Below are 57,671 nucleotides of genomic sequence, written 5' to 3'. Positions count from 1 at the left end.
ATCACGAGGAGACGGAATGACCATGAAAAGCACCCTGCGAACACGAGTCACCACCAGTCTGGCGCTGGCGGCAGTTGCCGGAATGGCGCTGAGTGGATGCACCCCCACGAGCGGTGGTGGCGGTGCCGGCGCGAGCGCATCAGCGGGTGATTCGGCCCTGACCAGCATTCTTGAAACCGGCACATTGCGGGTCGCCGACTGCCTGAGCTTCGCTCCGTTTGGCTTCAGCGACGCTCAAGGCGATCCGGATGGCTATGACGTCGACATTGCCAAGGCCATGGCTGCCGACCTGGGAGTAGAGCTTGAAGTAATCGACACTACCTCCGCCAACCGCATCTCCAACCTGCAGACCGACAAAGTCGATCTTGTTATCTGTAACTTCACCCGCACGGGCGAACGAGCCAAGCAGGTGGACTTCACCGACCCGTACGTCGTTGCCAGCCAGGCGCTGCTGGTCAAGAAAGACAGCGGCATTGAGACCATCGACGACATCGCCGGAAAAACTGTCGCCGCGGTGAAGGGGTCGACCAACACCGACGTTCTCGCGACGCTCGGGATTGACGCCAGCACGCAGGACTTCGATAGCTCTGCGGCTGCGATCCTCGCGGTGCAGCAGGGCAAAGCTGACGCGATGATCGAGGACACCAACTTTCTCGCCTACCAGGCTGATTTGGATCCCACCCTCCGGGTCACCAAAGACCAACTGGTTCCGCTCGAATACAACGCCATGGGCGTCAAGCAGGGCGACCAGGTCTGGCTCAACTGGGTGAATCAGTTCCTGTTCCGCTACAACGCCTCGGGAGAGAACGCAGCCACGTACGAGAAGTGGTTTGGTGTCGCTCCGCTGTACCCGCTCAACCCGCAGTACTAGCCCGCGAGACCCGAACGGAGGTGACTGATTTTGTATGAGTGGATGGCCGTCCTCGGCTATTTAGGTGATATTTCCGAAGCCGCATTGTTGGTACTGAAGATAACTGTGCTCGCTTTTCTTCTGGCGGTTGTTCTTGGCTTAGCCGCTGCGGTAGGAAGAAATTCACGATTCAGAATCCTCCGTTTCGGAGCTGGCGTGTACGTCGAAGTGATTCGAAACACGCCCGTGCTACTGCAGATATTCGTGGCCTATTTTGCGCTCCCGAATCTCGGCCTCAACCTGAATGCCTTTGAGGCGGGCGTCCTGGCTTTGGGAGTTAACGTCGGGGCCTATCTTGCCGAAGTCTTTCGTGCCGGCATTTCGTCGGTGCCCAAGGGCCAAGTGGAAGCCGCGGCCATACTCGGGCTACGCAGCCTTGACATTTCAATATTCGTCGTCTTTCCACAGGCGCTGCGGAATGTGTATCCCGCCGTCGTCAACTACCTGGTGCAAATTCTTCTCGGCACATCATTACTCTCGGCTATCGCGCTTCCCGAGCTCACCGGAACAGCAACAACAATCAATTCCCGCACACTAATATTCCTTCCCGTATTCACGGTGACCGTGCTCGTGTACTTGCTGCTCAGTAACGTTCTCGCTGCACTAGCCGGAATCATCGGCCGCGTGGCTTTCAAACCCGCCCTTGTGCTACCGCGAGGCTCGGTTCTGTCCCGCATGCGCCTATTGAAAGTGAATGCGGTACGAGGTGAGGTCAACAAATGAACTTTATAGTCGTGCTGGCATCGTTTCCCCAGCTATTAGAAGGACTTTTGATTACCCTCGCGTTGTCGGCGGCCTCGATCGTCGGGAGCACTCTTCTCGGCCTGCTGGCGGCAACTCTGCGGGTGTCTCGAGTACCGATCGGGTCGCAAATCGCTCGCATCTACGTGGAGGTCTTTCGCGGCTCGCCGCTGTTGATCACCCTGCTTTTCGTCTACTTCGGTTCGGCCTATGCCGGCTATCACATGAATATTTTCGCTGCCGCAGTCGTCGGCATCAGCGTCTACCAGGGCGCGTACATCGCGGAGATCATCCGAGCCGGGATCGAATCCGTACCCCCAGGACAATGGGAAGCCTCGAAGATTCTCGGGCTGTCCAACTCCCAAACATTCGTCTCCGTCGTGCTGCCGCAGACCGGCAAGATTGTTCTCCCGCCGCTGATCGGTCAGTACATTGCCCTGATCAAGGACACCTCGATCGCTTTCGTGATCGGTTTGGCTGAACTGGTGCGACAGGGCCAGGCGATCATCGACCGAGTGGGGCAACCACTCGCCGTCTATGTGACCATCGCCGCCTTGTACTTCATTATTTGTTACCCGCTGTCACGTTGGGTACGCGGTCTGGAAAAGAGGAGTCAACCGGCATGAGCAATCTCGAACCAATTATCAAGCTTGCAGGAGTCACCAAGTCTTTCGGCGCCGTACAAGTTCTCAAGGGAATAGACCTTCACGTCTCTGAAGGCGAAGTGCTCGTCGTGATCGGCGCTTCTGGTTCGGGCAAGAGCACCGTGCTGCGCATCATGAGCGGTCTGGAGACAGCTGACAGCGGGCAGGTCTGGGTCAACTCCGTGCCGCTGCACGATCCGCGGCGTGCTCGCGAGATTCGCGGCCACGTGGGCATGGTCTTCCAGCAGTTCAATCTCTTTCCGCATCTGACCGCGCTCGGCAACGTGACGCTGGCCCTGCTCAAGGTGCGCAAGCTGTCTGCTGAGGTGGCCAAGAAGAAGGCACTGGCCGTACTCGACCGGGTGGGTCTGGCAGAGAAGGCCGGCAACTATCCCTCACAACTTTCGGGCGGACAGCAACAGCGCGTGGCAATCGCCCGTGCGCTCGCTGTCGAGCCGACCATCATGTTCTTCGACGAGGCGACGTCAGCGCTCGACCCCGAACTCGTCGGGGAGGTGACCAGCGTCATGCGAAGTCTGGCCGACGAGGGCATGACCATGGTGGTCGTTACCCACGAGATGAGCTTTGCCCGCAAAACGGCCGACCGGGTCGTGTTCATGGACCAAGGAATCATCGCCGAGCAGGGTCCGCCTGAGCAACTGTTCGTGAGACCGCAGAACGATCGCACCAAGCAATTCTTGCAGCGGGTGCTCGAGGTCTGAGCCGCGCCGCTGCATTAGCTAGCTGCCGCCCAGTAGATCTGCATTCACAGGGCGGTCAGCTCGCCTGGCGCGTCGTGCGGCGGCCCCCCTCCAGCTGGCTCACGCGCGACACGGTGACACTGAGGAGTCGCTGGTACTCACGCGCAGTTCGCTAATTCGGCGCATCGCAATATTTCGAAAGACAACCAGACATCGTGGCCACGGTAGTGGCATGGTCTGAGGCCGCGGACGGGTTATCCACAGCCTGTATTGCTCACGTGCAGACCCCCTGACTGAGACGTTTCGGGCACCACCTCGTCAACGAACGCGGGCGTCGCTCGCCACGCGAAACTTCCTCGGTCCACCCGCTCCCAATGGGGATTACCCATTCAGGTAAACTACTCAAGCGGCAAGATCTCCGCACACTCGGGGGAGGTGACCGCACGTGACGAGCACAACGCGCACGCGACGGCCCATCAAACCATCCCGCGACTGGCACGACATATACTCGGCCCGACTCACCTTCACCGATTTTCTCGTACTGATCTGGGTGGTCTTCGGCGTTCAGATCGCCTGGTTCGGTTTCGACCGGGCCAATCTGGCCGTGCGCTCCAGCGACCTCGCCGTGTCATACACCGTGGTGTCGGTCGTTCTCATCGCTGCCTGGATGGCCGTGCTCAGCCTTTACGGCACGCGCAACGATCGCGTGCTCGGCACCGGCTTTGACGAGTACAAGCTCATCGCCGGCGCTTCGATACGACTGTTCGGCCTGCTCGCCATCGTCGCTTACCTCTTCAAGATTGACGTAGCCCGCGGCTACATTCTGTTGGCCTTTCCGCTCGGCATCGTCGTCCTCATGCTCTCAAGATGGATGTGGCGCCAATGGCTCGTGGCCCAGCGCGCACGTGGCCAGTTCAGCTCCCGTGTCATTCTCATCGGCGCCCAGGAATCCTCCGCCCGCGTCGCCGCTGAGCTCAGAACCCGCCTCGGCGCTGGCTACCTCGTGGTCGGTGCCTGCGTTACCTCCGGCGAGGCTAGCGACTATCTGCCCGGAACCAGCATCCCCATCATCGGCGACATCGACGATGTGCACACCGCTCTCGACTCCTTCGACGCCGACACTGTCATCATCACCAGCAGCGACGATATCTCCCCCACCCGCATGCGCGAACTCAGCTGGAGCCTCGAGCCGGGCCGCCACCACCTCATCATGGTGCCGCGCCTCATCGACGTGGGCGGCCCGCGCATTCACACCCGACCTGTCGCCGGCCTGCCGCTCATTCACGTGGAGACCCCCCGCTACGAAGGCCACACCCTCTTCACCAAGCGCGCCTTCGACATCGTCATCTCAACCCTGCTCATCGTCGCGCTCTCCCCCGCCCTCGCAGCCATCGCCCTCGCCGTGCGCTTCAGCGGCCCCGGCCCGGTGCTTTTCAGCCAGAAACGCGTTGGGCACAACGGCCACCTCTTTAAGATGTTCAAGTTTCGGTCGATGGTAGCGGATGCCGAAGCTCGCCTGGCCGCACTGCAAGACACTCCGCGGGTCGTCGGCAACACAGTCATGTTCAAGATGCAGAACGACCCGCGCGTCACCCCAGCCGGCCGCTTTCTGCGCCGCTTTAGCCTCGACGAACTGCCGCAATTGTTCAACGTGCTCGCCGGAACCATGTCACTCGTGGGACCCCGCCCGCCCCTTGAGACCGAAGTCAGCGAGTACGAGTTGCACGTGCACCGCCGCTTTCTCGTAAAGCCCGGCGTCACCGGACTCTGGCAGGTGAGCGGCCGCTCCAACCTCACCTGGGACGAAACCGTGCGCCTCGACCTCTACTACGTCGAGAACTGGTCGCTTGTTGGCGACCTCGTGATCCTGTGGCGCACCACCAAGGCCGTGCTGGCCCGAGACGGCGCTTTCTAGCTCGTACTGACGATAGGACGCGAAGGCCACGCTGTGGGAGGCCGCTTAGTCAGCAACAATGCCCACAATGGGCGATATAATCAAAGGGTCACGGTCACGGGTTCAATTGCCCCAGCAGCACGGAGCCCGCACGGATTGCGGATTTGTTTACTCAACGATTTATCTGCACATATCGCGTTCTCGGGATGGGCTTGCGAGACAGAGGCGGGGCCGCAATCTAAAGCACAACGGGGGAAATCGTAATGACACGCTATTCACGCTTCAGAGAAACGGGCCGGTTGTCGTGGCTGGAATAATAGTCCACGAATGGTTGGAAACCCACGGTGGTGCCGAAAAGGTGATGGAAGAAATCGCCAAGGCATTCCCCGACGCACCGATTCACGCCCTGTGGGACGATGCACCCCTGCGCTTCGAGCCGCATCGAGTGCAGGAAACCTGGCTGGCGCGAACCGCGCTCCGCCACAGGAAAGACCTAGCTCTTCCTTTCATGCCGATAACATGGCGGAACATGGGACCTGCTGAGGCTGATTGGATTCTCTGCTCGTCACACCTCTTTGCTCACCATGCTCGCTTTGGCGGTGGCGCACGAGAAGCGCCGAAACTTGTTTACGCCTACACTCCTGCGAGATACATCTGGAACCCAGAACTCGACGCGCGCGGAGCGAATCCCTTGGTGAAGGCTGTTTCTCCGATATTTCGGAACTTGGATCGTAAACGCGCTGCAGAGGCCCACTCCATTGCCGCTATCAGCAACTTCGTTCGTGCACGTATTGCCACGTCGTGGCACCAAGACTCACGGGTAATTTATCCGCCCGTTGATGTGAAATATTTCGCCGATGATTCCGTTGACGGACTGACAGACGCGGAAAACGAATATTTGGAGAAAGGCGTACCAAAGGAATTTGTCCTCGGTGCTTCTCGCTTTATTCCCTATAAGCGACTTGAGAACGTAATCGACGCCGGAATAGCGCTCAACCAGCCCATCGTGATAGCCGGCACCGGTCCACAAGAGCAGTTCTTGCGAAGGTACGCCCTCGACCAAGGTGGCGATGTGACTTTTGTAATCCAACCATCCCTGGCACTCTTGCGCGAATTGTTCCGACGAGCCCTAGTTTTCATCTTTCCACCGGTCGAAGATTTCGGCATCGTGCCCGTCGAGGCAATGGCGACAGGCACGCCCGTAATCGCACTCGACACGGGCGGAGCTGCTGAGACTGTACTGCAGGGACGCACCGGAGCCCTCGTCAATGATTTTAAGAACAGTTCAGGCGTCCGAGAAGCTTTTCTGCTCAGTCAAGATGTGCAAGCCGCAGACTGCAAGCGGAGGGCCTTTGAATTCGACACACCAGTATTCACCGAAGCTCTCACAAATTGGGTGCGAGACGAAACGGGTGCGTCGTCGGAATTGCAGTCTGCCTACACGGCGGCCGCCCAGAGCTTTGCGCGCTAAGTTAGCGTCCTGATTCGCTCGATTCGTAAAGCAACAAGAACGCAGAGCCTTGAAACGTTAGCGCCTCCGCTGGAATTTCTAGGCAGAGATTGTTTGAACGTTGTGTTCAAATACACTCCTGGCCTTAAATCAATGACATTGGTTAGCGAACCCGACGTCAACCGTTCAATAATTCCACGTCGTGTCGGACCATCCGCGAAACGACTTGTTCGAAACTTACGGTTGGGCTCCACCCAAGTGCCGATCGAATTTTTGACGAATTGCCGCGCATGTCCTGCGGATCGGCCGGACGTACAAAACGTTGGTCAATTCCAACAACGGGTTCCCAGTCATCAATCCCGACTGCACTGAATGCTGCTGCCACAAATTCGCGAACAGAGTGCGACTCGCCGGTAGCGATGACATAGTCATCAGGAACGACAGCATTGCTCATCCGCACTAGAGCATCAACGTAATCCGGCGCCCATCCCCAATCCCGCTTGAGATCAAGGCTTCCCAACATTAACTTGTCAGGTGAGCCACTGGCAATCGCGGCCGCCGCCATGGTGATCTTACGGGTCACGAATGCTGAAGGGCGCCGCGGCGATTCGTGGTTATACAGAATTCCCGAGGACGCATGCATACCTTTGGCTCGGTAAATGGCTACCGCTTGATGTGCGTAGGTCTTCGCTAGGCCATATGGAGAAATTGGGGATATTGGTGTTTGTTCCGATTGGGGCGATTCTCTGGCGTCTCCAAAAATTTCAGAACTGGAAGCCTGCACAAAGCGAACCTCGCGTCCGATGCGTTCCTGACATCTCCAACCGGCTTCAAGAAGCGCTACGACTGCGAGCCCACTAATCTGCCCAGTCGCGACTGGATGGTCCCAGGAGTACGCCACAGAGCTGATGCCGCCAAGATTGAAGATGACATTCGGTTCCGTCTCATTTATAAGCCGTTCCAAGAACACGGAGTCGGCTAGATCTCCCAAATGACTGTTAACCGACAGCAGGCTCGGATGCGGATTTCTCAAGTCCTCCGCGCGCACTAGCGCATGGACATCCCAGCCAACGGCCTGAAGGCTCTCGGAAAGATAGCTTCCGTCCTGACCTGTGACTCCCGTAACTAGAGCCCGAGGCCTCGTCATTCGCTAATGCACCAGCGCAGACTGCTCGGCCAGATCATTCCCGACCATCATCTGCACTAAGGTCTTGAAGGAAACAGTTGGGGTCCATCCGAGGACATCGCGGGCCTTTTTCGGATCACCTATGAGTAAATCGACCTCCGCCGGCCGCATGAATCTAGGATCCTGCCGTACGTAAGGAGTCCAGTCATCAATACCAACTGCTGCAAATGCAACGTCTAAGAGGTCACGGATGGAATGGGTCTTGCCAGTTGAGATGACATAGTCATCGGCCACCGGTTGTTGTAACATTCGCCACATTGCGTCGACGTAGTCGCCTGCAAAACCCCAATCGCGCTTTGCGTCGAGATTACCCAACGTTAATTCAGATTGCAGGCCAAGCTTGATGCGACTCACCGCCTGGGAGACCTTACGGGTAACGAATTCAGGCCCCCGGCGAGGAGACTCGTGGTTGAAAAGGATACCGCTGCTGGCGTGCATGCCATACGACTCGCGATAATTTATGGTCATGTAATGCCCAAAGACTTTTGCTACCGCATAAGGGGAGCGTGGCCATAGGAGTGTGGTCTCACGCTGCGGCACTTCTTGGACTTTTCCAAACATCTCCGATGAAGAGGCTTGATAGAAACGCACCCTGGAAATGTCACTACCGGCGTAAAGGCGAGTGGCTTCAAGTATATTGAGTACACCTTTTCCCGTAACATCCGATGTCATTGACGAGTTTTCCCAAGAGTAGGCCACGAACGATATAGCCCCAAGATTATACACCTCGTCCGGCTGGGCAATATTGAGCACACGAGTTAGGCTCGAGACATCGGTCAAATCACCATTGATCAGCTTCACCTCGGGCACTGTCTGGCGAACTAGGTCGAGTTTGGGATTGTTCTGCCCCCGAATCAGGCCGAAAACCTCGTAGCCTTTACTGAGCAGAAGTTCCGACAGGTACAGACCGTCTTGTCCGGTTATTCCAGTAATCAGTGCACGGGGCATAGCAAGTTCCATTCTTTGCACGACGGAGAGTGAAGAAAGTCACAACTACCGCCACATCCCTTACAGACCATGACGCAGGGGTAGTTTCACTTCTATCCCCCAAATTCGACACTAGTGCATTAGCGCTAAGAGCGTGCAGGACCGTGTCCGCAGATGCGCACCTCCGTCAAATGGCAAGGACGCATCCCCGAAGGTGAAGAGTCGTTTGTGCTGGCACATACGTCTGAGCGCCGAACACGTGATGACTCGCCGTTGCTCCGGCCCGCCAGGAACGCCCTTCCTAGTAAATTACAATCATGGTCGAGCGAAGGGCTGTCCCTGCCCCGGCGATCGCGACAACCTCCTGCCAGTTTTGACCCCAGAAAGCACTGCAAGAACTCCGCGGGGGTCCAGCTGCAAAATGCGGGCAAAAAGGAGCTTACCGATTCTGACAAGGAGACCAATCCGCCAGACACGACTTCTCATTGCGACAAATTGTACGAGACTGGCGACGTAGTACGTTCGCACCTTTGACCCAATTAAGCGACCAGATGCCGAGAGTTCGTGAACGACAACGGCGTCTTCACACACAGCAAGGCCCCAACCCGCGCCAGATGCGCGAAGGCAAAACTCAACATCCTCCCAGTACATGAAGAACCGTTCGTCGAGGAGACCAATATCCACGAATGTTTCGGTGCGGACCAAGACAGCCGCCCACGTCAGGTAATCTGGGTCCTGGCCACCTTCCCGCATTGGACGCACACCGGCCAAGATTGGCACTAACTTCGAGCCCCGAGACTGTACCGATTTGTCGGTGTTTATGACTAATGGAGCGCACAAACCTAGATTCTCGTCTCGTTCCATGAGCTCGACTAGCGAAGCCACGGCTCCTTTCTCAACGACAGCATCGTTGTTAATAATGAAGATGTATTTGGCGTCTCCCGCGAGTGCCGCGCGGATGGCGGGATTGATCCCACGAGCAAATCCAAGATTCTTTGAATTTTCAAGGATTGAAATATCCCCTATCCGCGCCTCCTGCACCAAAGCAGCACGCAACGCACCGTCAGATTCGTTGTCGGATACGATCACCCGGCTAACTCCCCGTTCCGAGAGAAGGCTGCGCAGGCACTTTCTCGTGCGATCTAAATCGCGCCAATTTAGAGTTACTGCGATAGTTTCTGGAGGATTCATTTGCGAACCAATTTAGTCGATACCATCATCGTCGGGCTCGTCGATCGCTGTTGACCGGTCGATTCGCTTGGGCAACGCGTAATATGTCGGATGCAGTTTGATCCCAGTCGAAGCGAGCCGCATTCTCTTTTCCGACCCGAATAAATTCCTCGCGATGCACGGCGTTCGCCTGGAGTTCAAGCACCAAGTCAACTGCATCGCCAGGTGACTCTGGATCGAAGTATTCGACACTTTGGCGACCAACTTCGCGCATAGCGGGTCTATTCGAACAAACTACGGGGCAGCCACGAATTTGTGCTTCAATGATGGGAAGACCGAATCCTTCATAAAGAGATGGAAACACAAGCGCTAACGCGCGATCGTATAGCCATGCAATTTCCTCGTCCCGCAGTCGCCCTGGAACGGTTAGCAACTCGTCCGTAACTAGGCCTACTTGTCCGCTGCGAAAGACACTGGAAATGCCAGCAACGCCCACGACGATAGTGGGGATGTCGGCCAGTACGAGTGCAGACACCACAGGGACCAAGTTCTTGCGTGCCGCCAGCGTTCCGACGCAGACAACGAAAAATTCCGGAACCTCGAACTTTGGCTTTACTGCAGTAAGGCCAGAGAAATGGTTGCTACCACATGGCGCCACCGTGAAACGGCGGCCATCAATCTTCGTTACATCTGAAATTTCATTTGCACTGAAATCGGATATAGTCACGAGATTTCTTGCACGTTGCGCAACTAGTTTGTACATCAATTGATAAAAGAACACGAACGAGCGCGTAAAGGTTTCTGGAAATCGAAATACACTCGCGTCAAATAGCGTAACAGTCTGCCTCATCTTCAACACTGGAGCTGGGCCACCTATATTTATCAAGTGGTATCTCAAAGACAGGAGCGGGAGCGCGAACTGTTCAAATACGATGCCGTCAAATTTTGACCTGATGACTGTTGCCGAGTCAAGCCATGAGGGGACCGACGCCGACTTAGGCACGAATACTGTGACTTCGCAACCCATCTCCGCGACAATGCGCTTTGTGACTTCAGTTGCATATCGCTCGGTACCTGTAAGTGAGTGGCCGAGCCACTTCCCGTTGATTGCTAGCATCCTGTTTCCGCCCCTGACTGATTATTCACCGCCGCACACTGACGGCTCGCTGTTCACTCTTGACACTGACGGAGTCAGCTTTCACAAAAACGAGGCATGAACGAACGTTTTCCATACCTACCACGTCGCGTACACCCTCAATTTGAAGAATGTTTCAGCCGCATCCACTTGACTGAAGCGACTGTTGGAGTTTTGTCCGCTTGCCCGGTCCATCTAACAATAGACAGTCATCGCCGACGGTGGCGGCACGAGGCGCGGAAAACGCATAAACTACAATAAATCCTCTAGGTACACACGCCGCTACTGAAGCCTCGTCTAGCTGCTTCTCTTCCGATGGATTGCGATGGAATCTTCAGGAAAACAGCCACTGAAACTCGGCGATCACTGATCGCTACTTCCTGTTATTCCAATAAGCAATACTTCATCTATATCAAAGTTTCTCAGTCAAAACTGATTGCTGGCTTTAGCCTCCTAGGCTAACTTATCCGCGACCGCGCTCCGTAAGCGCGAATCGGCGGCGCGGGGTGGATACCTAGGGACTCGATCGCGGTGACCGAATTAGCGCAGGGTTTCTTAGCCTGCTGGCAACGATGCACATATCCCGCATAAATCACCCGGCTACGCTTTCAACTCCAAGTCGAAATTTACTGACCCATTTCGTCTAACTAAGCCGTTCGAAACCAGCGGACTCAAAGTCGCGATCAAAAATTCGGTCGCTTTAGATTTCGAGACCTTGCGCTGAAATTCGGTGTTCCCATGCCGCTACCATCTCACCAATCACCTGCTTGGACGGGAGTGAAAACAAGCCCTGCCAAAGCGCGAGACGTAGGTATCCGACATATTGAAACTTATTTCTCGAATAGCACCCTTCCAATACAATTCGCTTCAAAAGTTGCCGTAGCGCCCTCTTCTTTGCCCATACTGACGCAAGCAGTGGATCTCGAATTGTCCAGAGCCGATTGCGAACAAGCGGTATGAGGCGAGACCCAGAATCCTGTCGAGGCGGAGTATTGGGATGCATCACCAAACTCGTTCGACATACAATGCCCCCCGCAATCTCACTAAGACGAGATGTGTACTCCAAATCGTCATACCAAATGAAAAAGTCGGTCATTGGTAAAAATGTTTGCTTAGCACTGTCCAGATTGACGAGAACTCCTACAAATGAAGCGTAAGGAGCCTGATATGCGTCAGCATCGTTTGGCAGCGCTAAGAAGCCGTCTACGATCTCGGGCGGATTATGCCCAAGTAATTTCATATTCGCATCCACAACTGTGGAAGCGACAAAGCCCGGCGGCCGGCTTGGATCAAAGGTCATTATATCGACGAGGGGACGGAGAGAATCAGCGGTGGGTTCAGCGTCGTCATCCATCATCCAGACCGCACTGTGGCCGCGCTGGATGGCAATATCAATACCTAAGGCAAAACCTCCAGCCCCGCCGAGATTCGCAAGGCTTTCAATGACCGTCACCATGGGGAACTCATTCCGGACCATATCCACAGAACCGTCTGTGGAAACGTTGTCGACCAGAATGACCTCATCAGGGGCGGGCAATTGAACCAAGATCGCACTGAGGCAGCGGCGCAGGAGTTCAACTCGATTATGTGAGACGACTAAAGCGGCAACGGTCATTTCTACTCTTTCTACTCTCCAACAATTCAAGAAAAGTGACAGCAGCTCTCACTCAGACAATTTAAGAGTCGCGGTCGTCCTGTTTAGACGCCATCTCCGTAGGAAATGATGCGTTTTTCGCGAATGCGGCCAGTGGATACCAAATACAGATTGATACTGCAATGAACGGACCTAACAGATCGGCGCTTCGTTGTTCGATAGCTGAGTACGCGCCGTTCCACGAAGATTGGGTGCCACTAGTCGATTCGCTGACCCTCTGCAACGGGTCGTTTTCGACGATCGGTGTCCTGACCAATCATAATCAAATGTCGCATCGCTCTCGTCAGCATATCGGAAGAGGAACCCTCTCAAGACCGGTACTGGCACGAAGAATATTGAGCCACAACTGCGCCATCGAGAGAGTAGAAGTGCGAGGGCGAGGGTGAGGGTGAGGGTGAGGGTGAGTCTCAGGTGCTCGTGAACGTCGTCCGAATTCTGCGCCTACTTCATCGATCGTCGATACGCCTTGAAAGCCTGAGAATTCTGGAGAGAACCACGAGCTGAAGTGTGACGACTATGCCTTCCGAAGTAGCCACGGCCCATGCAATTCCATCCACGTTGAGCCAGGTCCCGCCAACGATCAGCAACGGCAGTCCAACCAGCGCACCCATAACGGTGCTCATTGCGACTACACGTGACCTCCCCAAAGCGACAAGGCAAGCTAACCCGGTGACCTGCGAGAGTGCGATACAGGCAAAAGCGATACCGAGGGGAGCCGATAGTCCAAAGCCTGTAACAACCGTTCCAGCAGACATCAATGCAACACCGAGCGGGAGTAACATCGCGAACCCTGTACCTAGGGAAAGCGCGAGCGGAATTGAGATCCTTATCGCACGTATCGTTCTCTGTCGCAGTAGCATACGGTCTTCGCTACCCACGGCGCCTTGCGCCACCTGCGTAACGGGACCATAAGCAGCCAGCGCCAATCTCATCAATTTGTCCGCGACCGCGTACATCGGAGCTGACCCCGGAACGACCATCGTGACAAAGATGAGTGGCGCATTGACATAGACTGCGGCGGTCGACGCGGTGACTACCCCGGATATTTGATCTCGCAGGCTATACCAAGGGAAGAAGCGCTTTGCCCGCACCGCAGAAGGTTTTGCGCTGGAACGCAATATCACGGCTGCCGAACACGAGGCAGCAACCCCAGCACCGACTATCTGCGCAAGTACAAACCAAAGGAGAGACCCTCCCAACGCAAGAATGAGAGTTCCAATCAGCACACCAAAAACCCTGGGTAGCGTCTCCAGAAGTATTAGGCGTCCCGGCTTCTTTTCACCGACGAAGTACCATGCGCCTCCAAGAGCGGCGACCAACATAGATAGACCATAAATCGAACTGGCTGCCTCTTCACGGATGGCAACGCTTGAGATAACGACCACCGCAACCGGAGCCAAAATCCCAAATAGCACCAGCCGGACCTTGATGGAATCGGCATACATATTATGTCGAAACTGTTCACCTGCACTGGCAATCATTCCAGGGCCAGTTACTCCCCATCCAAATGCGACAATCACTGCAAAGACTGATCCGATAGCTTGAGCGACCGCTAAGCTAGCCCAAGTCGGTCCGCCTACAGTCGAAATAATGATAGGCATGGTTAACAGCTGCACGAAGGCAGAAAGGAGAACGGCTGAGCCGAAACCGCTAAGTCGGCCTGCTAACGCGCGCACTCGTTCCCTTTCTTTCGTCTAACTCAAACTCGCAAGAATCAAGAATCAAGAATCAAGAATCAAAAACGAAGTAATTGTCTATCATTGATTAAACTAAGATATTTAATGATTCAAACCAGAAACCGAAATTATCTCTTTTCCTAAGTTTATAGGTGCGATTTTAGCAGCGCTCTTATTGAGAATAAGTTCTGCTTGCATTGCTTTTATAGAACGGCTTCAACTTGTTCTGATACATGCTTAAAGCCGAGCCTATTGCCATGTGCATGTCTAGATATTGGTACGTCCCAAGCCGCCCTCCGAAAAAAACGCCAGCTTCCCCCGCTTGAAGAACCCGATACTCGCTCAACTTCCTGCGATCTTCTGCGGTGTTGATCGGATAATAGGGTTCGTCTGCCCGCGTCGCTGCGCGGGAATACTCCCGCATAATTACGGTCCTATCGGCTGGATAGTGTACTCGCTCAGGGTGAAAATGACGGAACTCGTGAATGCGTGTATAAGGCACGGCGGCATCCGCGTAGTTCATGACAGGCGTTCCCTGGAAGTCCGAGATATGAAGAACTTCCTGCTCGAAATCGAGCGTGCGCCAAGTCAACTCACCGCCCTCGTAATTGAAGTATTGGTCGAGCGGACCCGTATATACAACCGGTATGCGACCTGTTACGGACTGTCGGTTGATTTCTTGCACATCGTCGAAGAAATCGGTGTCTAGCCGGACTTCAATGTTGGGGTGATCTACCATCCGTTCAATCCAAGAAGTATAACCGTCAATTGGCAGGCCCTGGTACGTGTCATTAAAGTAGCGATTATCGTAGTTATATCGGACCGGCAATCGGCTAATAATCTCCGCAGGAAGCTCAACTGGAGAAGTCTGCCATTGCTTAGCTGTATAATCGCGAATGAAGGCCTCATATAGAGGCCGACCGATTAGGGAGATGCCCTTCTCCTCAAGGTTTTGACTCATACCTGAGGCAAATTCTGCAGCTTGACTGACTATTAGAGATCGGGCCTCGGCCGGGGAATACGCGGCTCGAAAGAACTGATTAATGGTACCCAGATTGATCGGCAGCGGGAACACCTCACCGCTGAAATTCGTGAAGACTCGATGCTCGTAATTCGTGAATCTGGTGAACCTGTTGACGTATTCCCAAACCACTTCATTTGAAGTGTGAAATAGGTGGGCGCCGTAATTGTGTACCTCAATTCCGGTTTCCGGTTCGAAGGAGCTATACGCGTTGCCCCCTATATGACTTCGTCGGTCAATCACGACGACCTTAAGCCCGAGGTCGGAGGCCGCACGTTCCGCTACTGTTAACCCAAAAAAACCGGAGCCAACAACCACCAGATCGAAATTCATGCCGACATCCCTCAATTCGAACAAAACACCAATGCGCGTCTCTGTGAGACTAACGGATGTCGACCCCGCTGGACTGCGAGCGCGCAGTTCACCGACTGCACGAGTTGTTTAGGACGCCCAGCAACGCACTGCCTATTATATCGGTCGGACCGGCGGTGTTTGAGTTCGCTATGGAACTGCGCCGCTGGAGCACGTATATTGCCATCGGCAATTTTTTCAGATTGATCGTCAACCCGAGTTCACGGGGGTGAGTGCGTCCCCACAATCATTGGCACCCGCGGGCCCGAGTTTGATGGATGTCTCGACTTGATCTCCCGCATGCTCAACGAAGACGATTCGTAGTTGCCGTGTGTAACCTGTCAGTTGAAGGGGGTCGCGCAAGGGCCGGAGCTGCCCTGATCACTAGTCTGAATCAACGGACTAATCGGACAACTAGGAGACCGGCAACTTAAGCGTTCGCCTAACTTTACGGTTTCTTACTTCCGTTCTTCTTGAAACGTCGAGCCTGTCAGGGGCGCCTCGGGAAACGCCCCAGGACTCATTCGCGCATCCAGCAATCAAGATCCAGAGAATCGGTGATGAGAGGTCCGGAGCTGCCAACGTCTTCGCTACAACTACGGCAAAAAGCGCCCATGAAATTGCGCGACCTGTAGTTGTGCGCCCGGCTCGCCCGATGAGGCGAGTCAGGAACCAGAAAAAGGCGAGGAATCCTACGATCCCAACGCACGACAGCAACATGGCGACAAACGAAGAAGGTCGATTGCTCCCGAGTCCAGCTCCGAGCAAGTAGGTGTCCTTCAGCACCCCCAATGAAAACAGGTCGGCACTCGACCGTGTTATCTGCGAATAGCTTCCGATCTTCTCGTTGACGACCGTACTGATAGCGTCTATGGCCCGCTCGGCCCAGAGCAAGGATGCCATGGTCCCAATCAGAAGCACCATTGTCGCTAGGAGCACTCCTTGGCCGCCGGACAGGAATCTCTTAGCGCCATATATGGCTATTACCGCGATCACGACCAATGCTGCGGCGGTACCGGTGCCAGTCATTGAAGCGGACAAATTTAGTCCAGCTAACACGGCCATTCCCAAGCACACGGATCGAACCCATCCCTTGGTTGAGAAAAATAGAAAGAAGAAATACACCGCCGCAGCAATAGAGAACTCTGCCAGAAGGGATGGTTCTGCAAATACGCCACGGAGTCTCGAAATCCCCCCTACGTCCTCGTTCGTGTACGCCGATGTTCCAGAGTCGAATAATTCGCTTGGCCAGCGCCCACCAGCGTTGACGATGAGAAAATTCGACGACGAGAGAATTGTGCCGATGGTGAATGTCATAGCTGGCAAGAAGATAGATGAGCGAGTTTTCACGACGAAATAGACGAAGCCGACGGCAATGAGCAAATAGGCACCCTGAGCCAGATTTGAAACCGTTAGTCCTAACCGGGCTGGGTCCAGAATTCCCCTGTCAATGCCATTCCGCGGGCTCAGTACTAAAATTCCAGCGAACAGAATGGGCCCGAATGCTGTGATAAATATCGACCAGACTGCAAAAACGGTAAGTGCCGTTTTCCCCGGCCCTAGGAGCCGCTTAGCGATGGACGGGAGCCAGAAAAGTGTCGGTAGGGCGAGAAAGTAAAAGGGGCTAAGGGCATTCTCATTAACAACGATGGCGGCCGAATTCGGAAAGGCCGCAGCAACTGCGAGTAACCAGGGGTAGGCCGAACGCCGAAAAATCAGTATTACAACCGCCGCAATAAATAAAATCGTCCCCAAAGTTGTCACGTTTGTCATCATAGCAATGAGAACAAGACCACATCAGCAGCGACGATACAGACTGAAAATACCTATTTCTCGACAGGCAGCGGGTGCCCTTGCCGGAATTTTGGGGCCTGCCTAGCAATGTTCTTGAGGAAGTCCATCGGAGGGCCTGCCGGGGGAAGAGAATTTGGCGGAGCATCTGAATCGCCCCATGGATACAAAATTGGCGGAACATTGATGGCTATCGGAAATTGAGAGCGTAGTTGAGGTGAGGGTAATGAGTGAGTCGTGGGGCTGAAAGAGCTAGAGGCCTTCGCCTGGCAGAGGTTCCTACACTGCCCAGCAGGAATGCGTCGACCTGTCCCGACTACTTTTTGAACCCGGATCTGACCACCTTTGCCATCTGGATGAGGTCGGCTTGCGAGCCGTCGGCCAGCACTTCGAGCGCGGTCGTGCGGTGCTCAATCAAGTGCCGCGTCGTCGAGCGTGACGATTGGTGCCACCACTGCGGCTGCCGGGGCGTGACACGCGACACGGCCATCCGTCCCTCGCGCATGAACCATTGGGGTAGCGGCCGACGATCCTGCTCATTCAGGTGCACCGTTACCGGCGTCCCAGGTGCGGGCGAACGTTGCTGCAGGACAGTGGGAATGCGGCACCGCTCAAGCCGATGATCCTCACGGTTGATTCCGATAAGGCGTTGGCCGGGATTGTCGTTAGCTATCTCTCCGTCAGCCGGGTCCCGGCCGGTCTCGGAGCCGCACGTCACACCGCGAACAGCGCCATATTGTCCGGCGGAAAAACGAGTGCTGATCAACGACCCGACACGTTTCCACAACGTCACGGTCATCGGCGTTGACGACCACGTCTGGCACCGCGCCCGCTAGGGCGACAAGATCGTCACGTGATCATCAACCTCACCCCAGTTCGCAATAAACAGCCCCGTCACGGCTGCTGGACATGGTCGAGGGACGGTCGACCAGGTGTGTACGCAATGGTTGGTTGATCGCCTAAAAGGAATGAAAGACTGCATCGACGTCGCCGCGATGTACGGCTTCACTGGCGATGAAACCGCCGCGAGCGAGGATATCCCGGAGGCGGTCCCGGCAATGGAGTCTTTCCACGTCGTGGGTCTCGCTGTCGACGCATTTGGACCGCTGCCGGCCACCCGTTCAACAGCACAATCTCGGCCATCGCGGCCACGTGGGAGATCCGCTCTAAACCGCCCGCCGGACCCTTCACACCTCTCGTGATCTCCTCAACGACTAGCAACAAGTCCGGCTCAGTGCGGTGTTCTACGGCGACGAGCACCTCGAGTTTCAGGGAATTTGGGGGATCTATCAATGTATAGTCGCCGCTTACGGGACCGCAGACGAAAAGAACGGAATGGCCATGATGCACGCGCCGATCAACTCGATCAGGCTCAACGTCCCCCAGCTCCTGACGGAGATTCACCGTCTCGGCCGAACTCTGAAAAAGCTTGTCGCCGATATCTTCGCGTTCTTCGTCCGACCGGGAGCCTCGAACGGGCACGACCGAAGCCATCAACGGAAGGTGAGAGCACCTCCGCGGCAAAACCTTGGACTTCCGAAATCTGACGCAATACGAAGCCCGCTCGCTCCTCAAAGCCGGAGGATTCCAACGCCAACTCCGCCCCCTATTTCGAAGAGTCACATTGATCAAAATGCACCCAGTTTCGGCGCCAGTCGGTTCAACCTGGCCAAGACGGCAGCCTATTGAGGCTGATTCCCCATGGAGTTCATCCGGAACATGATCGTGGCCGTCGTCTCCATTCGCAACCGTAAGGGATTCTCCACAAAACGGAAGTAGAACATTCCGGCACAAATGCCTACCGCGATTGCACCGACGAATACGACTGTCGGGGGAAGGCCGAACGGCATATGCGTGACCGCGGATGAGTAGACCATCAGGGCGAGGACGTGCACGAGGTAAATGGAATATGATGCATCGCCTATGCGGCCACCGATGCGTGCGGCAATCCCCGTGGAAGCTCGCTCAAAAGCAATTACTGCAATGAAGATTGCTGCGCCAGGTACTCCCCACCAGAAGACGCGCTGAAGGCTTAACGTACCATCTACAATATTGGCAACCTCGGAGACGTCGCCGAATCCCATTACGGCTTGCACAATTAGGACAAGGCCACCGCTCAAACCGAGGGCAAGCCAACCTACTCGAGCGGTCGCTAGCGCGCGCCGCTTCCAGAGCGAATACGCACCGATCCCCAGCGCGAACTCAAGGAAGATCGGATTCGTGACCCATTGGAGCAGGAAAATATCGTCCGGCAGCACAAAGCCCAGCCCGACGAGCGCGACGATCCCCAAGGACAGCCATTCGATCTTGTCGCCGAGTCGTAGAAGCACCATCAGGGCAACGAGCAGGTAAAACGTGAACTCGAACGAGAGGGTCCAGCCGACATCCAGGGGAGGCATTGTGAAGGTTGAGGTGTCGAACCAGGGGATAAACAAAAATAGGTTAGCGATGGAAATCGGGTTGATCGAAGCACGTTGAGCAATCGTGATTGCAATAAGAATGAAACTGATGATGATGTATGGCGGCGCAATTCGTAGCCATCGCATCACCAAGAAGTTTTGGGATGCTCGCGGACCATTACGGTTCGCCACCGAATTCGCCATCACAAATCCGCTAATGACGAAGAACAGATCAACCCCGATCGCACCGAAGTTCTCTAAATGCAACCACTGGTTCATAAAGAATCTTTCACCGTGCATGCTAGCTAGGTCAACGGAATGGGCGATAAGAACAAGAACTGCCGCATACCCGCGCATGCTCTGAATGCTGGTCAGTCGCTTTGTCTTCTCACGCTTAGCCCTGAAAGGCATGATTTTCCCCCGTAGTCATACTCGGATTATGCCACTCCAGTATTTCGTCACAACGTCCGGACCCATCGGCTCGACCCCTAGATGAGTGAGTCCTAATCGGTTGGTCGCGCGCCAACCGCTCAGTCCGATCGGACTTTCCCCGCGTTGGCGCTGTTAATCGAAGGCGGAGAGTGTGAAACCCAGTGTGTGAAGACAGACCTCAACACCCTCCTGACCACACTTTACGTCCATCTAGGGGATCGGATCATCCCCGCGCTGGGGTTTTCCAGACGCGGTCGCCCCGGCGGACCACCGGCCCTGACCGGGTCGCGTTGGGCGTTTGGCGGTCTCGGCTTCGCTCGACCAGCGGACGGCCTCGAGTCGTTTACGCGTCTCGTTTGTGACCGTAGCGCTGACGAGCGGCCTCGCTGGAGGTACCCAGCAGGAAGCCAATGAATGCCCACGAGTAGCCGTGCTCCCGCGTGTTCACGACGGCACTGTTGACGGAGCGTTCGGCTTTGGATCGGGCCAACACCGCCTGGCGGAGTTCGGTGAACACCCGCGGGTCTCGTTCGTCGGCAGCTGAGGGCTCATACCGCTCGAAACGCGCGGCGAGTTCGTCGGCCTGGTTGAGAATTTGCTGGACTGTGCGTGGCATGATCATGCCCTCAAGAATTTATCGCGTGCTTTCCTTGCATGGACGATGACGGGAACGTTTATGCCGTTGACAACATCGATCTCGAAAATGAGAGCTGTCCGGACCGGCGGGGTCAGCGATGGGTGAGGCATCGAGGGGAAGCTTGCCCGCGCGCTACTGCGGGGAGTTCGTGAAAACCCGTCAGTCTCGCCCGATTGGGGCACAATCCCACGTCATTTACGTGAAATCAACCGGTAACGATACGGCATCGGGTACGACCTGGGGCTCCGCTAAGGCGACAATCAGTGCCGCCCTGGCAGCCCTCGGTTGTCGGCGGCCATGACAAGCTGCCCATAGGCGGCCACGGAACTGCCCACTGACGGCCAGGAAAACTGCCCGTTGGTGGCCATGAGATCTGCCCACTTCCTTATCTGAACCCGCCCGTTCAAGCGGCGGAACCTCTCCCTGGGGTTTGATTGCGGTATCTAGACGCATCAAACAGCTCAGGAAGAGGCCCACTTATGAAGTTTGTTCTGGAAGTGTCGGCGGCGCGTCCAACGGACGCTGGGGGTTTCGCTGCGATGGGCCCACGGTTGGCGAGTTGAACAGTTGCGCCCAGTGCGGGCGCGTGCCGGGACCCAGCGGTGGCGATCAGCGTCTGGCACAAGGCCAACCGCAGTCCTGCCATCGCTCAACGGCTCAGGGAGATTTCCCCGCACCACTTCATCCTCACCTGTCCTACCCGCGTTTCAGGACTGGATGCGCGGGCAGACCATGGGCGTGTGTCCGGAGCATGGCCCGGCGGTCTACCATTCCGATCCGGAGCGGTTCCTCGCCGAGCGCCCAGTCTTCGACTGATACAGAGGACCAGCTGCGTGCCGATACCAGCGGTCGTCACGAGATTATGGCGTCCAAACAATGAAGACAATATCACCCACTAATCGCTATAATGGAGTCGATACTCGTCAATAATGTCGGAGGTGTCACATGGTGACAGAACTACCTAGTGCCATCATCAGGTCCGCCCGCGAGATCGGCCTGAACTTTGCCGGCTGGCGGAAGATCCTGGGGCTCACCGCCGCCCAGGTCGCAGACCGCGCCGATATTACGAGAGACACGCTTCGTAAGCTTGAGCACGGCGATCCAACCGTGAGCTTCCACGTGGTGCTGCGCGTCTCCCGCGCCCTCGGCCTCCTCGAGACGATCACTATGGCACTGGACCCGCTCGACACCGATCTCGGTCGCGCACGCGCCGGCCAGCTCGAGAGGAAGCGCATCCGATGACCCTCTACGACGCACTCGAAGTGCATCTTGAGCTGGCCGGCGAAACACTGCTTGCTGGCCGCGCGCAGTTTCACCGCAGCCGCGGCAACCTCACCTCGACAACTTTTCAGTACGACCCGGCATATCTCGCTCACACCTCGGCGTACCAGCTCGACCCGGCCCTACAGCTCGTCTCCGGCACCCAACAGACACAGGGCCTGCCTGGAGCATTCTCCGACTCGGTGCCGGATCGCTGGGGACGCAACCTCATCAAGAAGCGAGAGCGAGCCCTTGCGAGACTCGAGTCTCGCCGGCCACGTGATTTCGACGACGCGGACTTCCTGGCCGGGGTCAGCGACGTTACCCGCCAGGGTGCGCTGCGATACCGGGTTGGACCAGGCGCAGGCCCAGCATCGGCCTTCCTCGATCCCGACCACACCGTGCCGCGGCTACTCAGCATTCCGGAACTTCTCCATGCAGCCGACACCGCTGCAAGTGATACTGGCCACGACGGTTACGAGGCCGTGAAGCTGCTCCTGGCAGCGGGAACCGGCTCTCTCGGCGGCGCTCGGCCCAAAGCAGCTGTGCTCGACAGCAACGGCCGCCAGCTCATCGCGAAGTTCCCGCACGTTGCAGACGACTGGGACGTTTCGGCCTGGGAAGCGACGGCACTGGACCTCGCCGCTTCGGCCGGAGTGACTGTTCCGCCCCGAAGGCTCGTTCGTGTCGAGGGGCGGCACGTACTGTTGCTCAATCGGTTCGACCGCACAAAGACGGGCGACCGCATCGGCTACACGAGCGTGATGACTATGCTCGAGCAGCGTGACGGAGATCATGCCGACTACGTCGACATCGCCGACATCCTTGCCGAGGTCAGTGCCCAGGCGAAAGAAGACTCGCGCCAGCTGTTCTGTCGCGTCGCAGTCAGCGTCGGGCTGAACAACACCGATGACCACCTGCGCAACCACGGGTTCCTCCACGGCCGCGGGGGGTGGACGCTCAGTTCGGCGTTCGACGTGAACCCGAATCCGAATCCCGAGCTCCGCCAGACCACGATCGCGGGTGCTGACTCACCCGCTGACGAAGCCGAGGGACTCATGGAGCTCGCCCGTGCCTGTCGGCTCTCCGCAACCGAGGCCAGGGCGGTACTCTCTAACGTTGCCAACGAGATCACCAGGTGGCGAGACATCGCTATCGGCAACGGCGTGCCACAGTCGCAGCTCGCCACGTTCGAGGAGTCATTCGCGAATGGCGTCAGCACCCTGAGAAGAGCCTGACCTGGCTGCTACCGACCATCCAAGCGCGGACTGAACGCTTAACGATCAACCGTGAACCAGCAGACCGACTCCTGCGCGAACGGCTGACGCCCGAGCAAGAATTCGGGCCTTCAAGAATTACTGGCCAACGAACGCCTCCTCGTTTCGCAATTCCACCCGAGCGCGTCGGCATCCCCCAAGACATTCCCGATGCGCTAGCTATGTCGTGGCCCGCAGCACCACCGCAGACCTCTAAGCACTAGCGGCGCTAAGGCTCCTGGCATTGGAACAAGCCGTCAGACTGCCACGTTTGTTGCCTGCTCTTGGTCGACGAAGCGTCTCACTGACGGGCTCGCGTTCATCCGTGGCTGTCTCGAGACGCTCCACAAGCGGGTGCGAAAGCGCAGTAGCCCGCCGACAAAACGCCAGTAATCCCGCCGGGGACAAATGGGCACAAGCGGACGTAGGCTCAAGCCTCAGCCTGTGCCAACAGCTTCTGACGACGCTCGACGGCACCGTGGTGGCTGGCGGAAACTATGGCTATGGACAGCTGAACATCTCGAGTGATCTAACCGGGGTTACGGCAATCGAGGTGCCCGTTTCTTGGTGGCGTCGAAGTGATCACCATGTGAACGGAATATCGCATTCCCTGATATCCACGTGGCCCCAGGCCCCGCGCGCGCCGGTAGTCAGGAGGGATCCAAGACCGTGCCGAGTCTGAGAAACATTGCCGCCCGGCGCGATCGTAATGCTTCGAAGAGCCTCGAATGGGAAGACAACCTTGCGGTAGGCGACCAATGATCCGCTCGCGGACGCGCGGATACTCGGATCGCTGGCGTTATGCTGCGCCTGCACCAGCATTCGGGCTTCCTTTTCGTCGGCGTAGGCATCGTGTTTCACCGCCGAAAGCGTCTTCAGGACTTCCCTGACGAGAGACTCCTGCAGGTCATGGTTGGGGTTGTCAAGACTCACTTGCAATAGATCGTGAAGTATCGACTCAACATGCGCAGCCCCATAGGAGACGTCTTGAATTCTTGCCTCAAGGTGGTAGTTCTCTATGAGTGCGTCCAGCCGTTCCATTTTCTCAAGATCAGCATTTTCACGATCAGACGGCGACGGGAAGCTCTGTCCCATCCACTCTAAAAGCCGCACCTCATCGAACCCGATGCTGAAACCATTTTGTCGAGCGTACATTCTCCAAAGCGTCAAGCTCTGGTCGGAGCGAGAAAAGCTCGTGATAAAAGTACGGTCTTCCCGGTACTGATCAGGCGTGTTTGGATCGACGTAGGACTTCTCAAGCAGGGCGATGGTGGCACTTATGGTGCTGCGCTCGTTCGCGCTGGCATCGAGAAAACGCTCTCTCAGAAGCGACACCAGCACGGCGCTTGCGAAGGTAACCTCTGAGGGGTCATTAAGAAAGTTGGTCTCGGTGGCCCACAGCTCGCGGTTCTGGACAATCCCGATCAGTCCCTGCGCATTCGTGTAATGAAACAGCGTTGGCTCGTTTTCTGGGATCGGTATCCCAACGCCAAGATCCATGGTCAGCCCTCTTTCAGTGCTCTCTCATTATTGCGCGCCGACAGACGGTCGCTGCCGCGCTAGGTGCAGGCCAAGGGCAAGAACCTGCGCAGCGAAACCGTCAGGGTCCTCAGCTTGCGCCCGAGCCTCGAGTGACTGGTGAAGGTGCGGTCCGCTTCGAATGAGAACAGCAAGCCAGACATCTGCCACCGTGGGGCACAAGGCAATCGAGCCGGTGGTACTGGTGACCGACCACCCGGCGGCGAGCGCCGCAATGCGGGGTGTGCCGGGCAACCCGGCACAGACGGCGGTCACCGTCTGTGCCACCAACATCCGCTTTCTCAAGGTGTGTTCGTCGCCCATCACCGCGTCGGGATAGACCGTCGTACCGCATGCTCCGCACACTGTGGGTTCCTAACTGGCCGGATGGGCCGCGTTATTGCATCACATCGCCGGAATTTGGCCCCAGGGTTTGCCCCACGTAGAGGTTTCCTCCGGGCTCGCTAGCGAGCAGCAGCGCTGTGGGGGCGACTTCGGCCGCGCTGCCGAACCGCCCGAGGGGCAGCTCGGCGCGCTTGGCAATCTTCCATTCCTCGGAGATGCCCTGCACGAGCGGGGTTTCGATCGGGCCGGGAGCGATGCTGTTGACGAGTACATTGTCGCCCGCGACTTCCAGCGCCAGCGATTTCGTGAAGGCAACAACCCCGGCCTTGGCAGCCGCGTAGTGACTCAGGCCGGTACCACCCTTAATGGCGAGCTGGGAGGCGATGTTGATGATGCGGCCCCATTTCTGTTGACGCATCTCCCCCACCACCTCCCGGCAGCACAGGAACACCCCGGTGAGGTCGACCGAGAGAGTCTCGTTCCACATTGCAAGGGTCATGTCCTGCATCGGTGACTCGGTGAGCAGGCCGGCACTGTTGACCAGGATGTCGATAGTGCCCAGGCGCTCCCGTGCCAGCGCGAACGCCTCCCGCACGCTGTCTTCCTGCGAGACGTCGACGCCGATTGCTAGTTCGTCGGTGCCCGCGCGATCGAGTATGATCACTCGGTCGCCGTTGGCGATGAACGCTTCAGCGATGGCCCGGCCGATTCCGCTGCTGCCGCCGGTCACGACGACGCCGCGCCCAGTAAGGTTCTGTTGCATTTTCAGGCTCTCATTTTCACGGTGAGTCCGCCGTCGACGATGAGGGACTGGCCGGTGACGTAACCGGCATCTGCCGAGGTGAGAAACGCGATGACGCTCGCCACCTCGGCCGGCGTGCCGACACGACCCCACGGAATGTCCTTGCCGGCCTGAGCGAGACCGTCGGGGCCGAGTGAATTTACCGGGTCGAGTGACTGCGGGGTTTCGATGAGTCCTGGAATGACCGCATTGGCGCGAATTCCCTGTGGTCCCAGTTCCACGGCCACACTGCGGATCAGGCCAAGTACGCCGGCTTTCGCCGCTGCATAGTGCGCGTGGCCTTCCCACCCGTAGACCCCACCGGCGATGGACGAGGTCGCCACCATCGCACCGCCCTCGGTCATGCGATCGGCTGCAGCTCGCAGCGTGCGTAGCACACCGGTGAGGTCGACGTCGAGCATGTCGGTCCAACGAACATCCGTCATCTCGGTGAGGGACGAATTACGTAGGATGCCCGCATTCGCAACCGCATAATCGAGCCGCCCATACTCGTCGACGGCCCGCTGCGCGAAGGCATCGACGGATGCCGTACTGCGTACATCGACCTCGTGTACGACTGTTTCACCGCCGGCTGCTTGCACCAGCCGCAGCGTTTCCTGCGGATCATGCGGGTCTCCCGGAAAAGTACCGATGATGCTGCGCACCCCCTGACCGGCGTAGTGCACGGCGAGGGCCCGGCCGATGCCGCTAGCGGCTCCGGTGATTATCGCGACGCGGGGTTCAGGCACGCTGGCCTTTCAGCTCGTTCTCCGACTCGATGGCGAGCGGAGCTTCTGCCATGGGCTTGGCGGCGAACATCAGTACACCCGAGATAAGGGTGCCGAGGGCGCCAACCCAGAGCGCGGCGGCTCCCGTGTTGGCTCCGGCAGCGACGGCGGTGAAGAGCGCGCCGCCGATGACGATTCCGGGCTGGCTCATCGCGCCGATGAACGCCGTGCCGGTGGCGCGGCAGCTCACCGGGTAGCACTCCGCCATGAAGTACTGAATAGCCGCGTACGGGCCAACGAGAAAGAAGAGGCCGGCGCCGAAGCTCGCGACGATGGTCACGGGGCTGTTAGCGAGGGGGCTCAACATGATGGTGAAGGCGACCGATGCGAGAAGCCAGCCGCTGATGATGGTGCGCTTGCGGCCGATCTTGTCGCCGAGCCACCCGTGAAACACGTAGCCGAAGTAGGCCAGGGCGTTGATGACGATGAGCATCCAGAAGGCATCGGAGAGTTCGACGCCCTTGGCGTTCTTGAGCACGGAGCTTCCCAGAATGCTGAAGATCATGATGCCCATGAAGTTGAAGATCCAGGCGAGCGAGAACACGATCGTGTTGCGGCGCAGCTTCGGCTCCCAGATGAGCTTGAGCGGTGCGGTCGAGGAGTGCTCGACGCCATACGACCCGGCGAGCAGGTGGGCCTCTTCCGTGCGCCCGGCCTTCTCGAGGCGGGTGAGTTCACTGTGCAGTTCGAACTGAGGAGTTTCTTTGAGCTTGCGCGCGATGGCCCACACGATAAGCGCGGCGGGGATGGTAGCCATCAGGTAGAGGGCACGCCAGCCCAGGGTCGGCAGGAAGGCGAGCGCGAGCGCGCTCGCGAGCAGAAAGCCGAGCGGCCAGCCGCCCTGAATGAAGGAGTAGCTAAAGCCGGGGCGCTTGCGCTTCTTCTCGTCTTCGGTGACCTGGTAGACCTCGTTCATGTAGGTCGCGTTGACGGCCTGCTCGGAGAACCCGAGACCGCCAAAGGAACGCACGATCACGAGCAAGCCACTGCTGAGGAAGGCCATTCCGGTGGGGATGATGGCGGTAAGACCGGAGACGATGGCCGTACCACCGACGGTGACCATCATGCCCTTGCGGCGTCCGAGGCGGTCGATGACCGGGCCGACACCGAAGCACACGATCGCGGTGCCCACGGCGATCCAGGTGTTGATCGCGTAGGCTTCCGGCGCTGTCCACCCGAAGGATTCCTGCATGGCAGGAAGGAGGGTGCCGAACAGTCCGTAGTCGAAGACGGCAACGGTCCAGGCCAACAGCGCCAGAATCGTGGCGGTGCGGGTCTGCTTCACGCTGAAGGCGGGAAAACGACGCTTCTCATTGACGGTCGCCGCCGTGAGATCGAGGGTGGGGGATTTCAGTTTCATGCGGAGAGGACCTTTCGGGGGGAACGGGCGAGGAACGAATCTGCAATCTGGTCGAAGGTGTTCCAGCTGACGCCTTCGTGGGAGTTGAAATGCTCGATGAGGCGCTCGAGCATGAGGAGCACTTGCGGTCGTCCTGAGACGTCGGGGTGGATCGTCATCGTGAAGACGGCCTGATCCATTTCTCGGTAGACCCAGTCGAACTGGTCTTTCCACATCTGCTCGATATCGCGCGGGTTCACGAAACCGTGCGAGTTCGGGGCGGCCTTGATGAACATCATCGGCGGCAGGTCATCGAGGTACCAGTTGGCGGGAATCTCGACGAGGTCGGTCTCGGTGCCGCGTACGAGCGGCTCCATCCAGGTCTGGGCGTCCTTGGCGTAGTCGATCTTCTTCCAGCTGTCACCAACGCGCACGTAGTACGGCTCGAAGTCATTGTGCATGAGCGAGTGGTCATATTTGATGCCGCGTTCGAGCAGAATTTCATTGGTCACCGAGGAGAACTCCCACCACGGGGCGACGTACCCCGTGGGCCGGCGGCCCGATACGTTCTCGATCAGTTCAATGGAGCGGTCAAGGATGGCGGTTTCCTGCTCACGGGTCATGGCAATCGGGTTCTCGTGGGAGTACCCGTGCACACCAATCTCGTGGCCCGCAGAGACGATCATTCGGGTCAGCTCAGGGAAAGTCTCGATTGAATGCCCCGGAACGAACCAGGTGGCGGGCAGGTCGTACTTGTCGAACAGGCGAATAAGTCTCGGGCCCCCAACTTCGCCGCTGAACATGCCGCGGGAAATATCGCACGGGGAGTCTTCACCGCCGTAGGAGCCGAGCATTCCGGCGACAGCGTCGACGTCCACTCCAAATGCGATTTGAATATCTTTCTTCATGAATGTGCCTTTCGTGTGGAGTGAACGTACAGAGAATCGGAGATTTTGTCTGGTGCTGGAGCGGCACCGTGTACGGCGAAGGCTTGGGCAATGTCGTCATGGTCGCGGCCGAGCAGCAGGAGCAGGCTCAGCAGAATCATCGACTGCGAGGGCCGAAGGAGGCCAGAAGGAATAGCCCCAGCCGCGACCAGGTCGCGCCCCCCGCCGGCACCATAAACCGGGATAACGGGGCCGGCGCTCACCCGTGTGCTTGTCACAACCACAGTTCCGCGGGCTGTGGCTTCGGCGACGGCGGAGCACAGGGCGGGGTTGGCGTTGCCGCTGCCCGTCGCCTGCAACACAATTCCGCTAGCCCCGGCAGCAACGGATGCCCGCAGCAAGACACCGTCAGCCCCCGGGTAGGCAGAGATCACGTCGACCCGCAAAGTCTGGTCGCGCGGGCCGGCTGGGAGCGGAAGTGGCGGCATCCGCTGGTTATGGCCGGTAATGATGACGTCACCGACGGTTGTCACGACACCCGCCGAGCCGAAATCGGGGTTGGTGAAGGCATCGAGGGCGAAGGTTTGCGCCTTACGCACGCCACGTGCCGCAAAGATTTCGCCGGCAAAGACGATGAGCGCCCCGAGACCAGCTGCGGCGGGCGACCCGGCCACCGCGATTGCAGCGGCCAGATTTGCGGGGCCGTCGGGATTGGCTGCGTCGGCGGACTTCTGGGCCCCGGTGAACACCACCGGGCTCAGGTTGTCATGGGTGAGGTCGGCCAGATACGCAGTCTCTTCCATGGTGTCGGTGCCGTGAGTGACGACGACGCCGCGCACCGTTGGATCGGCGAGGGTGATCTTGATCTGTGCGCAGATCGCGATCATGTCATGGAGGGTAAGCAGGTACGACCCCTCACAGGCGACATCAATGACCCGCACCGGATAGGCCGGTGCCGCTGTGAGCGCACCAAGAATTTGCGACCCGGCATCCGCCGCGACAGCGGCACCACCTTCGGCTGAGTGGGCTCGTGAGGAGATCGTTCCCCCGGTCGCCAGCAGCACCACGTGAGTGCCGGCACGATCTGTCATGTTTTCTCCGAAAGTCGTTACCCAATCGATTGGGTTGAAATAAAAGGCTATTCACCCAATGTTTCAGCCGACTGCACGCTTCGTTGCGGGTAAGTAACGTCTCCTACCCAATCGTTTGGGTAGTGAGGTGTTCAAACTATAGAATGGGATCAGCAGGCGCGTCAAGCTTCATCTCGGGAATGGAAACTGGAGACAGCGACATGACAGACATCAGACCGGGGTCGGTCACCCTCAAAGACCTGGCGGCCGAACTCGGTTTGCATCCGTCCACGGTGTCTCGAATTCTGCACGGGGAATCCGACACGGCGCGCGGGGCTGCCGCTCCAGCTACGGCCCAGCGCGTGCGGGATTTGGCTAAAAAGGTGGGGTACTCCCCCGACCCCCAGGCCGCCAGCCTTCGCACCCGGCGCACTCGTCTGCTCGGCGTGATCGTTCCGCGCCTCTCGGACCTCGTTCTGGCCGTCATGTACGAGGGAATCGAAGAGGCGGCAGACGACGCCAGTTATTCCACCTTCGTCATGAACTCCCGCGACGATACGGCGATGCAGCGGCGCAAAGTGGAGGTGATGTTGTCGCGGCGGGTGGACGGCCTGATCATCGGTGATGCGCATCTCGATGGGGACATTCTTGACGAGCTCACCGCACGCCAGGTGCCCTTCGTACTCATGAACCGCGCGGTTGCCGGATTCACCTCGGCGACCTGCGACGACACTCTCGGCGGCGCACTCGTGGCCCAGCACCTGTGGGACCGAGGCCACCGAGTTGTCTCCGTCATCGCCGGTGAGAAATATGCCAGCACCGCGGTCGATCGAACCAGCGGTTTCGTCGCACGTTTTCGCGCTCTTGGCGGGGCGATTCCCGAGAGCGCGATTGTTTGGGCTCCATTTGACACGATGGGCGGTCGGACCGCGGCCGAGACTATTCTGCGCAACACAGATCGTCGCCCGAGCGCGATCTTTGCCGTCAACGACTTCGCCGCCATCGGCGCCATGGGCGCGGCGAATTCTCTTGGTCTGCTGGTAGGCAGGGAACTGGCGATTGTGGGATTCAACGACACGTCGCTGGCTGCGCAACTGCCCATCGCTCTGTCGTCGGTGAGGTCACCGATGCTCGACATTGGCCGGGAGGCCGTCAAGCTGCTCCTCGGCGTACTCAATGCCGACCGGGTGGAGTCGGTTCGGCTCGCGCCCACCTTGTGTGTGCGCGCCAGCAGTGATTTTGAGTGGACTGCGAAGTAGGGATGGCCGCTCGCGTCTCTGGGGCGAGCGATGGCTGGGCAACAGAGCGAGGCCGCTGAGCTCGACTTGCGGGCGGAGAGCTTGCCGAGATCAGCCAGGGGTTTCTCGAGGAACGGATACTGGGTGTTGTTTCGCAGTATGCGCATCCAGCCGAATCCATCAAGCTCGGCTTTCTTTGGCGGTACGAGTTGCGCCCGAACGGCTTCCTCCACCGCCTTGTGACCCCCTTTCGTCGTTGCCCGGAGCCGCGGGTTCTCGAGTACAGCCGACAGAGCCTTGCGGCAAGAATCGTAAGCCATCGCGAAACTGCCGGTGGGGTCGGTAACCGCGGTCAGCCGGGAACACGAGAGGTGCCGAAATCGAAATCTGCAGGGCTCGTCACCAATGTCGTAGCCACGGTGTGCGCGCCAAAATGGCTGGTCGACTTCGCGCCGCACTCGAATATGGCCCCCAATCGGGCGGCAACGAGCATCGCGCGCTCGTGAAACTATGGCTGCATGCAGGGGCTCATAGATTCGATCACCGACTGGCTCGAATCGCTGAGCCAATTTGCGGGAGGGGGGCTCGACACAATCCAAGCGATCGACCCTCTGCTCCGCACGCTGATCGCGGGAACCGCCACAGCACTGGAGATGTTCATCGTCACCGGGCTCTTTGTGCCTGGCGACACCATCGTCTTGCTGGCTGCGGCATCAGCGGGCAGCCCCGCGGCATCCGTCGTACTCGGAATTGTCGTCGCGATCGGCTCGTTGCTCGGCGAAGTCGCCGGATACCTGCTGGGCCGCTGGGCCGGCGGCACTCGGTGGGGCGAACGCCTGAGCCGACGATTCGACCACGGCCGCCTGGCGTCGGCCGGCACGTTCCTGAGCGAGCGCGGCGGCCCGGCCATTCTCGCAGCGCGCTTCATGCCGGTGTTTCGCACCGTGATGCCCTTCGTCGTGGGCCTGAGCGGATTTCCATTTCGCCGGTTTCTCGCCTGGGCAACGCCCGCCTCAGTGGCATGGTCGGCTACGTACGTCACCCTGTATTGGTTCGCTGCCGCCCCGCTGAGAGACGGCACTGGATCGGTCGTTTTGACCGCAAGTCTGGTATTGCTCGGGCTGCTGCTTTTTGCAGCGTCAGCGTCGCTGCAGCATGTGGTCGCGCCGAAGCGACCGCGACACTCAAACCCGCCGACACCCCCAATACAGGGTTTGTTGTAACACACGTCACCTCGAGTCGCGATTCCCGCTAAGTTGTTGCCATGCAGCCTGCGCCGCTCCAAAAAACACCCGAAGTGATTTCAGAGAAACACGACGCACCCCCAGAATCAATGGATACACCAGCGGATGCCGTCGGCCCTGCGGAGCACACCGAAGAGTTCGGGGCGCAGGATGAAACAGCTGAGGCCGAACCGGCGGAGGACACCGCGGTGAGCGAGCCGCCGGCCACGAATCTCAGCGATATCGTGGGCGCTTTGGAAGCGCTATCGCTGTCGGTCGAGCGATTGAGCGACCGGGCCCGCAGCGACCAAGACATCATCACGCGCATGCAGCATCGAATCGATGAACTACAGGGTGATCAAATGCGGGCGCTCATGGGCCCCGCCGTATCCGAACTGGCCAAGTTGCACGCAGAGGTACTGGCCTCTGCCGATCTTGACTATGCGCGACTGGGCGTCGAGCGGGTGCAGGCTGAACTAGCCCGCACCGCCGATGGCGTCATCGACGCGATCAATGTGTTGGGTGCCGACTCCATTGACGCCCAGCTTGGCGAAGCGTTCAACTCGCAACTCCACACCGCCGTTCGGCGCGTCCCCACCAACTCAGCGAAACTCGACCGCACCATCGCCGAAGTTCAACGACAGGGTTTTCGATTCGAGGGTGTGGCCAAGCCAGCGTTGTATGCCCGCGTGAAGGTCTTCGCTTTCGAGGCAGAACCGGAAGCACTCGCCGAGGTCGTTCTGGACCACGCTAAACCGGAGTTTCCCGAGGCAACTCCGCAGCCTTTGCCGGCGCCGATCGCTGCCGTGGCTGTGCCCGCCGAAAGCCTCGACCTACCGTTCGAAGACATCGGCCTCCCCTGACGCTGGGCTGAGGCACCACCCGCACAGTAAACCCACCAATTCTTCGTCGCACCAGGACCAGAGGACCCATGACTGATAAAGAGCAGGTATTCGGCATCGATCTCGGCACCACCTATTCCGTGATTGCGTTCATCAACGACTTCGGGCAGGCCGAAGTCATTCGCAACCGCGAGGGCGAGGAAACGACACCGTCGGTGGTTTACTTCGAAAGTGCGACCAGCTTCGTAGTGGGCAAGGAGGCCAAGAACGAGATCGTGGCCCACCATGACGCGACCGTCTCGCTCATAAAACGCAGCATGGGCACCGACTTTCCCCTGCAGTTCTTCGGAACGGAGTTTCGCCCGGAGTCGATTTCGGCCCTGATTCTCAAAGACCTGGTCGAGTTCGCGCAGCAGGCCACGGGCATCGACACCAACAAGGTCGCGATCACCGTACCCGCGTACTTCGGGCGCGGCGAAACGGCGGCGACACGGCAGGCTGCCGAAATCGCGGGTCTCGAGGTCGTCGGCATAATCACGGAACCCGTGGCCGCAGCGCTGTCAGTGGGCGTCACGGGCGACAAAGCAGAAACCCTCTTCGTGTACGACCTCGGTGGAGGAACCTTCGACTGCACAGTTTTGGAATTCTCACCGGGCACGGGCGACAGTTCCGGAGCAACCAGCGGAACCGTGATGGAGGTGCTGGCGATTGACGGCCACCGCAGCCTCGGCGGCGCTGACTGGGATCAGCGGCTGTTCGAACTGGTCAAGGCGAAATTCATCGCACAGGCGGGTTTGGGCGATGAAGACCCGACCGAGGACGAGGATTTCGTGCAAAAGCTCACGAACGAGGTCGAGGACCTCAAGAAGTCGCTGTCGCGCAAGGAGAAAGCGGGAGCATCACTTCGATACGGCGATGTCGCACTGAAGGTTGAGGTAACCCGGGCGGAATTCGAGACGGCGACGCGCACCCTGGTCGACCAGACCCTCGACATTGTGCGGCGCACGCTCGCGACGGCTCAGCAGAAGCGCCCTGACCTGAAGCTCGAGGAGGTGCTGCTCGTGGGCGGGTCGTCCAAGATGCCGATGATTCAAGCCTCACTGGAGAACGAGATGGGATGGTCGCTGCGCAAGACCGACCTCGATCTTGCCGTCGCGAAAGGCGCAGCGATCTACGGGCAAGGCATTTCACTTCGCCCGCCGACCCCAACGCCCGTGGGCGGAACGGATGACACCGGCACCGAAGAACGCAAGCTGGCCCCCGATGTCATTATCTTCAACGGTGAAGAGCTGGAGATCCGCAATGCGCTCTCCCGCAGTCTGGGCCTGCGCTGGGTGCGCGAAAGCGCTGCCGTTCCGGGAGAGTGGGAGCATTTCATCGGCTTCGTGGCCCACCAACAGGAGTCATTGCCACTTCGCAGGCCGTTCACCGGATTCGCCGCGCAGGACAATACCACCAACCTCACTATTCGCATCTACGAGCAAATAAGCGGCGTGGAAGACGAAAACCCCAAGTCGAACACGGAGGTCACGCCGACAAGCGGTGCCACTCTAACGAACCTCCCAAATCTACCGGCCCATTCGGCGATCGAATTCGAGCTCAGCATCAGTAGCCAGGGAGAAGCGCAACTTTCCGCGTTCGAGCCCATCAGTAACCAGCGAATCGACCTGCCCATCACGCTCTCTGTCATGCAGGCGGCGGATGTCGCCAAAGCAAAACAAGCCGTGGAAGGCATGGTGCGCGCCTAGTTTCTTGCGATAGACCTCATCGGCCTCGGCCCAAGCATCGTAACAACGATCTACAACGGAGAGTCAGAGATGGCGTTCGACAGCACTGACTATCGCAAGCGGGTACTGTCACCCTTCGCGAAAAGGCGGATCGGCGAGGTACAGTCCGCGATCCGCGAGTTGGATCAGAATCCGGCCCTCACCATGGTGACGGCCGTTGACATCGCCGAGTTCTACGACGTGGCGACTTTCGCGAACGACGATGAGGCCGCCAAGCACATCGCTGCTGTTGAAGACTGCCTCAACAAAGCACAGCTCAATGCTGCGTTGAAGACGGCAGCGCCCAACCTGATCGGGCTTCACCAGCGACTCGCCCAACGTTTTCCCACCCTGCGCACGAAGGCCTTTTGGGACGAAACACTCGGGCAGCGCGCCCAACGCGCGCAGCGGGGTTTCGCCGAATTCGGCAAGATCGCAGCGGCCGAGTTCAAGACGCTCGGCGTCGTGACCGCCGCACGGCTCAGACAGGCCGCGAAGGCGTCGGGGATCAACGACGCTGTCACTGATGCTGAGCTCGCGGAGGCGGTCGGCATCGGCGGCGTCGTGGTCGTGGCCGAACTGCCCGCAATCACGACAGCGCCCGACGTACTCAAGGAAGTCAGCGACGGCATCAACCAGACATCCTGCCGCAGCGTGCTCACGGCCATCTTCGTGAAGCAGGGCGAGCCGGAGCATTTCCGCCTCATCGACGGGTTCCAGGCCGGATCCGGCGCGATGCTGACGATGGCAACTCTCAGGGACTCTCGCGCTCAGATCGACCGCCTGCCACCCACTGCCGAGAACATCGCGATGGGCACGGTTCTTGGAGCCATCGGCGGAGCCGTGACAACCGATGCGGAACTTCATCAACTCGTGCTGGGAACGTTCATTGAGCGCGGCCAACGGCTCGTGCGCACCCTCCCCCTGCTTCTGGCAGCGGTCAGGGAACTCGAGCGCAGTGGTTTGGATCGCGGCGATGCCGCCCGGATCGTTCAGGCCGCCGGATCCGCTGACGGTGGAACGCCGGTGCGCACGTACCGAGAGGTGCAGGAATGCGTCGTGGCCGGCCGGCTCAAGGATGCTCGGCGCATCTACGAGTCAATCTTCGCGGAGACGAACGGGTCCGAGACCGACGTGCAAAAATCGGCGCTCGCCATCGTGACCCGCACCGAACTCAGAGTCGCCGAGCTGCGCGCACTGGCCCAGCAAGCCGTCGGGGACGGCGACGTCGAAACCGCCCGCGTGGCGCTGAACGATGCACTGACCATCTGCACCGACGACGACGACCTCGCGGCTGTCGCCCAGGCGCTGCCGCCAGCGCCGCCGCTCAACTTTGTCGTCGTCATGCACCAGAACGGCGCGGGAGTCGAGCTCACCTGGGCGCCTGGATTCGGTTCTACCGAAGATGTACGCTACCGGGTCATCCGCAAAGTCGGATCTGCGCCGCAGAACAGCCAGGACGGCACCGCGCTCGGCTCTGGCCTGACGGCGACCAGGCTGGAGGACACGGAACCGCCGGTGGCGACCACGGTGTTCTACGCCGTTGCAGCATCGCGCGGTGGCGGATTCTCTCCTGTCGTGGCGGCGTCAATCATCGTGCTTCCGCAGGTCTCCGAAGTGCGTGTTTCAGCGGATGACACCAGCGTCACACTGCGCTGGAGGACGCCAGCGGATGCCCGACTCGTGGAGGTGACGCAGACGGCCCCGGACGGACACACCACCAGGATAAAGATCGGAGCGCAGAGTGGAGCCACCTCCACGGGACTGACGCTCGGAGCAACGTATACCTACCTCATTACCGCGGTGTACGCCGGTTCTGCGGGCGGCGACCTGCGATCCCCCCAGGTGCGGGTGACGGGGGTTCCCCGTGGCGAGGCGCGAGCGGTGGCCTCATACACTCTGCGAGCGGTCAGCGCGGGAGATACCCAGGAGGTTCAAGCCCTCTGGTCGGCGATCGCCGGTTACACCGTCGAAGTGTGGCATTTCGCCCAACGCCCGCCCTGGTCCTTCCGCGATCGGGTACCCATGAAGAGCGTGCGCGAAGCCGGAACGCAGCTGGCGGGACGGGCACCCGCGACGGGACAGCGCCAACAGAGCGTGAGCGGAACGACGACCGACGGACTGCGCTTCTACCTCGCGCTCACCCGAGACGGTGAGGACGCCATCATCGGCCAGTTGCAGACTTTCGGAACCGCTCCGGCTGTGGTGAATGTGCGTGCTCAACGGTTCGGCGAGCAGGTCGTGCTCGCCTGGGAGTGGCCGGACGATCGTTATGAGGCGCTCGTGCGCTGGCAGTCCGGGGATCGTGCCGGTGAAAGCAGGATCTCACCGACGACCTATCGCGAGCACGGAGGCTGCCGGATCGACATCGGGCGTTCGGGCGGAAAAATTGAAGTGCTGACTATCGCCTCCGATGGCGAGACGGACTGGCTGTCGTCTCCCGTGGTCGTGACGGTCGTCGGCACGTCGTCAGTCTCGTATGACATCGATTTTCAGAGGCGGTTCTTCGGTCCACCCAACTCCGCGACGCTCAGATTCACGAGCGCGAACCCGATGGAGCCGTTCGACGTGGTCGTCGTCAAACAACTCGGAAAATTTATGCCCTTCGACCAGACCCAGGGCTCGGTCGTCGCTCGCACCACGGTTATGCCGCACGGCGGCGCATCCGTCATAGTCGCGCTGCCGCCGACCAAGGGCACTTTCTGGGTGCGCGCCTTCTCGACCACTCCCGGCGTACACCTCGTCGATCCGTCGCCAACCCGAATGAAAGTGGAATGATGGCTCTCCCATTTCTCGGCACGAAGACCGCCCCCTGCCCCTACTGCTACACCAGGATCGACCCGAAGAACCTCTCGTACCGGTGCTGGGGCCAGCCTGCGGCCGGAAAAACGGCCTGCACGGTGTCGGAGGACCCCGACCGCGTGCGAATCCTGGGCGACCATGAGCCAGTACGAAAGTCGTTCACTTCGCAGAGCCGCCAGGGCTTGCTCGCGGTGCGTCCGGCGTGCCCGGACTGCGGAGGATCAACCGGCACCCGCGTGTGTCCCAACTGCCACTCGGTACTCCCAGACAATTTCACTACTGACAGCCCACTTTTCGGCATCGTCGGCGTGCGTGGCTCCGGTAAAACTGTCATGCTCACCGTTCTGGGCAAGGAGCTCACGCAGAGCGTCGCCCGCCGATTCGACGCGAGCATCGACTCCGTCGGTTCGTCACCGCTGCTGACGTATCTTGACAATGCCCGGAAGGAAATGGATTCCGGCGGACTGCTTCCGGGGCAGACGGCGGCCGCCCAACGGGTACCGGCCGTGTATACGATCACGCTCCGCAAGGAGGGGCTCGCCGGGATCAAACAGACCGTGTCCACGATCTTCTCCTTCTACGACACGGCGGGGGAAAACCTCACAACGCCGGATCGCGCGCGCGACCTGCACTACCTCGAAGCGTCGAATGGTGTCATCCTGCTGATCGACCCGTTCGGCTTCGCCGCAAATCGCGACGACGCGCTGCGCCGAGGAGTCGACGCGGAGTCCCTGGCCGATGAGCCACGGACCATACTGCGCGCGCTCACCGATGTGCTGCGGGAATCCGAACTTCTCAAGCCGAACAAGAAGATCAAAAAGCCTGTTGCCGTCGTGCTCGCTAAAATCGACGCCTTCTACGATGAGCTTCCACCCGACAGCCCCATCCGCCAGCCCTCGTCGGGTGAACCGCTGTTCGACGAGCAGGAGTCGAAAGCCTTACACGACTATGTGGCCGGATTGATCAACAAATGGGGAGGTGACGACCTCTTGCGCATACTCGACCACAACTATCAGACGTATCGATTCTTCGTAGCGTCGGCTCTTGGCGCAGAACCCAACTATCGGAGTGCCACGGTGAGCAGCCGTGGTATCCAGCCGCACCGGGTCGCCGAGCCGCTGCTCTGGCTCATGGCACGCAAGTCGCTTGTCGGCGTGACGAAGGCCTGAGCGAACGACGTGTTCGAAGTACTCGTATACACCGACTGCTCGACGCAGGAGTCCGTGAACGGCAAATCTGGCTTTCAGTTCATCGCGAGCTCTCCGGGCGCGACACTTTCCGACCAGACGTACTCGTGCGAGAAACTCCAGCACCCCGTGCCGATGAACCTGCCGTCACGAGATTGGCTGGAACACCCGGCGACGTGCGCCTATGCCCGGCACGGTGACCGCATGTATATCAGTCGGGGTGCCAGCACCGGTGACACTATCAGTGGTCGGCCAGGGAACCAGCTCACGGTGACGGTGACGACCTCGGATGTGACCGACGTGCTGCCCCATCGCCCAGCACAGTTGTTTACGGCGCCGGACTGGTCCTTCGAACGCCCGCATTCTCAGTGCGCTGTGCCGTGGCTGGCTCCGCTGGAAATCGAGGAGGATTTCGAGATTCCGGCCCTGCACAGCTTCGTCGCGCTCGACCCTTGGAGCGCCGCAGCGCTGCCGAGCGTTCTCACAATGCTCGAACAGACGCAAGCCACGCCACGCGTTCGCCTCGTGATCAAACACCCTGATCAGCGCACGGTCATGCGATGGGTTTCACTGCTGTCACATTTCCTCGACGGAGATGCAGCGCTCGACCTCGAGTTTCGCGTCTTCGCTGAGAATCCGCTGGCCGCTTCCGCGCACATCGTTGGCGCTCATCCGCTGCTCAGTCCGACTCTCACCGTGGCCCGAAGCCGCGAGCTCGGGGTCAACCTTCTCGACCTCGAGGCCCGAGAGCACACCGACGTGCCGCCCAGCGAGACCGCCACCCGCCACGCGCGCTGGTTTCTCTCGGCAGACCCATTCGAGTCGCTCGACGCGATCGAGACGAGTAAACGGTGGGCGCGCTCCATGGGTTCGCTGCTCGCCGCTCGGGCTGCCGAGCTGACGACCATGACGTCGTCAGACAGGACGGTCGGCGTGAGCGAACTGCGCACGGCTGTTGCGGCCGTTGTCGCGCTGGCGGAGGCCGGAGCCGTCGATGAGCTCGAAGCGTACGGTGACGAATTCGCCGACATCATCGCCAGCTGCCCGCCCGGGGGCGACGATGAGATGCTCTCGCTCGATGCGGCTGTTCGGGCCGCGGGCCTGGTCGGCAACGAGGAACTGGCACAGAGCCTCGCCCTCGCAGCGATCGAGTGGGCCGCGGCACGACCGACCGCGGCCGCGGTCTGGGCTGTGGCCACCGCAAACCGGGCCGGAGCGGCACGGCTCACCTGGCCCGATGCCGAGGCACGGGCTCATGCCGCATCCCTGCTCGCCGGCGTGCTGTCGGACAGCGCACCGGCGAACCTGCCAGCCACTTTCGAACTCGCGCAAACGTTGAACACCGGCATTTCTGCCGATGCGATCGCCGAGCCGATCGAGCGGCTCGCAAAGTTGTGGCTGCACGAGCCGGGACTCGCAGCGCGCAGCACGCGCTGGGTTGAGTGTGACGCGGTTATCCGTGCCGTCACGGCCTGCCTCATCGCGGGCCTGTCCAGCGGTGACGCCACCGTCATCCGCTCATTCCAGGCCGGAGCCTGGGCCTGGCTCGCGCCGTCGCCCTGGGTATTCGATGCCGCGCATCCCCTGACGGCCTGGTTTGGCGCTCGTGAGCTCGTCGGAGCCACCCCGGAGCGGCGAATGGAGGTATTGGCCACGATGCAGTTGGCCGTTGCCGCCGACGCCTGGCCGCTGTTTCTTCGCACGCGAGAAGGGCTGCGTGCCACTGAAGTTGTCAGCTGGCTGAAGGCTCACCGCACGATCGATCCGCAGCTTGCCGCGGAGATCGAGGCCCATCTCAGCGATACTCGCCAGCACCCGACGTGGGCGCACGGGGGCGGGGCCCTGGTTATCCGGGCACTCGACAGGGTGGAGTCGCGTGAGCTGCCCGCTTCCCTGCAGGCGCGCAGCGCGCACCAGAGAGCGGTTTTGGCACTCTTCGAGCGCGCCGCAGCGGAGCGCAAAATCAACCCCAACCCGGCCCTCGATGCTCTCGCCGAGTACGACGATCTCGGGGGCCTCTACGGAGAATGGATCGTCAAGGCGATTCTGGAATCAGCCGATCCGCGGCACGCTATCACGCTCGCCCGCGGGCACGACCGCGAATTACAAGAGAGAATGGCGACAATCTTAGAACGCTACCTCCGCATGGGCCGCACCGACATGCTCGCCATCTCGGCGCGTCTGCTCGAACCCGATCTCGGCGCCTGGGGTGACGCCGCGCGCCGAGCGCTCGACACTGTCTGGGACGACCACAGCACGGAGAAGCTTCGTGCCCAGATGCTGGTCCAAATCGGCGGGCATCTCGACGATCAGGGCCGGGTATCTCTTGACGACTACCTCGCAGACCAGGCCAAGGGCCGGTTCACCCGCAGCGCGGTGCGGCGAGCGCGAACCCTCTTCGGCGCGGACAACCGGGGGTCATCATGGAAGAGTTAGTGGGGTGGTTGCTCGTCGGAGGGGCCATAGTGGCCATCGTCGGATTCGTGCTCTGGCTCGTGTTTATCGCCGTCGTGCGCGTGCTGTCGTTCGTACTCATCTACTGGGCCTGCGTCTTTGTCGGAAGCATGATCGTGGGCGTGATTGTCGGCGTGCTTCTGCCATTGCGGGTGCTGGCCGGCAAAGGGCACGGAACCCTACGGCAGATTGTGCCGCAGGATCTTGTTGACGGACGAGTGGCCGGGGCGAAGCCGGCCGGGCCGAATCGCGAGCACGGCTGGGACCGTGCCTGGCCAAACTACATGCCCTACCAGGCCAAGGAAGACGCGAAGGCGGTCGGCGGGGAAGTCGCAGACCACACCAAGTGGCTGTGGAGCTGGCTCGTCGCCAAAGGACCAACCGCTGCCAAAGGGTCCCTCCGCACCCGCTCCAAGAAAGTGCCCGCGGCGCGAATATTCGGCGGCGTGCCTCGACTGCTCTGGTGGGCTCTGATCGGGGCTGGAGCCAGCGGATATACGGTCGGCCTGTATGCATCCGCTGCAACGTGGTTTGCGGTGATGGGCGTGATCGGGGTCTTGTCGACGATCCTGCAAAAGGTGGCTCTACTGCTCGCGCGCGCTGGCGACGTTCTCGCGCGTCGGCGGCAGCGAGCCTCGATGATGTGCACGGACTGTTACGGCGAGTCGACCCTTCCCGGCTTCCGATGTTCCGCGCCAGCCTGCACGATCACTCACTGGACCATGCTCCCAGGCCCGCTCGGGTCGATCTCTCGTCGTTGCGAGTGCGGTCAGCAGCTGCCCAACACCGTTCGGCGCGCGGCGCGCGAGCTTCGACCGTTTTGCCCCTACTGCGGCTCGGAGCTGGTTGTCGGCAGCGGTGCACGACAGACGATCCAGCTAGCTGTGATCGGCAGTATGGGGGCCGGCAAATCCCGTCTGCTCGATGCGATCACTATTGAATTGGAAAAAGTGTTAACCGAGCTGGGAGGGACGCTCACACCGCTGAATGACCGGGCACGGGAGCATCAGGTTCAAGCACAATCGCGCCTCCAGCAGCACGCGGCGAACCCGAAGACCGCTCACGTGCAACCTGTCGGCCTCCCGTTCGCTCTCACGCGCGGATCAACCACCGTCGAAGCGCAGATCATGGACGTCGCGGGTGAGGCATTCAGCACCTGGAATGAGACCGCGAAATTGCGCTATCTGGACAGCGCCAATGGGATTGTGCTCGCCCTCGATGCGCTGGCACTTCCAGAAGTCCGCGCTGTGCTGCGTCGATCGTCGTTCGCGAACAGCGTGCTCCTGGCGTCGGGAGATCAAGAAGAGGCCTATGCAGCTGCCGTCGACCGGATGCGTGCCGACCAGGTGCGCACGGAAAAGCGCGGCCTCGCCGTGGTGCTCACGAAGGCCGATCTTCTCGTGCGTCTACCCACCGGCGGCTCGCTCACGAGCGGCGAGAGCACCGCCATTCGGAGCTGGCTGGTGGCCAACGGTGCCGAGCTGATGGTGCGCCGCTTCGAGAAAGACTTTCGCCAGGTGCGCTACTTCGTGGCCGACTCCATGGAGGTACGCGACATACGCGACCCACTCAATCCCTGGTGGACCATGGACTGGCTACTCGGCCAATCGCGCTCGTCGTTGAAGCTCGGCACCGCGCTGACCATCCCCGTGAAACGTGTCGCGCCCGATCCAGTCAAGGTCTGAGAGACAAACTCATGAAAAACGGGATTCCCTTCGCGTATCGGCTCTACCGCGACACTTGGAGCGCGCTGCACTTCGCCCTCGTTGTCATCGCATTCACCGCAGTGGCCATGTGGCTGCTCGACGGTGGCCGAGGCCTGCAAATAGCCTCCGATTTCTGGCTGACCTTGAGCAATATGCAACAGACCATCACACGGGTCATTCGGTTTCCCTGGGAGCCTGCCGATGGAAGTTGAATGCCCCAAGTGCACCGGAACACTCACGCCCTCCGGCATTTGCCTGCGCTGCGGGTTCCGGCCGCGAGCTGGCTCCGCCGGGGCGCCGGCACCCTCTGCCGCATATTCGGCCCCGATGCCCCGACCGACGGGTGCGCCTGCACCGGTTGGGCCGGCGGTATCACCCCCGCCCACGCCATCCGCTGCATCGTATTCGTCGGCCACCCCGCCGACCGGCGCACCGGGCCCGGTGGCCAACGCCGCTACCAGCCCTGCAGCCAGCACCCTCCACGTTCGTATTCGCGGAATCATCACGGAAATCGGCGCCGAGCGCTTCGAGTCGGTCAGCCTGAACGGTGCGGCAATGTCCAAACAGTTCAGCCAGGGATGCCTCATGGCGCCGTTCCGGGCCCTGGGAATAGTCCTCGGCCTGTTGTTCGCCCCGCTGCGGATGCTGCTCATCCCCAGCGTCAGGGGTGGCGGCTCCCGCACCGAGCAACCGAACCGCCTGGAAATTCCGGCCACTCCGTTTGTGCTCACCGAGGTCGGGGGCGTTCACCACGATTGCATCCTGCGCGGTGAACTACGTGGCGGGTTTCTGAAACTCGGCGAAGATGTCATTGTCACCGGCCGGATTGACCGGGCCAGGGTTCTGCGCGTCGACCGCGTGGAAAGTCAGATCACGGGAGCCGTCACAACCGGGTGGGTCGATCCGCGGGCCCGGCTGTCTACCGCCAGAACCGTCGCCGGGATCGTGCTCGTGGTCATGCTCGTGTTCCTCCTACTTTTCTTGGGCGGAGCGTTTTCGCGGTGAGCAGGGCGTCTGGAATGGAATCGACATCGTTCGAATCGGAACCCGCACCCGCCCGCATGGAGGCAACCCCGGCACTCGAGCATTTCGAACCCGAACGCGTCGAGGGCAGCGCCGCTGAGAACCCGTCGTTCCGAGAGCGCCCGGCGTACGAGTTTCGTCAGCAGCACACCGAGCAGTTCATTGGCGGCACGAATTGGCGCGCCGAGCGGCCGATCCCGGAGTTCTCCTCACCGGATCGACTGATCGAGCAGGTCAACCCCGATTTCGGCGATCACTCGCGCATCTACGACGTGAACTGTGCTGATTGCGCTCGCAGCTTCGAACAGTCCTGGCGCGGACGGCTCGAGGAAGCTGCCGGACGCACACCCGAGATCGGGCCCGAGGGGCTCGAACCCAGCGGCGAATCCTCCTCGATCACCGAGGAATGGGCAGGAGAGCGGATGCAGGACGCGCGCGACCCGGAGCTGCTCCGGTTTCAGCTGCAGGAAGCCGGTCATGGTGCCAGCGCGATTGTGCACACGTCATATGTCGACCACAACGGTGTTCCCGGTGGCCATGCCTACAACGTGGCCAACGATCACGGCGAGATTCGGGTGTGTGATGCCCAAAGGCACGTCACGTTCCCCTGGACGCCCACGACCATCCATGCGGAGCTTCGCGACTTCGACACCACTCATCGGGCCATCGCCTGGAACGACCGGGGAGCGCGCATATGGTGACTCAGATCGATGAACAGGAGGCACGGCGCGAGCTGCGCAATCTGAGTTCGGAGGCCTCCAACCCGGCCAACTACGCCGCGGCGCGACGCGCACGAGGATGGCTATTCGGCTGGCGCACCGATCGAGGCTCAGCACCGATGGGAACCCGCGCCTGGGTCGTCGCCGACAACGGTCGCGGGCGCATGCTTGACCTTCGCGACCGTGCGGATGAGGTGATCGAGGCGCTGCTCGCGGAGTACACGCCCACGAATGGCTGATCCGCGCCTGACCGATCTGCTCGGCGTTGGCGTGCCGTCCGGCACGCCCGATGCCGAGCGGGCGCTGAGCGCGCTGAGCGCAGACCCGGCTCCCGGCGCTCGATTCCGTGCACCGAACGTTCCCGGGGACAACACCTGGCTGCGCATCACGGCTGTTCCCAGCGCCGAAGAAGTGGATGCCTTTCTCGCCGTCCTCGGCTCAGCCGGCGGCGGCCTCGCAAACTTCACCGTGTTGATTCAGCATGGTGAGACGACGGGCATCCGCTTGTATCTGTCTGGAGGTCACCCGGCGATCACCGCGCGCGTGCGCAACCAGATCGCGCCGCGGTGCGACGCTGTCTGGGAGGTGCCGTCGCGTGCCTGGCGATCGTGGGCGGGTTTCGGCATTAGCTACCGCGTTCAGGCTGAGCTGGGGCGCGAATCTGCGCAGAAGCCGCAGCACACCGGGCTTCTGGAGCATCTCTCCACGGTCACCGGAACCTGGTGCGTGGTGCTTGAGTTTCGCTCGGTTCACCAACTGGAGGTGCGCGATGCCCAGCAGAGCGCGGTAACGCTGAGCCAGGTCGCGGCCGAGCACCTGACGACCGCACTCCAGGAGCACGCCAATAGAACGGTGACCACGGTCTCGGCCGGATGGAGCCGGGTTCAGCAGTGGGCGGCCGTGCTTCTCGCCCAGCTCGCGCAGGGTGGTGCCGTCGGGGCGTGGAAGACTGCCGCGTGGGCCTTCGGCGCGGAACAATGGACAACCCATCAGGTCGTCGCAGCACTTCGAGGTGCCATTCCGGAAGAGCAGGGGCGGCGCTTTATGGCCTTTGACGCGCCCATTGATGCTGCGGCCAGCTCTGACCCGTTATCGATGCTGTCGTCTCCTGAATGCAGCGCGATGTTGGCTTCCCCGCGCGCGTCGTTGCAGGGCCTCGCGGTCAGACCTGCTCCTCCAGCGGCCCGCCGCCCCGACACATCCGGTCGAAGCCTGACTCTCGGCCGCTCGTGGTCGACCGATTTGCCCGCGACGATTGGTCTCGCCGACTTGGAGGGTCATGCCTTCGTAACGGGCACTACAGGCTCAGGTAAGACCACGACCCTGCACCGCTTGCTCGCGGAGGCCTGGAACGGGCATGGGATTCCCTTTCTCGTGATCGATCCGGTCAAAGACGAGTACACGAGTGCGGCGGCGCTCTTCCGTGGGGGTATCACGTCGGTCTCCGGCGGCGAGCTGAGCCTCAATCTGCTGCAACCCGGTCGCGGGGAGGACCCCCGCCGACACCTGATGCAGGTTGCCCAGGCTTTTCGTGGCTCGTTCAGTATGCCGTCGCCGACACCGTACGTGGTGACCAAACTCTTCGACAGTATTGCGATGCAGCCCGGCGGGCCGGACGGGACCGAACTGCACGACGTTCGCGACGCGGTTGATCCGCTCGTGCGCAGCCTTGGTTATGCAGCGGAAGCGCAGTCGAACATTCGCGCGTCACTGCTGACACGACTCGAACTCTTGCTTGCCCCGACGCGCGCGCACCGGTTTGCCTGGTCGAATTCGGCCATGATCGACGCACTTTTCGACAGACCTACCGTGGTCACCCTTGCGGACCTCGTCGACGATGAAGAACGTTCATTTGTCGTTTTGCTCCTGGCCCTCGCGACCTGGTCGCGGGCTCGTGCACGGAAGCGCCCAAAGGCAGTGGAGCACTTGCTGGTGCTCGAGGAAGCACATCGAGTGCTGCCGGAGATCCCAGTTGCCGTCGCCTCCGCCGACGGAGTTGGTGGAAGCGCCCAGGCAGCGTCTGCGGAATTGCTCACGAGCATGCTCGCCGAAGTGCGCAGTTTCGGCGAACAGGTCATTGTGGTGGATCAGAGTCCGGCGAAGGTCGCTGCCGACGTCGTGCGAAACACCAACCTGAAAATCATCCATAGAACGGTCGCGGCCGAAGATCAGCGCACAGCCGGAACGAGCGTCGGGCTGCGCGAAAGCGAGGTCGGTCTGCTCGGGAGCCTGGCTCGCGGGCAGGCGATCCTGTCAACGAGGCAGGAGCCCTCGCCGCAGACGATCGCGATCGATCCGGCTACACCGACTGACCTCCCGGCGCGGCTCCGCACGGTCACGAGAGCTGTCGCAAACTGGCCGTGTTGTGGCGGGGCCGCCCCTGAGCAGCATTTCGGCGCGTGGCGAGCGGCTGAGCTCGCGGACCCGTTGATGGCGCTTTTCGTGCTGGCGTGCCGCGTGGGGGATGAAGATCACGCCGATAATGCCCGCAACGCGGTTCTCCGTCGGCTCCGGGTTCATGAGCGAAGCCTGAACGTGCGCGCGGACTGCCTGGCGTGGGCCGGGCTACGCCGACTGTTCGTTGCCGAGCGTCAGGAAGGCCTGCTCCCGCGCGCAGCTGCGGTCGCCGGTCAGCTCTCGACCGTGTTCGCGATCTGGCTCGCGGAGGCACCACCGTTCCCGGGTACCGCCACGGCTTTCTCGGTTCCCAGAACGGGATCGAACTTTTTGTGCCCGGATTGCGGACGGGCCTGCCATGTGCGCGTGCCCGCGTGGCGGGCAGCCCAAGACGGCCCTCGAACCGGGCTACTCGCCCTGGCGGCCCCGACATGGCGGTCAGATCTCTCTTCCGTTGCGGACTGGGCTATCACCGAGCGGAAGCGGTTGGGCGCACTGCTCGGCGAGTCCGGGACGGACACCGTGATTCGCTGCCAGGTCGACCAGGCCGTCGCTCGCTTTCGACTCACGGCCGACGTTGCCGACCATCTTCTCAACCGCGCCGGCATCAGCCGTTAGACGACCTAAGGACAACCATGAAGATTCCCATCGGCATCGACCTCGGCACGACTTTCTCCGTGGTCGCGCACGTCAGCGACGACGGTTCCATCAGGTTGCTCGACAACGACGAAGGCGCGGCACTGACGCCGTCGGTCGTGTACTTCGAAGCTGCGGGCCGTGTCGTCGTCGGCACCGAGGCTAAGGCGAGCGTGTCGGTGCAGCCCGATCGTGTGGTGGCCAAAATCAAACGTGAAATGGGACGCGATTTTGCGCTGACCTTCGATGGCGAGACCTATGGACCGGAGGGCATTTCGGCCATTATCCTGCGGGCGCTCGCGCAGAGCGCGAGCCGTGAGCTGGGGGTCGACCCCGCGGACCTCGTCGCGGTCGTGACGGTTCCCGCCTATTTCGGCACGACCGAGCGTGAGGCAACTGCGGCTGCCGCCAAGATTGCCGGGCTGTCGACCATCGACCTGGTCGCAGAGCCGGTCGCCGCCGCACTCTCCTACGGTGTCGGAGTTGGGGCAACCGATCGAGGGTCGGTTCTCGTTTACGACCTCGGCGGCGGAACCTTCGATGCCACGGTCATCGAGCTGACCGCTGGCGGGCCCAAGGTCGTGTCGGTCGATGGCGCGAGCCAATTGGGAGGAGTCGACTTCGACCAGATACTCGGCGATCTCCTCATCGGCCGCTACGTCACGGCCACGGGCGATGACGGCGCGCTCGACGACGAGGAATTCATACTCAGCGTGTATGCGCTCGCGGAAGACGTCAAGAAGAAGTTGTCACGAACAGAGACAGCGTCGCTCCCCCTGCGTCGCGAGGGCCAATCGGCGAAGGTGGCCGTGGAGCGCGCAGAGTTCACTGCAGCGACGGCAAATCTGGTCAATGAGACGCTCACGGTTGTCGATCGCGCTATCGCCGCTGCGATCGCGAAGGGTGCCTCACGTCCGTCCCAGGTACTGCTCACCGGCGGGTCGTCGCGAATGCCCGCCGTCACCTCGGCGCTCGAGGGGCATTTGCGTCTCCCGGTGCGCCTCAGCGACCCGGATACCGCGGTTGCCAAAGGTGCGGCGATCCACTGCCGAGCACTGCTGAGGCGCACTGAACCCGCAACCGAGAACAGGCTTCTGGGCAGTTCCACGGCCGAGCGAATCCTGGATAGTGCCCCGTTGCAATCCGTGCTCGCCAGAGCACTCGGCATCAAATTGCACGACAGCACGGACCCCGAGGGCAAACGCGTCATGGTGAAGCACCTGATCGATTCGAATACAGCGCTTCCGGTAGCGGGGGTCACCGCTCGATTCGCGACAGTCGTTGACGGCCAGTCAAAGGTTCGAATTGAACTCATGGAGCAGGCCGGAGCGGTTTCTGCACCGGATTTATCGTTCAACCGACGAATTCTGGATGGCGAGCTGACCGGTCTGCCAGCGAGCCTCCCGGCCGGCTCCCCAATCGAGGTGCAGCTCACCGTCGGTCTCGACGGTCGTATCTCGTGCATTGCCCGCGAACCCCGTTCCGGACAAGAACTCACATTGGAGTCCTACATGGAAGGCGTGGCCGATGGCAATGAATCCGAACAACAGCAACGTGCGGTGTCCGGACTGATGGTGAGGGGTTAACGTGCAGTGGACCAAGAAGAACTTCGACGCGGTCGGATTGACGCAGTACCCCGTGGGTCGCGAGTTCGCGGCTCTACAGGATCAGTTTGGCGGTTCCGTCATTCTGTGTCTGGACGTAAGCGGATCTATGTCCGGAGCTCGCCTGCCGCAGGCCGTGAGCGGTTGCCATCGTTTCGTCGCTGAAGCGGTCGCAGCTGGCTACGACGTGGCAGGACTGCTCTGGCATCTTGGGGTCGCCGGCCATACAGAGCTGTCGCGCGATCCGCGGGCTGCGGACGCCCTGTTCTCGACGGCGTTTGCAAGCGGCGGAAACAACATCGTCCCGGCGTTGCACCAGTGCGAATCGCAGTTCGAGGGCCGGACTGGAGACCGGGTCATCGCAATTTTTGGCGATGGCGATCTCGGGGATGCTGGCACGGCCGTTCGCGAAGCTCGGCGCCTCGCTGACAAAGGCATCCGAGTGCTCACCTGCGGTCTCGGTGACGCCAGTGCCGCCGAGCTCGGATCGATCTCGACCGAGCCTGTGGCAGCCAGAGTCGCACGTTCGGACGGGATCGCCGATGCCATCGCCGGTATGGCGGACGGTTTGCGTCGTGGATAGGTCGGCAATCGTTTCACGCGCTTTCCTTGTGTCAATAGCGCTGCCGGGCGGCTTCGCAGAGCAGGGAACACTCCATTCAGTAGAGCGTTGCTACGACCATATGACTTTGCCCACGGGTCGGTGGGGGAAAGTCACGGGTCGGCGGGTCGTCAGGTCGGCAGGTCGGCAGGTCGGCAGCGCGGGTTCACGCGTTTTGCTTGTGCCTCTCGCGCTGACGGATGCCGCACCCAGGTCGCCGCACGGCCGCCATTGCCCACCGGTATGCTCGGAGGATATGAGATCACGGTTTCCGCGCAAGGTCTTTGAGGTTGGCGACGAGCCCGATCCACGTTTCAGCCTCGCCAACGAGCGCACCTTTCTGGCCTGGATTCGAACGTCCCTCGCGCTGCTGCTCGCCGGCGTTGCGCTGGAAGCGCTGGATGCCCCGATCCAGGCCGAGATCCGCCTCGCCTCGGCGCTCATCTTCATTGCACTCGGTCTGGTGTCGATCGTGCACGCCTGGTGGTCGTGGGCCGCAACCGAGCGGTCCATGCGCCTGGTGCAGCCACTGCCCGGGCTCGCCGTCGGAGCCATCATCACCAGTGGCGCGGCCATCGCGATCGTCGGCATCATCATCGGGAGCCTGCTGGTGTGAGCGGGATGCGAATTTTCGAGTCGGGGCTGCAGCCGGAGCGCACGCTCCTCGCCTGGCGACGCACCTGCCTCGTGCTCGCGCTGGGAGTCGCCGTCTCGATTCGATTCGGCGCCATCACCGACCCGCTGATGGCAGTGCTGATCGGCGTGCCCACTCTCGCACTCGTCGGCGGTGCCTATGCGTTCACCTCGATCCGCTACCACCGGGCCACAAGGGCCCTGATGGACAACCCGACCGCGGCCATCAGCGGGGGCAAGGCCGTGGCGGCGGTGACGCTCACCGCCCTGCTGATCGGGCTCGCCGCACTCGTCTTTGTCGTCTCCCAGTCGGCGGTGCTGGCGGGCTGGCTGTAGACATTGACGAACTCGTGCGCGGTGCCGCACGACGGCCAGGTCAGTCGGCTGCCGGCAGGACCGTCGTGATGAAAGGCGGATGGTGCGGCACCGCACCGGGATTCAGCACGAGGTGCCGGGCCAGTACTGCTGCTCCCTGGAGTGAGCCGCCCCCGCCCAGGTGCACATGCACCCCGGGGAGGAGCCGTTCCGCTGCGGCGTTGAAGGGATCGGTGAGCAGTCGCCCGGCCGCCAGCAGACCACCGACCAGGGCAACGCGCTGGGGCAGCTCGGGGGTCAGCGCCGCCTGAGCCGTTTCGGCCAGCGCCTGGCCGGCGCGGTGCCACACCGCTGCGGCCACGGCGTCACCGGCGTTGGCGGCCTCGACCATCGCGGGCACGAACGTGGCCATGATCCCGGCACGGTCGTCGCGGGTGTACAGCAGCCGGGGCAGATCGTGCACCTCGCCGAGGTCGCGGGTAGCGAGCCCCAGCAGAAGCGCCGAACCTCCCGAGCGGCCGTCGTAGGCGCGCACCGCCGCCTGTAGACCCTGCATCCCGATCCAGGCGCCACCACCGGTGTCTCCGAGAAGGTGGCCCCAGCCGTCGACACGGTTCCAGACGGTGTTGAGGTCGCTGCCGAGCCCAACAACGCCGGTGCCGGCGGCCACGACGACTCCCCCGCCGATGCCGAGCGCACCCACCAGGGCGGTGACGGAATCGGAGGCGACCACTGTGCGGGCTTGTGGCCAGAGCGCGGCGATGGCGTCGGTGACGCGCGTGGGCCGGTCGACAAGTTCCATGAGGCCGCTCATGCCCACGACCACAGCGAGCGGTGAGCCGAGGCCTTGGGCGCGCCGCAGCTGGTCGCCGAGGCCGACGAGGGTGCCGATGAGCGCTTCGACGTCGATGCCGGAGGGGCCGACCATAACGGATGGCCCGGTCGCGCTCGCCAGCTCAAGGTTGGCCGCCAACGTGGGCGCGTGCGCGGAACCGACGTAAACACGGGAGCCCGAGCCACCGATGTCGATGGCCACATAGGGCGAGGCGTCGAGAACGGCGGCGCCGGGCGGCATCCGCTGGTCGGGAACCGGAGCATCCACTGCAGGAATCACCATCAGCCTTTCACTGCGCCAGCAACGAGGCCGGTGGCCATGCGGCCCTGCACGATAAGGAAGACGATGATGACCGGTATGGCGATCAGCGCGGAACCGGCCATGATGGCGCCCCAGTCGGTGGCCTCGTAGGTGACGTTGAATCGCTTGAGCCACAGCGGCAACGTCGCGGCACTGCTTTCTTTCATGATGACGAGGGCCAGGGTGTACTCGTTCCAGGAGGCCAGCAGGGCAAAGATTCCCGACGCCACCATGCCGGGTGCCAGCAGGGGAAAGGTGATGCGGAGGAAGGCACCGAAGCGGCTGCATCCGTCGATCATCGCCGCCTCCTCGAGCTCGATGGGGATGCCGTCGACGAAGCCCTTGAGCATCCAGATCGTGATGGGAACGGAGTGGCCCGCGTAGAGCAGGCTGAGACCGATGATGCTGTTGATCATGTCCCAGCTGTCGAGCATGCGGTACTGGGAGATGAAGAGGGCCTCAGCCGGGATCATCTGGATCACGAGAACCACGATGACCATTGCTGTGCGGCTGCGAAAACGGAACCGGCTGAGGGCCACGGCAGCCAGAAACGCGCTGAACAGGGCTACGACCACGGAGATAGCGGTGACGAGCGCGCTGACTCGCATGGCAGACCAGAAGGAGGCATCCCCGATGATGGTCGCGTAGTTGGAGAGGTCCAGGGGGAAGGGAAGGAATTGCGGTGTCGCCCCGTAAAGAGCGGCGTCGGTCTGAAAACTGCTGTTGATCATCCAGTAGACCGGAAAGGCCCAGAGCACGGCGAGGGCCACACCGCCAATATTGATGCCGATGCGGCCGAGACGACGGCGACGCCCGACGGCGGTGCTGCCGGTTCCGGAGTGAATCTGGGCGCTTCTCACCAGGGTCGATGTCATGAGACGTTTCCTTGCTTGACGAGGGAACGCACGTAACCCCAGCTGATGATGAGAGTGATGAGCAGCATGATCATAGCGACGGCCGACCCGGCACCGTAGTCGCCCTGGCCGAGCCCGATCTGGTACACGTAGGTGCCGAGCACGTTGGTGTCGGCGGACACTCCGCCGGAGTCCTGCAGCACCGAGATTTGGGTGAAGACCCGGATGTCCCAGATGATCTGCAGCAGGCCGACGAGCATGAGCACCGGCGCAATACCCGGCACAATTATGTTTCGGAAACGCTGCCAACCGGTGGCGCCGTCGAGCTGTGCCGCCTCGAGGATTTCCCCATCAATCTGGGTGAGTGAGGCGTAGACCATGAACATGACCAGGGGCACGCTCATCCAGATAATGACCGCCCCGGCGATCACGAAGAAGCTGCCAGCCTCGAGCAGCCAGGCGAAACCGTCGAACTGCTCGAAGCCCAGAGACACGAGCAGCCAGTTGACGACGCCGGTGCGGGTATTGAAAAGCCATTGCCACACCGTGAGGGACGACAGTACGGGAGTCGCCCAAGCCACGAGCATGGCGCTCTGTACCAGGATGCGCACCGGTTTGGTCAGCCGGGTGAGCAGCAGCGCCGTGGACACACCGATGGCCATGGTGAGGCCGGCGCAGGCGAAGCAGAACACCAGGGACCGCACCAGGACAACCCAGAACACCGGGTCGGCGGTCACGGCAGCGTAGTTGTCGAGCCCCACCCAGTCGGCCGGCTGGCCGAACTGCTGCTTCAGGCCGAATTTCTGGAAGGACATGATGAACTGGTTGGCCAGGGGATACCCCTGGGACACGATCACGATCAGCAACGCCGGCAGGCCGAGCAGCAACGGGATCAGGGCCGGAGAGCGACCGGTGACGGACTTCCTCGGTGCGGGGGCAGCGAGGGTGCGGGGCTGAGCGCGACTGAGTGTCATGCCTGACCTCCTTTCACAACAGGGCGGGTGGCGCGTCGATGCGACGGACTAAGGGCGGGCCGCACCGTTCGGGGTGCGGCCCGGATGTTAGTTGAGCAGGCTCTCGATCATGGCGTCGGTGTCGGCCGCGAGCTGGCTAACGTCGCCGCCCTGGGCGAGCTGGGTGAGCAGGTCGCGGATCACGTCGTTGCCTTCGACGGTGGCCCAGCCTTCGGCCGAGGGAGTCATGGCCGAGGCTTCAACGGCCTGCACCTCAACCTTGCCGACCTCGGTGGCTTCGAGCGGTGCGGCATAGCTGATGTTGCCGGGAACCCAGCCGCCGTCTGAGGCGAAGTAGCTCTGGAAAGTCTCACCTAAGGTGAGCGCGAGGGCCTCACGGGCGAGTTCCTGCTTGGGCGACTGCGCCGGGATGGCGATGTTCGACCCGCCCGCAAAAGCCTTGCCGGTGCTGCCGGCTGCGATGCCGGGGAGGGCGAAGACGCCCGTGTCTTCAAGCAGAGCAGGATCGATCTTGGCGTAGGCGTTGTTGAGCGCCACGAACATACCAGCCTGGCCGGCGTTGTAGCGCACGGCCGGCTGACGGGCCTCGTCCAGTGTGGCGGTATCGGCATCCGCCACGCCGTTCAGGTAGATATTTTGCAGGTCCTCGAGGGCGGCGATGCCCTCCGGAGTCGAGAGCGTGCCCTTCCAGGTGTCACCGTCGAGCTCGGCGAAGGTGCTGCCGTGGGTGTAGATCCAGCCCTGGGCAGCGCCGAAGTCCTTGGCCGGCAGGAAGATGCCGGAGAAGTTGTCTACGCCCTCCGGATTGGCCTGCTGCAGGGTGATGGCAGCCTCGGCAACCTCGGCGATCGTGGTCGGCACCGCGATACCAGCGGCTTGGAAGAGCGACTTACGGTAGTAGACGATGCGCGAGCCCGCGAAAAACGGTGCCGCGTACAGGGCGTCGTCGTAGGTGCCGGCCTCGACGAGGCTCGGGATGAGGTCTGAGCCGCCCAGTTCGTCTGTCATATCCGTGATGTCACTCAGCGCCCCGGCGGCGCTGAAGGTGATTACCTGAGAGTTGCCGAACTCGACGAGGTCGGGCGTCTGGCTGGGGCTGGCCAGGGTGGTCTGCAGCTTGGTGACGATGCCGTCCCAGTCCTGGATTTCGATCGTGAGCGTGGCGCCGTCGTGACTGTCGGCCCATTCGTCGACCAGCCAGTCCTGGGCCACCTGGGGAACATCCTCACGCATGAACCAGACCGTGAGGTCTTCGTTCGCGTTCGCGTCGGTGGAGCCGGCGCTGCAGCCGGCCAGCAACACGGAGCCGGTAAGGGCCAGGCCGATCGCGGCGCTGATCTTGCGGGACATTTTCATAGAAGTCTCCTTGGTGACGCGAGCTGACGAGCACGAAACGGATGAAGTATTTTTGTTAGTACATCATCTAAACAAATTCCCGTCAATGAAAATCGGCGTATTTGTTTGGAACCGCGTCAGGCTGTGGCACGAATTCGGGTTGGGGTCTGTCATCTGGCCACTCGGTTTAGTACGCTTTCCATACAAACCTCGTCCGCCCTGTTCGGGCACCGATCGTGATGCGTTCCTGCACAGTCGGTGCCCGCGTTCCTTCACCGATTGGACCCCGTGTCGCTCACTTTCTCGCTCTTTCCCCACCCGCGCAGCATTGAAGAGACCCCGGGTTCTGGGCCAGGCACCGGCGCCGCGCTTCGGGCGGAGGTAGACCTCACCCTGCCCACCGACGGGTTTCGCCTGCAGACCTCCCCCGCGGGCATTCTTCTGCAGCACGCCGACGCCGCTGGGCTGCGCTACGCCCAACAGGCGCTCGATCAGCTGCGCGCCTACCGCGATTTCGCTACCGTCGGCGTCGTCGTCGAAGACTGGCCCGACTTCGCCGTGCGCGGCTTCATGCTCGATATCAGCCGCGACCGGGTACCGACTCGGCGTACCCTCCTGCGTCTGATCGAGTTGCTCGATCTCGCCCGGATCAACCAGCTGGAGCTGTACACCGAGCACACTTTCGCCTACGCCGAGCACGGATCCGTCTGGGCTGAAGCATCCGCTCTCACCATCGACGACGTGCGGTGGATCGACGACCAGTGTGCCCGTCGTGGCATCGCCCTCGTGCCCAATCAAAACACCCTCGGGCACATGGAACGGTGGCTTAAGCATGCGCCCTACGCCCACCGCGCCGAAAACATCGAGGGTTTCGAACGGATGGGCGGGCACCGCGCCTCCAGCACCCTGGCGCCCACGGCAGAGAACGCCGATTTTGTCAACGAACTTCTCACCGAGCTGCTGCCCCTCTTTCGCTCCCAGCGCGTCAACGTGGGCGCCGACGAACCGTGGGAGCTGGGCCTCGGCGTGAGTGCAGCCGAGGTGAGCGAGCGCGGCCGAGGGCCGGTCTACTTCGACTACGTCTCCCGGGTGCTGCGGCATTGGACCGAGCAGGGATACGAAGTGGAGTTCTGGGCGGACGTCTTCGGCAACCACCCCGAATTGATGGGGCAGGTGCCAGCCGGCGCCATCCCCGTGGTCTGGCAGTACGATTCGGCCGAGCTCACTCGTGCCGTTGTCGAACGCGCTACCGACGCCCAGCGTGAGCTCTGGGCGGGCAGCGACCTCGACGTGACCGAGCTGCAGAGCGGTTTTCGGGGTCGAGCCATTGTGCTCACCGAGGCCGAGGAAAACTTTTGGGTCGCCCCCGGCACAAGCGCCTGGCAGTCCTTCACCGGTCGCATCGACAACGGTGTGGCCAACATGATCGACGCAGCCGAGATCGGCCTCGAGTTTCACGCCACCGGGTACATTAATACGTCCTGGGGCGACAATGGCTCGTACGACCCGCCGGCAATCTCGTTCGCCCCACTGCTGTTTGGCGGTGCCGTGAGCTGGAACCTCGCGGGCAACAGAGACCTCGATCTCGCGGACGTGCTCAACCGGCACGTCGTTCTGGACCAAAGCGGTATTACCGGACGGGTGCTCGTCGACATTGGGCGGGCCACCCACGCCCTCGACGCCCCGCTGCTCAACGCGAGCCAGCTCTTCACCGTGCTGCACCAGGGCGGGCGGCTCGCCGCCGATTCCTGGCCGGGCGCGGCCGGCATCGAACGCGCCGACGCTATCCTGGCCCAGGGCCTCAACGATCTCGACGGGGCCAACCCGGCGGCCCTGGACGGCGACTCGATCGTGCGCGAAACCCGCCTCGCCATTCGCTTCGCCCGGTTTGGGGCAGATATTCTGCGGCTGCGCCCGGGCGGCATCGACACGGTGCCGGCTGCGGAGGCCCGCGTTCTGCTGCACCGCTTCGACGCCCTGATCGAGGAGCACAGACAGACCTGGCTGCTGCGCGCACGGCCCGGTGGCCTCGCCGACAGCGTCGATCGCCTGGGTCGGATGCGCCTGGCGCTTGTGGCCCGCGCGGTGTGCTGAGTTAGATCTGGCCGGGCGGTATGGCCGGGCGGTCTGGCCGGTCGGTCGGGCCGGTCGGTCGGGCCGGCGGCTCGGGTCAGCGGCTCGGGTCAGCGGCTCGGGTCAGCGGCTCGAGTCAGCGGCTCGAGTCAGCGGCTCGGGTCGGGCGGGGCGGGTCGGCGCCTCGGGTC

General features: G+C 61.0%; 48 protein-coding genes and 2 pseudogenes (1 of these 50 running past the window's edge). 30 read left to right on the top strand and 20 right to left on the bottom strand.

What is annotated here, in order from left to right:
• From CJ028_RS22080 to CJ028_RS09110, 7 genes are all read left to right on the top strand, one after another.
• A protein-coding gene (locus tag CJ028_RS22080) for an IclR family transcriptional regulator (protein ID WP_105034948.1) crosses the window boundary here: on the top strand, window positions 1–20 show its end. Its footprint begins 826 nt before the window's first position; the window shows 20 of its 846 coding nt (coding positions 827–846); its start codon lies off the left edge, out of view; its stop codon occupies window positions 18–20.
• Window positions 17–871 (top strand): transporter substrate-binding domain-containing protein, encoded by an 855-nt coding sequence (locus tag CJ028_RS09135; RefSeq protein ID WP_205683990.1) that lies wholly within the window; start codon window positions 17–19, stop codon window positions 869–871. The genes CJ028_RS22080 and CJ028_RS09135 overlap by 4 nt, the downstream gene beginning before the upstream one ends.
• 42 nt (window positions 872–913) lie before the next feature.
• Window positions 914–1,633, top strand: a complete 720-nt coding sequence (locus tag CJ028_RS09130) for an amino acid ABC transporter permease (RefSeq protein WP_205683989.1) — start codon at window positions 914–916, stop codon at window positions 1,631–1,633.
• Entirely contained in the window at window positions 1,630–2,277 is a 648-nt protein-coding gene (locus CJ028_RS09125; RefSeq protein WP_105034945.1) for an amino acid ABC transporter permease, read from the top strand. The genes CJ028_RS09130 and CJ028_RS09125 overlap by 4 nt, the downstream gene beginning before the upstream one ends.
• Window positions 2,274–3,017, top strand: coding sequence for an amino acid ABC transporter ATP-binding protein (locus CJ028_RS09120; protein ID WP_105034944.1), 744 nt, complete (start codon window positions 2,274–2,276; stop codon window positions 3,015–3,017). The genes CJ028_RS09125 and CJ028_RS09120 overlap by 4 nt, the downstream gene beginning before the upstream one ends.
• 424 nt (window positions 3,018–3,441) lie before the next feature.
• Window positions 3,442–4,911, top strand: a complete 1,470-nt coding sequence (locus CJ028_RS09115; protein ID WP_105034943.1) for a sugar transferase — start codon at window positions 3,442–3,444, stop codon at window positions 4,909–4,911.
• Between the two features lie 310 nt (window positions 4,912–5,221).
• On the top strand, window positions 5,222–6,361 hold the full coding sequence (locus tag CJ028_RS09110) for a glycosyltransferase (RefSeq protein ID WP_240607172.1): 1,140 nt from the start codon (window positions 5,222–5,224) through the stop codon (window positions 6,359–6,361).
• A 157-nt stretch (window positions 6,362–6,518) separates the two neighbouring features.
• Here the strand turns inward: CJ028_RS09110 and CJ028_RS09105 are convergent, their stop codons facing one another.
• From CJ028_RS09105 to CJ028_RS09070, 8 genes are all read right to left on the bottom strand, one after another.
• On the bottom strand, window positions 6,519–7,487 hold the full coding sequence (locus tag CJ028_RS09105) for a GDP-mannose 4,6-dehydratase (protein ID WP_105034941.1): 969 nt from the start codon (window positions 7,485–7,487) through the stop codon (window positions 6,519–6,521).
• A gap of 3 nt (window positions 7,488–7,490) precedes the next feature.
• Complete coding sequence (locus CJ028_RS09100; RefSeq protein WP_105034940.1) at window positions 7,491–8,474, bottom strand: GDP-mannose 4,6-dehydratase; 984 nt, start codon at window positions 8,472–8,474, stop codon at window positions 7,491–7,493.
• A gap of 294 nt (window positions 8,475–8,768) precedes the next feature.
• Window positions 8,769–9,644, bottom strand: coding sequence for a glycosyltransferase family 2 protein (locus CJ028_RS09095; protein WP_105034939.1), 876 nt, complete (start codon window positions 9,642–9,644; stop codon window positions 8,769–8,771).
• A 25-nt stretch (window positions 9,645–9,669) separates the two neighbouring features.
• Complete coding sequence (locus CJ028_RS09090) at window positions 9,670–10,473, bottom strand: glycosyltransferase family 4 protein (RefSeq protein ID WP_161498940.1); 804 nt, start codon at window positions 10,471–10,473, stop codon at window positions 9,670–9,672.
• A gap of 985 nt (window positions 10,474–11,458) precedes the next feature.
• On the bottom strand, window positions 11,459–12,373 hold the full coding sequence (locus tag CJ028_RS09085) for a glycosyltransferase (protein WP_105034937.1): 915 nt from the start codon (window positions 12,371–12,373) through the stop codon (window positions 11,459–11,461).
• Window positions 12,374–12,858: 485 nt separating this feature from the next.
• Window positions 12,859–13,893 (bottom strand): MATE family efflux transporter, encoded by a 1,035-nt coding sequence (locus CJ028_RS09080; RefSeq protein ID WP_205683988.1) that lies wholly within the window; start codon window positions 13,891–13,893, stop codon window positions 12,859–12,861.
• Window positions 13,894–14,260: 367 nt separating this feature from the next.
• Window positions 14,261–15,442, bottom strand: a complete 1,182-nt coding sequence (gene glf, locus CJ028_RS09075) for a UDP-galactopyranose mutase (protein WP_105034935.1) — start codon at window positions 15,440–15,442, stop codon at window positions 14,261–14,263.
• A 432-nt stretch (window positions 15,443–15,874) separates the two neighbouring features.
• Window positions 15,875–17,233, bottom strand: coding sequence for an O-antigen ligase family protein (locus CJ028_RS09070; protein ID WP_205683987.1), 1,359 nt, complete (start codon window positions 17,231–17,233; stop codon window positions 15,875–15,877).
• A 341-nt stretch (window positions 17,234–17,574) separates the two neighbouring features.
• Here CJ028_RS09070 and CJ028_RS09065 point away from each other — a divergent pair.
• Window positions 17,575–18,851, top strand: a pseudogene (locus CJ028_RS09065) (ISL3 family transposase); the annotation flags it as partial.
• Between the two features lie 82 nt (window positions 18,852–18,933).
• Here CJ028_RS09065 and CJ028_RS09060 read toward each other — a convergent pair.
• Window positions 18,934–20,007 (bottom strand): acyltransferase family protein, encoded by a 1,074-nt coding sequence (locus tag CJ028_RS09060; protein ID WP_161498938.1) that lies wholly within the window; start codon window positions 20,005–20,007, stop codon window positions 18,934–18,936.
• A gap of 240 nt (window positions 20,008–20,247) precedes the next feature.
• Here CJ028_RS09060 and CJ028_RS22075 point away from each other — a divergent pair.
• Window positions 20,248–20,361 (top strand): annotated as a pseudogene (locus tag CJ028_RS22075) (IS982 family transposase); the annotation flags it as partial.
• Window positions 20,362–20,425: 64 nt separating this feature from the next.
• On the opposite strand, the gene CJ028_RS09050 reads toward CJ028_RS22075, so the two are convergent.
• A complete protein-coding gene (locus CJ028_RS09050; RefSeq protein ID WP_240607171.1) occupies window positions 20,426–20,698 on the bottom strand; it encodes a hypothetical protein in 273 nt (90 codons plus the stop codon).
• Window positions 20,699–21,664: 966 nt separating this feature from the next.
• Here CJ028_RS09050 and CJ028_RS09045 point away from each other — a divergent pair.
• Both CJ028_RS09045 and CJ028_RS09040 read left to right on the top strand, forming a co-directional pair.
• Window positions 21,665–21,961, top strand: a complete 297-nt coding sequence (locus tag CJ028_RS09045) for a helix-turn-helix domain-containing protein (RefSeq protein ID WP_105034931.1) — start codon at window positions 21,665–21,667, stop codon at window positions 21,959–21,961.
• Window positions 21,958–23,217 carry a type II toxin-antitoxin system HipA family toxin gene (locus CJ028_RS09040; RefSeq protein WP_105034930.1) on the top strand — a complete coding sequence of 420 codons (1,260 nt, stop codon included), beginning with the start codon at window positions 21,958–21,960 and terminating at the stop codon, window positions 23,215–23,217. Before CJ028_RS09045 ends, CJ028_RS09040 begins: the two co-directional genes overlap by 4 nt.
• A gap of 600 nt (window positions 23,218–23,817) precedes the next feature.
• On the opposite strand, the gene CJ028_RS09035 is transcribed toward CJ028_RS09040, so the two are convergent.
• Complete coding sequence (locus CJ028_RS09035) at window positions 23,818–24,735, bottom strand: DUF2971 domain-containing protein (protein WP_105034929.1); 918 nt, start codon at window positions 24,733–24,735, stop codon at window positions 23,818–23,820.
• 160 nt (window positions 24,736–24,895) lie between these two features.
• Here CJ028_RS09035 and CJ028_RS20660 point away from each other — a divergent pair, with 160 nt between their 5' ends.
• Window positions 24,896–25,093, top strand: a complete 198-nt coding sequence (locus CJ028_RS20660) for a hypothetical protein (RefSeq protein ID WP_129590447.1) — start codon at window positions 24,896–24,898, stop codon at window positions 25,091–25,093.
• 57 nt (window positions 25,094–25,150) lie between these two features.
• Here CJ028_RS20660 and CJ028_RS09025 read toward each other — a convergent pair whose 3' ends face one another.
• The 5 genes from CJ028_RS09025 to CJ028_RS09005 are packed head-to-tail and all read right to left on the bottom strand — an operon-like array spanning window position 25,151 to window position 29,984.
• Window positions 25,151–25,861, bottom strand: a complete 711-nt coding sequence (locus CJ028_RS09025; protein WP_205683986.1) for an SDR family NAD(P)-dependent oxidoreductase — start codon at window positions 25,859–25,861, stop codon at window positions 25,151–25,153.
• Between the two features lie 2 nt (window positions 25,862–25,863).
• Window positions 25,864–26,628 (bottom strand): SDR family NAD(P)-dependent oxidoreductase, encoded by a 765-nt coding sequence (locus CJ028_RS09020; protein ID WP_105034927.1) that lies wholly within the window; start codon window positions 26,626–26,628, stop codon window positions 25,864–25,866.
• Window positions 26,621–28,027, bottom strand: a complete 1,407-nt coding sequence (locus tag CJ028_RS09015) for an MFS transporter (RefSeq protein WP_105034926.1) — start codon at window positions 28,025–28,027, stop codon at window positions 26,621–26,623. Before CJ028_RS09015 ends, CJ028_RS09020 begins: the two co-directional genes overlap by 8 nt.
• On the bottom strand, window positions 28,024–28,914 hold the full coding sequence (locus tag CJ028_RS09010) for a polysaccharide deacetylase family protein (RefSeq protein ID WP_105034925.1): 891 nt from the start codon (window positions 28,912–28,914) through the stop codon (window positions 28,024–28,026). The genes CJ028_RS09015 and CJ028_RS09010 overlap by 4 nt, the downstream gene beginning before the upstream one ends.
• Entirely contained in the window at window positions 28,911–29,984 is a 1,074-nt protein-coding gene (locus tag CJ028_RS09005) for an asparaginase (protein ID WP_240607170.1), read from the bottom strand. The genes CJ028_RS09010 and CJ028_RS09005 overlap by 4 nt, the downstream gene beginning before the upstream one ends.
• Before the next feature lie 200 nt (window positions 29,985–30,184).
• Here CJ028_RS09005 and CJ028_RS09000 point away from each other — a divergent pair, with 200 nt between their 5' ends.
• The 17 genes from CJ028_RS09000 to CJ028_RS08920 all read left to right on the top strand — a co-directional run bounded on the left by CJ028_RS09000 (window position 30,185) and on the right by CJ028_RS08920 (window position 51,130).
• Complete coding sequence (locus CJ028_RS09000; protein WP_105035134.1) at window positions 30,185–31,222, top strand: LacI family DNA-binding transcriptional regulator; 1,038 nt, start codon at window positions 30,185–30,187, stop codon at window positions 31,220–31,222.
• 497 nt (window positions 31,223–31,719) lie between these two features.
• A complete protein-coding gene (locus tag CJ028_RS08995) occupies window positions 31,720–32,424 on the top strand; it encodes a DedA family protein (protein WP_105034924.1) in 705 nt (234 codons plus the stop codon).
• 110 nt (window positions 32,425–32,534) lie between these two features.
• Window positions 32,535–33,287, top strand: coding sequence for a nucleotide exchange factor GrpE (gene grpE, locus CJ028_RS08990; protein WP_105034923.1), 753 nt, complete (start codon window positions 32,535–32,537; stop codon window positions 33,285–33,287).
• Window positions 33,288–33,355: 68 nt separating this feature from the next.
• A complete protein-coding gene (locus CJ028_RS08985; protein ID WP_105034922.1) occupies window positions 33,356–35,014 on the top strand; it encodes an Hsp70 family protein in 1,659 nt (552 codons plus the stop codon).
• Window positions 35,015–35,083: 69 nt separating this feature from the next.
• On the top strand, window positions 35,084–37,810 hold the full coding sequence (locus CJ028_RS08980; RefSeq protein WP_105034921.1) for a fibronectin type III domain-containing protein: 2,727 nt from the start codon (window positions 35,084–35,086) through the stop codon (window positions 37,808–37,810).
• A complete protein-coding gene (locus CJ028_RS08975; RefSeq protein WP_105034920.1) occupies window positions 37,810–39,003 on the top strand; it encodes a TRAFAC clade GTPase domain-containing protein in 1,194 nt (397 codons plus the stop codon). Before CJ028_RS08980 ends, CJ028_RS08975 begins: the two co-directional genes overlap by 1 nt.
• A 9-nt stretch (window positions 39,004–39,012) precedes the next feature.
• Window positions 39,013–41,457, top strand: a complete 2,445-nt coding sequence (locus tag CJ028_RS08970) for a GAP1-N2 domain-containing protein (protein WP_105034919.1) — start codon at window positions 39,013–39,015, stop codon at window positions 41,455–41,457.
• The gene (locus CJ028_RS08965; protein WP_129590444.1) at window positions 41,445–43,160 is read left to right on the top strand and encodes a TRAFAC clade GTPase domain-containing protein; all 1,716 of its coding nucleotides are present in this window, start codon (window positions 41,445–41,447) and stop codon (window positions 43,158–43,160) included. Before CJ028_RS08970 ends, CJ028_RS08965 begins: the two co-directional genes overlap by 13 nt.
• An 11-nt stretch (window positions 43,161–43,171) precedes the next feature.
• A complete protein-coding gene (locus CJ028_RS08960; protein ID WP_105034917.1) occupies window positions 43,172–43,393 on the top strand; it encodes a hypothetical protein in 222 nt (73 codons plus the stop codon).
• Between the two features lie 115 nt (window positions 43,394–43,508).
• Entirely contained in the window at window positions 43,509–44,186 is a 678-nt protein-coding gene (locus CJ028_RS08955) for a hypothetical protein (RefSeq protein ID WP_129590443.1), read from the top strand.
• A gap of 14 nt (window positions 44,187–44,200) precedes the next feature.
• A complete protein-coding gene (locus CJ028_RS08950; protein ID WP_105034915.1) occupies window positions 44,201–44,905 on the top strand; it encodes a toxin glutamine deamidase domain-containing protein in 705 nt (234 codons plus the stop codon).
• The gene (locus CJ028_RS08945; RefSeq protein ID WP_105034914.1) at window positions 44,899–45,162 is read left to right on the top strand and encodes a hypothetical protein; all 264 of its coding nucleotides are present in this window, start codon (window positions 44,899–44,901) and stop codon (window positions 45,160–45,162) included. Before CJ028_RS08950 ends, CJ028_RS08945 begins: the two co-directional genes overlap by 7 nt.
• A complete protein-coding gene (locus CJ028_RS08940) occupies window positions 45,155–47,938 on the top strand; it encodes an ATP-binding protein (RefSeq protein ID WP_105034913.1) in 2,784 nt (927 codons plus the stop codon). The genes CJ028_RS08945 and CJ028_RS08940 overlap by 8 nt, the downstream gene beginning before the upstream one ends.
• A 17-nt stretch (window positions 47,939–47,955) precedes the next feature.
• Window positions 47,956–49,542, top strand: a complete 1,587-nt coding sequence (locus CJ028_RS08935) for an Hsp70 family protein (protein WP_161498937.1) — start codon at window positions 47,956–47,958, stop codon at window positions 49,540–49,542.
• A 1-nt stretch (window position 49,543) separates the two neighbouring features.
• Window positions 49,544–50,143 carry a vWA domain-containing protein gene (locus CJ028_RS08930; RefSeq protein ID WP_105034911.1) on the top strand — a complete coding sequence of 200 codons (600 nt, stop codon included), beginning with the start codon at window positions 49,544–49,546 and terminating at the stop codon, window positions 50,141–50,143.
• A 274-nt stretch (window positions 50,144–50,417) separates the two neighbouring features.
• Window positions 50,418–50,777, top strand: a complete 360-nt coding sequence (locus CJ028_RS08925) for a YidH family protein (RefSeq protein ID WP_105034910.1) — start codon at window positions 50,418–50,420, stop codon at window positions 50,775–50,777.
• Between the two features lie 5 nt (window positions 50,778–50,782).
• On the top strand, window positions 50,783–51,130 hold the full coding sequence (locus tag CJ028_RS08920) for a DUF202 domain-containing protein (RefSeq protein WP_240607184.1): 348 nt from the start codon (window positions 50,783–50,785) through the stop codon (window positions 51,128–51,130).
• A gap of 40 nt (window positions 51,131–51,170) precedes the next feature.
• Here CJ028_RS08920 and CJ028_RS08915 read toward each other — a convergent pair whose 3' ends face one another.
• The 4 genes from CJ028_RS08915 to CJ028_RS08900 all read right to left on the bottom strand — a co-directional run bounded on the left by CJ028_RS08915 (window position 51,171) and on the right by CJ028_RS08900 (window position 55,428).
• Window positions 51,171–52,226 (bottom strand): BadF/BadG/BcrA/BcrD ATPase family protein, encoded by a 1,056-nt coding sequence (locus CJ028_RS08915; RefSeq protein ID WP_105034909.1) that lies wholly within the window; start codon window positions 52,224–52,226, stop codon window positions 51,171–51,173.
• A complete protein-coding gene (locus CJ028_RS08910; RefSeq protein WP_105034908.1) occupies window positions 52,226–53,119 on the bottom strand; it encodes a carbohydrate ABC transporter permease in 894 nt (297 codons plus the stop codon). Before CJ028_RS08910 ends, CJ028_RS08915 begins: the two co-directional genes overlap by 1 nt.
• A complete protein-coding gene (locus CJ028_RS08905) occupies window positions 53,116–54,072 on the bottom strand; it encodes a carbohydrate ABC transporter permease (protein ID WP_105034907.1) in 957 nt (318 codons plus the stop codon). The genes CJ028_RS08910 and CJ028_RS08905 overlap by 4 nt, the downstream gene beginning before the upstream one ends.
• A gap of 87 nt (window positions 54,073–54,159) precedes the next feature.
• Window positions 54,160–55,428, bottom strand: a complete 1,269-nt coding sequence (locus CJ028_RS08900; RefSeq protein WP_105034906.1) for an extracellular solute-binding protein — start codon at window positions 55,426–55,428, stop codon at window positions 54,160–54,162.
• Window positions 55,429–55,695: 267 nt separating this feature from the next.
• Between CJ028_RS08900 and CJ028_RS08895 the strand changes: the two genes are divergently transcribed.
• The gene (locus CJ028_RS08895) at window positions 55,696–57,501 is read left to right on the top strand and encodes a family 20 glycosylhydrolase (RefSeq protein ID WP_105034905.1); all 1,806 of its coding nucleotides are present in this window, start codon (window positions 55,696–55,698) and stop codon (window positions 57,499–57,501) included.
• The last annotated feature ends 170 nt before the right edge of the window (window positions 57,502–57,671 follow it).

The organism is Cryobacterium aureum (genome assembly GCF_002954245.1).
Lineage (GTDB): Bacteria > Actinomycetota > Actinomycetes > Actinomycetales > Microbacteriaceae > Cryobacterium > Cryobacterium aureum.
Note: the sequence above shows the minus strand (reverse complement) of the source record. Positions and strands in the feature narration are given on the sequence as shown.

Coding starts and splice junctions, on each gene's coding strand:
- CJ028_RS09135 (WP_205683990.1), top strand. CDS start 17: ATGACCATGAAAAGCACCCTGCGAACACGAGTCACCACCAGTCTGGCG.
- CJ028_RS09130 (WP_205683989.1), top strand. CDS start 914: ATGGCCGTCCTCGGCTATTTAGGTGATATTTCCGAAGCCGCATTGTTG.
- CJ028_RS09125 (WP_105034945.1), top strand. CDS start 1,630: ATGAACTTTATAGTCGTGCTGGCATCGTTTCCCCAGCTATTAGAAGGA.
- CJ028_RS09120 (WP_105034944.1), top strand. CDS start 2,274: ATGAGCAATCTCGAACCAATTATCAAGCTTGCAGGAGTCACCAAGTCT.
- CJ028_RS09105 (WP_105034941.1), bottom strand. CDS start 7,487: ATGACGAGGCCTCGGGCTCTAGTTACGGGAGTCACAGGTCAGGACGGA.
- CJ028_RS09100 (WP_105034940.1), bottom strand. CDS start 8,474: ATGCCCCGTGCACTGATTACTGGAATAACCGGACAAGACGGTCTGTAC.
- CJ028_RS09095 (WP_105034939.1), bottom strand. CDS start 9,644: ATGAATCCTCCAGAAACTATCGCAGTAACTCTAAATTGGCGCGATTTA.
- CJ028_RS09090 (WP_161498940.1), bottom strand. CDS start 10,473: ATGAGGCAGACTGTTACGCTATTTGACGCGAGTGTATTTCGATTTCCA.
- CJ028_RS09085 (WP_105034937.1), bottom strand. CDS start 12,373: ATGACCGTTGCCGCTTTAGTCGTCTCACATAATCGAGTTGAACTCCTG.
- CJ028_RS09080 (WP_205683988.1), bottom strand. CDS start 13,893: ATGATTGCCAGTGCAGGTGAACAGTTTCGACATAATATGTATGCCGAT.
- glf (WP_105034935.1), bottom strand. CDS start 15,442: ATGAATTTCGATCTGGTGGTTGTTGGCTCCGGTTTTTTTGGGTTAACA.
- CJ028_RS09070 (WP_205683987.1), bottom strand. CDS start 17,233: ATGACAAACGTGACAACTTTGGGGACGATTTTATTTATTGCGGCGGTT.
- CJ028_RS09060 (WP_161498938.1), bottom strand. CDS start 20,007: ATGCGCGGGTATGCGGCAGTTCTTGTTCTTATCGCCCATTCCGTTGAC.
- CJ028_RS09050 (WP_240607171.1), bottom strand. CDS start 20,698: ATGCCACGCACAGTCCAGCAAATTCTCAACCAGGCCGACGAACTCGCC.
- CJ028_RS09045 (WP_105034931.1), top strand. CDS start 21,665: ATGGTGACAGAACTACCTAGTGCCATCATCAGGTCCGCCCGCGAGATC.
- CJ028_RS09040 (WP_105034930.1), top strand. CDS start 21,958: ATGACCCTCTACGACGCACTCGAAGTGCATCTTGAGCTGGCCGGCGAA.
- CJ028_RS09035 (WP_105034929.1), bottom strand. CDS start 24,735: ATGGATCTTGGCGTTGGGATACCGATCCCAGAAAACGAGCCAACGCTG.
- CJ028_RS20660 (WP_129590447.1), top strand. CDS start 24,896: ATGAGAACAGCAAGCCAGACATCTGCCACCGTGGGGCACAAGGCAATC.
- CJ028_RS09025 (WP_205683986.1), bottom strand. CDS start 25,861: ATGCAACAGAACCTTACTGGGCGCGGCGTCGTCGTGACCGGCGGCAGC.
- CJ028_RS09015 (WP_105034926.1), bottom strand. CDS start 28,027: ATGAAACTGAAATCCCCCACCCTCGATCTCACGGCGGCGACCGTCAAT.
- CJ028_RS09010 (WP_105034925.1), bottom strand. CDS start 28,914: ATGAAGAAAGATATTCAAATCGCATTTGGAGTGGACGTCGACGCTGTC.
- CJ028_RS09005 (WP_240607170.1), bottom strand. CDS start 29,984: ATGACAGATCGTGCCGGCACTCACGTGGTGCTGCTGGCGACCGGGGGA.
- CJ028_RS09000 (WP_105035134.1), top strand. CDS start 30,185: ATGACAGACATCAGACCGGGGTCGGTCACCCTCAAAGACCTGGCGGCC.
- CJ028_RS08995 (WP_105034924.1), top strand. CDS start 31,720: ATGCAGGGGCTCATAGATTCGATCACCGACTGGCTCGAATCGCTGAGC.
- grpE (WP_105034923.1), top strand. CDS start 32,535: ATGGATACACCAGCGGATGCCGTCGGCCCTGCGGAGCACACCGAAGAG.
- CJ028_RS08985 (WP_105034922.1), top strand. CDS start 33,356: ATGACTGATAAAGAGCAGGTATTCGGCATCGATCTCGGCACCACCTAT.
- CJ028_RS08980 (WP_105034921.1), top strand. CDS start 35,084: ATGGCGTTCGACAGCACTGACTATCGCAAGCGGGTACTGTCACCCTTC.
- CJ028_RS08975 (WP_105034920.1), top strand. CDS start 37,810: ATGGCTCTCCCATTTCTCGGCACGAAGACCGCCCCCTGCCCCTACTGC.
- CJ028_RS08965 (WP_129590444.1), top strand. CDS start 41,445: ATGGAAGAGTTAGTGGGGTGGTTGCTCGTCGGAGGGGCCATAGTGGCC.
- CJ028_RS08960 (WP_105034917.1), top strand. CDS start 43,172: ATGAAAAACGGGATTCCCTTCGCGTATCGGCTCTACCGCGACACTTGG.
- CJ028_RS08955 (WP_129590443.1), top strand. CDS start 43,509: ATGCCCCGACCGACGGGTGCGCCTGCACCGGTTGGGCCGGCGGTATCA.
- CJ028_RS08950 (WP_105034915.1), top strand. CDS start 44,201: ATGGAATCGACATCGTTCGAATCGGAACCCGCACCCGCCCGCATGGAG.
- CJ028_RS08945 (WP_105034914.1), top strand. CDS start 44,899: ATGGTGACTCAGATCGATGAACAGGAGGCACGGCGCGAGCTGCGCAAT.
- CJ028_RS08940 (WP_105034913.1), top strand. CDS start 45,155: ATGGCTGATCCGCGCCTGACCGATCTGCTCGGCGTTGGCGTGCCGTCC.
- CJ028_RS08935 (WP_161498937.1), top strand. CDS start 47,956: ATGAAGATTCCCATCGGCATCGACCTCGGCACGACTTTCTCCGTGGTC.
- CJ028_RS08925 (WP_105034910.1), top strand. CDS start 50,418: ATGAGATCACGGTTTCCGCGCAAGGTCTTTGAGGTTGGCGACGAGCCC.
- CJ028_RS08920 (WP_240607184.1), top strand. CDS start 50,783: ATGCGAATTTTCGAGTCGGGGCTGCAGCCGGAGCGCACGCTCCTCGCC.
- CJ028_RS08915 (WP_105034909.1), bottom strand. CDS start 52,226: ATGGTGATTCCTGCAGTGGATGCTCCGGTTCCCGACCAGCGGATGCCG.
- CJ028_RS08910 (WP_105034908.1), bottom strand. CDS start 53,119: ATGACATCGACCCTGGTGAGAAGCGCCCAGATTCACTCCGGAACCGGC.
- CJ028_RS08905 (WP_105034907.1), bottom strand. CDS start 54,072: ATGACACTCAGTCGCGCTCAGCCCCGCACCCTCGCTGCCCCCGCACCG.
- CJ028_RS08900 (WP_105034906.1), bottom strand. CDS start 55,428: ATGAAAATGTCCCGCAAGATCAGCGCCGCGATCGGCCTGGCCCTTACC.